50 protein-coding genes (1 of these 50 running past the window's edge) are annotated in these 57,671 nt (G+C 64.9%); 29 read left to right on the forward strand and 21 right to left on the reverse strand.

Features of this window, described 5'->3' with window-relative positions; translation table 11 throughout:
• Positions 1–122 precede the first annotated feature (122 nt).
• The gene (locus tag AC1RQP_RS35040; protein ID WP_061879002.1) at positions 123–644 is read right to left on the reverse strand and encodes a hypothetical protein; all 522 of its coding nucleotides are present in this window, start codon (positions 642–644) and stop codon (positions 123–125) included.
• 316 nt (positions 645–960) lie between these two features.
• On the opposite strand from AC1RQP_RS35040, the gene AC1RQP_RS35045 reads away from it, so the two are divergent.
• The 3 genes from AC1RQP_RS35045 to AC1RQP_RS35055 all read left to right on the forward strand — a co-directional run bounded on the left by AC1RQP_RS35045 (position 961) and on the right by AC1RQP_RS35055 (position 4,461).
• Entirely contained in the window at positions 961–1,257 is a 297-nt protein-coding gene (locus tag AC1RQP_RS35045) for a co-chaperone GroES (protein ID WP_025033779.1), read from the forward strand.
• A 163-nt stretch (positions 1,258–1,420) separates the two neighbouring features.
• A complete protein-coding gene (gene groL, locus AC1RQP_RS35050; protein ID WP_492941809.1) occupies positions 1,421–3,052 on the forward strand; it encodes a chaperonin GroEL in 1,632 nt (543 codons plus the stop codon).
• A 197-nt stretch (positions 3,053–3,249) separates the two neighbouring features.
• Entirely contained in the window at positions 3,250–4,461 is a 1,212-nt protein-coding gene (locus tag AC1RQP_RS35055) for a hypothetical protein (RefSeq protein ID WP_492941811.1), read from the forward strand.
• Between the two features lie 183 nt (positions 4,462–4,644).
• Here AC1RQP_RS35055 and AC1RQP_RS35060 read toward each other — a convergent pair whose 3' ends face one another.
• Positions 4,645–5,043 (reverse strand): META domain-containing protein, encoded by a 399-nt coding sequence (locus AC1RQP_RS35060; protein ID WP_492941813.1) that lies wholly within the window; start codon positions 5,041–5,043, stop codon positions 4,645–4,647.
• A gap of 133 nt (positions 5,044–5,176) precedes the next feature.
• On the reverse strand, positions 5,177–6,841 hold the full coding sequence (locus AC1RQP_RS35065) for an L-lactate permease (protein ID WP_492941815.1): 1,665 nt from the start codon (positions 6,839–6,841) through the stop codon (positions 5,177–5,179).
• A 311-nt stretch (positions 6,842–7,152) separates the two neighbouring features.
• Here AC1RQP_RS35065 and AC1RQP_RS35070 point away from each other — a divergent pair, with 311 nt between their 5' ends.
• Entirely contained in the window at positions 7,153–8,910 is a 1,758-nt protein-coding gene (locus AC1RQP_RS35070) for an ABC transporter ATP-binding protein/permease (protein WP_239621055.1), read from the forward strand.
• A gap of 211 nt (positions 8,911–9,121) precedes the next feature.
• Here the strand turns inward: AC1RQP_RS35070 and AC1RQP_RS35075 are convergent, their stop codons facing one another.
• The 4 genes from AC1RQP_RS35075 to AC1RQP_RS35090 all read right to left on the reverse strand — a co-directional run bounded on the left by AC1RQP_RS35075 (position 9,122) and on the right by AC1RQP_RS35090 (position 13,575).
• Complete coding sequence (locus tag AC1RQP_RS35075; protein ID WP_239621053.1) at positions 9,122–10,153, reverse strand: TorF family putative porin; 1,032 nt, start codon at positions 10,151–10,153, stop codon at positions 9,122–9,124.
• A 403-nt stretch (positions 10,154–10,556) separates the two neighbouring features.
• Positions 10,557–10,931 (reverse strand): histone, encoded by a 375-nt coding sequence (locus AC1RQP_RS35080; protein WP_239621046.1) that lies wholly within the window; start codon positions 10,929–10,931, stop codon positions 10,557–10,559.
• Between the two features lie 86 nt (positions 10,932–11,017).
• Entirely contained in the window at positions 11,018–12,340 is a 1,323-nt protein-coding gene (gene glcF / locus AC1RQP_RS35085; RefSeq protein ID WP_492941818.1) for a glycolate oxidase subunit GlcF, read from the reverse strand.
• Positions 12,337–13,575, reverse strand: coding sequence for an FAD-binding protein (locus AC1RQP_RS35090; protein WP_492941820.1), 1,239 nt, complete (start codon positions 13,573–13,575; stop codon positions 12,337–12,339). Before AC1RQP_RS35090 ends, glcF begins: the two co-directional genes overlap by 4 nt.
• Before the next feature lie 223 nt (positions 13,576–13,798).
• On the opposite strand from AC1RQP_RS35090, the gene AC1RQP_RS35095 reads away from it, so the two are divergent.
• On the forward strand, positions 13,799–14,134 hold the full coding sequence (locus AC1RQP_RS35095) for a putative quinol monooxygenase (protein ID WP_492941822.1): 336 nt from the start codon (positions 13,799–13,801) through the stop codon (positions 14,132–14,134).
• A 59-nt stretch (positions 14,135–14,193) separates the two neighbouring features.
• Here AC1RQP_RS35095 and AC1RQP_RS35100 read toward each other — a convergent pair whose 3' ends face one another.
• Complete coding sequence (locus AC1RQP_RS35100) at positions 14,194–15,687, reverse strand: FAD-linked oxidase C-terminal domain-containing protein (RefSeq protein ID WP_492941824.1); 1,494 nt, start codon at positions 15,685–15,687, stop codon at positions 14,194–14,196.
• A 261-nt stretch (positions 15,688–15,948) separates the two neighbouring features.
• Here AC1RQP_RS35100 and cycA point away from each other — a divergent pair, with 261 nt between their 5' ends.
• A complete protein-coding gene (cycA, locus tag AC1RQP_RS35105; protein ID WP_492941826.1) occupies positions 15,949–16,344 on the forward strand; it encodes a cytochrome c-550 CycA in 396 nt (131 codons plus the stop codon).
• 74 nt (positions 16,345–16,418) lie between these two features.
• On the opposite strand, the gene AC1RQP_RS35110 is transcribed toward cycA, so the two are convergent.
• Positions 16,419–17,375, reverse strand: a complete 957-nt coding sequence (locus AC1RQP_RS35110) for an alpha/beta fold hydrolase (protein WP_492941828.1) — start codon at positions 17,373–17,375, stop codon at positions 16,419–16,421.
• Between the two features lie 329 nt (positions 17,376–17,704).
• Here AC1RQP_RS35110 and AC1RQP_RS35115 point away from each other — a divergent pair, with 329 nt between their 5' ends.
• Positions 17,705–17,887 (forward strand): hypothetical protein, encoded by a 183-nt coding sequence (locus AC1RQP_RS35115; RefSeq protein WP_061879013.1) that lies wholly within the window; start codon positions 17,705–17,707, stop codon positions 17,885–17,887.
• A gap of 7 nt (positions 17,888–17,894) precedes the next feature.
• Here AC1RQP_RS35115 and AC1RQP_RS35120 read toward each other — a convergent pair whose 3' ends face one another.
• The 3 genes from AC1RQP_RS35120 to ykgO form a co-directional block, all read right to left on the reverse strand.
• Entirely contained in the window at positions 17,895–18,155 is a 261-nt protein-coding gene (locus AC1RQP_RS35120; protein ID WP_028180447.1) for a hypothetical protein, read from the reverse strand.
• 183 nt (positions 18,156–18,338) lie between these two features.
• On the reverse strand, positions 18,339–18,971 hold the full coding sequence (locus AC1RQP_RS35125) for a tetratricopeptide repeat protein (protein WP_239621036.1): 633 nt from the start codon (positions 18,969–18,971) through the stop codon (positions 18,339–18,341).
• A 106-nt stretch (positions 18,972–19,077) separates the two neighbouring features.
• Positions 19,078–19,203, reverse strand: coding sequence for a type B 50S ribosomal protein L36 (gene ykgO / locus AC1RQP_RS35130; protein ID WP_006611362.1), 126 nt, complete (start codon positions 19,201–19,203; stop codon positions 19,078–19,080).
• Between the two features lie 305 nt (positions 19,204–19,508).
• Between ykgO and AC1RQP_RS35135 the strand changes: the two genes are divergently transcribed.
• Entirely contained in the window at positions 19,509–20,393 is an 885-nt protein-coding gene (locus tag AC1RQP_RS35135) for an amidohydrolase family protein (protein WP_239621034.1), read from the forward strand.
• A gap of 381 nt (positions 20,394–20,774) precedes the next feature.
• Here AC1RQP_RS35135 and AC1RQP_RS35140 read toward each other — a convergent pair whose 3' ends face one another.
• Complete coding sequence (locus AC1RQP_RS35140) at positions 20,775–21,509, reverse strand: SDR family NAD(P)-dependent oxidoreductase (protein WP_239621032.1); 735 nt, start codon at positions 21,507–21,509, stop codon at positions 20,775–20,777.
• 160 nt (positions 21,510–21,669) lie between these two features.
• Between AC1RQP_RS35140 and AC1RQP_RS35145 the strand changes: the two genes are divergently transcribed.
• The 3 genes from AC1RQP_RS35145 to AC1RQP_RS35155 all read left to right on the forward strand — a co-directional run bounded on the left by AC1RQP_RS35145 (position 21,670) and on the right by AC1RQP_RS35155 (position 23,350).
• Positions 21,670–22,029: a winged helix-turn-helix transcriptional regulator gene (locus tag AC1RQP_RS35145; RefSeq protein WP_492942064.1), complete on the forward strand. Its 360-nt coding sequence runs from the start codon at positions 21,670–21,672 to the stop codon at positions 22,027–22,029.
• An 81-nt stretch (positions 22,030–22,110) separates the two neighbouring features.
• On the forward strand, positions 22,111–22,842 hold the full coding sequence (locus tag AC1RQP_RS35150) for a haloacid dehalogenase type II (protein ID WP_239621030.1): 732 nt from the start codon (positions 22,111–22,113) through the stop codon (positions 22,840–22,842).
• Positions 22,843–22,882: 40 nt separating this feature from the next.
• Positions 22,883–23,350: a YbaK/EbsC family protein gene (locus tag AC1RQP_RS35155; RefSeq protein ID WP_492941832.1), complete on the forward strand. Its 468-nt coding sequence runs from the start codon at positions 22,883–22,885 to the stop codon at positions 23,348–23,350.
• Positions 23,351–23,476: 126 nt separating this feature from the next.
• Here the strand turns inward: AC1RQP_RS35155 and AC1RQP_RS35160 are convergent, their stop codons facing one another.
• Complete coding sequence (locus AC1RQP_RS35160) at positions 23,477–23,827, reverse strand: hypothetical protein (protein ID WP_492941834.1); 351 nt, start codon at positions 23,825–23,827, stop codon at positions 23,477–23,479.
• A 513-nt stretch (positions 23,828–24,340) separates the two neighbouring features.
• Here AC1RQP_RS35160 and AC1RQP_RS35165 point away from each other — a divergent pair.
• A complete protein-coding gene (locus tag AC1RQP_RS35165) occupies positions 24,341–26,920 on the forward strand; it encodes an autotransporter outer membrane beta-barrel domain-containing protein (RefSeq protein WP_492941836.1) in 2,580 nt (859 codons plus the stop codon).
• A gap of 242 nt (positions 26,921–27,162) precedes the next feature.
• Entirely contained in the window at positions 27,163–27,420 is a 258-nt protein-coding gene (locus tag AC1RQP_RS35170) for a hypothetical protein (protein ID WP_028180458.1), read from the forward strand.
• 116 nt (positions 27,421–27,536) lie between these two features.
• Here AC1RQP_RS35170 and AC1RQP_RS35175 read toward each other — a convergent pair whose 3' ends face one another.
• Positions 27,537–28,472, reverse strand: coding sequence for a LysR family transcriptional regulator (locus AC1RQP_RS35175; RefSeq protein WP_028180459.1), 936 nt, complete (start codon positions 28,470–28,472; stop codon positions 27,537–27,539).
• A 118-nt stretch (positions 28,473–28,590) separates the two neighbouring features.
• Here AC1RQP_RS35175 and AC1RQP_RS35180 point away from each other — a divergent pair, with 118 nt between their 5' ends.
• The 3 genes from AC1RQP_RS35180 to wrbA all read left to right on the forward strand — a co-directional run bounded on the left by AC1RQP_RS35180 (position 28,591) and on the right by wrbA (position 30,831).
• Positions 28,591–29,343, forward strand: coding sequence for an SDR family NAD(P)-dependent oxidoreductase (locus tag AC1RQP_RS35180; RefSeq protein WP_492941838.1), 753 nt, complete (start codon positions 28,591–28,593; stop codon positions 29,341–29,343).
• Between the two features lie 38 nt (positions 29,344–29,381).
• Positions 29,382–30,080 carry a pirin family protein gene (locus AC1RQP_RS35185; protein WP_239621007.1) on the forward strand — a complete coding sequence of 233 codons (699 nt, stop codon included), beginning with the start codon at positions 29,382–29,384 and terminating at the stop codon, positions 30,078–30,080.
• Between the two features lie 151 nt (positions 30,081–30,231).
• On the forward strand, positions 30,232–30,831 hold the full coding sequence (gene wrbA / locus AC1RQP_RS35190) for an NAD(P)H:quinone oxidoreductase (protein ID WP_492941840.1): 600 nt from the start codon (positions 30,232–30,234) through the stop codon (positions 30,829–30,831).
• A gap of 289 nt (positions 30,832–31,120) precedes the next feature.
• On the opposite strand, the gene AC1RQP_RS35195 is transcribed toward wrbA, so the two are convergent.
• Positions 31,121–32,266 carry a GNAT family N-acetyltransferase gene (locus tag AC1RQP_RS35195; RefSeq protein ID WP_492941842.1) on the reverse strand — a complete coding sequence of 382 codons (1,146 nt, stop codon included), beginning with the start codon at positions 32,264–32,266 and terminating at the stop codon, positions 31,121–31,123.
• 119 nt (positions 32,267–32,385) lie between these two features.
• Complete coding sequence (locus AC1RQP_RS35200; protein ID WP_492941844.1) at positions 32,386–33,738, reverse strand: O-antigen ligase family protein; 1,353 nt, start codon at positions 33,736–33,738, stop codon at positions 32,386–32,388.
• A 318-nt stretch (positions 33,739–34,056) separates the two neighbouring features.
• Between AC1RQP_RS35200 and AC1RQP_RS35205 the strand changes: the two genes are divergently transcribed.
• Positions 34,057–35,040, forward strand: coding sequence for a glycosyltransferase (locus AC1RQP_RS35205; protein ID WP_492941846.1), 984 nt, complete (start codon positions 34,057–34,059; stop codon positions 35,038–35,040).
• A 15-nt stretch (positions 35,041–35,055) separates the two neighbouring features.
• Here AC1RQP_RS35205 and AC1RQP_RS35210 read toward each other — a convergent pair whose 3' ends face one another.
• On the reverse strand, positions 35,056–36,084 hold the full coding sequence (locus tag AC1RQP_RS35210) for a glycosyltransferase family 2 protein (protein ID WP_492941848.1): 1,029 nt from the start codon (positions 36,082–36,084) through the stop codon (positions 35,056–35,058).
• 408 nt (positions 36,085–36,492) lie between these two features.
• Here AC1RQP_RS35210 and AC1RQP_RS35215 point away from each other — a divergent pair, with 408 nt between their 5' ends.
• From AC1RQP_RS35215 to AC1RQP_RS35235, 5 genes are all read left to right on the forward strand, one after another.
• On the forward strand, positions 36,493–37,293 hold the full coding sequence (locus tag AC1RQP_RS35215; RefSeq protein ID WP_492941850.1) for a class I SAM-dependent methyltransferase: 801 nt from the start codon (positions 36,493–36,495) through the stop codon (positions 37,291–37,293).
• 291 nt (positions 37,294–37,584) lie between these two features.
• Entirely contained in the window at positions 37,585–39,963 is a 2,379-nt protein-coding gene (locus AC1RQP_RS35220; RefSeq protein ID WP_492941852.1) for a Wzz/FepE/Etk N-terminal domain-containing protein, read from the forward strand.
• Positions 39,956–40,759 (forward strand): WecB/TagA/CpsF family glycosyltransferase, encoded by an 804-nt coding sequence (locus tag AC1RQP_RS35225; RefSeq protein ID WP_492941854.1) that lies wholly within the window; start codon positions 39,956–39,958, stop codon positions 40,757–40,759. The genes AC1RQP_RS35220 and AC1RQP_RS35225 overlap by 8 nt, the downstream gene beginning before the upstream one ends.
• Positions 40,760–40,778: 19 nt before the next feature.
• Complete coding sequence (gene galE / locus AC1RQP_RS35230; RefSeq protein WP_492941856.1) at positions 40,779–41,771, forward strand: UDP-glucose 4-epimerase GalE; 993 nt, start codon at positions 40,779–40,781, stop codon at positions 41,769–41,771.
• A gap of 224 nt (positions 41,772–41,995) precedes the next feature.
• Positions 41,996–42,337, forward strand: a complete 342-nt coding sequence (locus AC1RQP_RS35235) for a hypothetical protein (RefSeq protein ID WP_239620992.1) — start codon at positions 41,996–41,998, stop codon at positions 42,335–42,337.
• Here the strand turns inward: AC1RQP_RS35235 and AC1RQP_RS35240 are convergent.
• A complete protein-coding gene (locus AC1RQP_RS35240; protein ID WP_492941858.1) occupies positions 42,311–46,426 on the reverse strand; it encodes a bifunctional diguanylate cyclase/phosphodiesterase in 4,116 nt (1,371 codons plus the stop codon). The genes AC1RQP_RS35235 and AC1RQP_RS35240 overlap by 27 nt on opposite strands.
• Here AC1RQP_RS35240 and AC1RQP_RS35245 point away from each other — a divergent pair.
• The 3 genes from AC1RQP_RS35245 to AC1RQP_RS35255 are packed head-to-tail and all read left to right on the forward strand — an operon-like array spanning position 46,383 to position 49,091.
• A complete protein-coding gene (locus AC1RQP_RS35245; RefSeq protein WP_239620988.1) occupies positions 46,383–46,904 on the forward strand; it encodes a hypothetical protein in 522 nt (173 codons plus the stop codon). The genes AC1RQP_RS35240 and AC1RQP_RS35245 overlap by 44 nt on opposite strands.
• Before the next feature lie 21 nt (positions 46,905–46,925).
• Positions 46,926–48,293, forward strand: coding sequence for an LLM class flavin-dependent oxidoreductase (locus AC1RQP_RS35250; RefSeq protein WP_492941860.1), 1,368 nt, complete (start codon positions 46,926–46,928; stop codon positions 48,291–48,293).
• A 12-nt stretch (positions 48,294–48,305) separates the two neighbouring features.
• A complete protein-coding gene (locus AC1RQP_RS35255) occupies positions 48,306–49,091 on the forward strand; it encodes a fumarylacetoacetate hydrolase family protein (RefSeq protein ID WP_492941862.1) in 786 nt (261 codons plus the stop codon).
• 30 nt (positions 49,092–49,121) lie between these two features.
• On the opposite strand, the gene AC1RQP_RS35260 is transcribed toward AC1RQP_RS35255, so the two are convergent.
• A complete protein-coding gene (locus AC1RQP_RS35260; protein ID WP_239620984.1) occupies positions 49,122–49,577 on the reverse strand; it encodes an Lrp/AsnC family transcriptional regulator in 456 nt (151 codons plus the stop codon).
• A gap of 153 nt (positions 49,578–49,730) precedes the next feature.
• Here AC1RQP_RS35260 and AC1RQP_RS35265 point away from each other — a divergent pair, with 153 nt between their 5' ends.
• Both AC1RQP_RS35265 and iaaH read left to right on the forward strand, forming a co-directional pair.
• Complete coding sequence (locus AC1RQP_RS35265; RefSeq protein WP_492941864.1) at positions 49,731–53,180, forward strand: indolepyruvate ferredoxin oxidoreductase family protein; 3,450 nt, start codon at positions 49,731–49,733, stop codon at positions 53,178–53,180.
• A 76-nt stretch (positions 53,181–53,256) separates the two neighbouring features.
• A complete protein-coding gene (gene iaaH, locus AC1RQP_RS35270) occupies positions 53,257–54,681 on the forward strand; it encodes an indoleacetamide hydrolase (RefSeq protein WP_492941866.1) in 1,425 nt (474 codons plus the stop codon).
• Here iaaH and AC1RQP_RS35275 read toward each other — a convergent pair.
• Positions 54,676–55,587, reverse strand: coding sequence for a LysR family transcriptional regulator (locus AC1RQP_RS35275; protein ID WP_492941868.1), 912 nt, complete (start codon positions 55,585–55,587; stop codon positions 54,676–54,678). The two genes, iaaH and AC1RQP_RS35275, sit on opposite strands and share 6 nt — an antisense overlap.
• Positions 55,588–55,728: 141 nt before the next feature.
• On the opposite strand from AC1RQP_RS35275, the gene AC1RQP_RS35280 reads away from it, so the two are divergent.
• Complete coding sequence (locus AC1RQP_RS35280) at positions 55,729–56,880, forward strand: HlyD family secretion protein (RefSeq protein WP_492941870.1); 1,152 nt, start codon at positions 55,729–55,731, stop codon at positions 56,878–56,880.
• Between the two features lie 102 nt (positions 56,881–56,982).
• On the forward strand, positions 56,983–57,671 hold the 5' portion of the coding sequence (locus AC1RQP_RS35285) for an MDR family MFS transporter (protein ID WP_492941872.1). The gene runs 919 nt beyond the window's last position; the window shows 689 of its 1,608 coding nt (coding positions 1–689); it begins with the start codon at positions 56,983–56,985; its stop codon lies beyond the right edge, outside the window.

Raw genomic sequence — 57,671 nt, forward strand, 5'->3', positions numbered from 1 at the left:
GGTATCTCTCCGCGCATTCCAATGAGAGTTAGACGTGGGGAGAGAGACCCCTCACCCGTCTCGCCGCTACGCGGCGAGCCACCCTCTCCCACAGGGGGAGAGGGGAAGTCGCACGATCGCCTTTAAGCCCGCGGCGCGCAGCGGACGTAGACCATGTTGCCGTAGCGGGTGGCGGCGTCCTTGTCGATGAAGCGGGTGATCAGGACGCGGCCGTCGAAGGAGATGATCTCGCGATCCTGTTCGCCAGGGGTCGGCCCCGCCGGTCCGATGTAGTTCTTGCCGCTCGGCGAGCCCTTCAGCCGCAGTTCCTGCGGCGTCGCCTGGTCGGCCAGATGCATGATCACGCCGCCGGAGGAGCCAGCGGTGATCACATAGGGGTTCTTGCACTGCGCCCGGGCGGCTGCCTCGGTGCGGGCGCGGTCGGCCGGGTTCTGGAACGAGGCGAGACCCCAGCGGCCGACGATCTCGTCCGCGCGGATGGTGGCAGGCATTTCCGGCGCTGTGCCGGGCTCGGCTTCGGGCGGCGGAGACGACGACGAGAAGGACGGCAGGCTCATGCCGCCGCCGCAGGCGCCCAGCAACAGCGCCAGACAAGAGGCTGCCGCCAGATTGGCAACCGTGCGCGCGTGAGCTGAACTGATCATGGCATTCCCCCGAACAAGACGACGGCCGCACCCCTCCCGCAGCCAAGCGTAAAACCGCTGCCGGAGCAATGACGTCCTTCTGTACGCCGGCGCTCCGAACGAGTTTCCAATGCCACCATCCTATATCCGCCTCAACAATCGCTTAACCACCTTTGCTTGACAGGATCGCGGCCAAGCCATATTTCCGGGCGCACTATTAGCACTCGGAAAGCCCGATTGCTAAGCGCGCCGTTCGGTCTCTCGGGGAGAGGGTGGACGGTCGCGCCGCCCCACCGACTTCCACTCCTTCCGAAGCGAGCCTCCAAAGGGAAACGTCATGGCTAAATCCAAATTTCGTCCGCTGCATGACCGTGTCGTGGTCAAACGTATCGACGCCGAGGAAAAGACCAAGGGCGGCATCATCATTCCCGACACCGCCAAGGAAAAGCCGTCGCAGGGCGAGGTCGTCGCCGTCGGGCCCGGCGGCCGCGACGAGACCGGCAAGCTGATCCCGATCGACCTCAAGGTCGGCGACCGCGTGCTGTTCGGCAAGTGGTCGGGCACCGAGGTCAAGATCGACAACGAAGAGCTCCTGATCATGAAGGAGTCGGACATCATGGGCGTGCTGGCCTAAGGCCATCTGCCTGAACGGCCGCTGAATGCTCCATCGACATGCCCGGGCTTGCCCCGCCGAAGCGGCTACGGCCGTGCAGGCCGGACAAGCCCGGTAGGACGGAGAGAGCGCGGCAGGAAACAGCACGAACAAGACACATCACGAAACACGAGGGATTGCAGACATGGCTGCCAAAGACGTCAAGTTTTCCGGAGACGCGCGCGACCGCATGCTGCGCGGCGTCGACATTCTCGCCAACGCCGTCAAGGTGACGCTCGGCCCGAAGGGCCGCAACGTCGTCATCGAGAAGTCGTTCGGCGCGCCCCGCATCACCAAGGACGGCGTCACCGTCGCCAAGGAGATCGAGCTCGAGGACAAGTTCGAGAACATGGGCGCCCAGATGCTGCGCGAGGTCGCCTCGAAGACCAACGACACCGCCGGCGACGGCACCACCACCGCGACCGTGCTGGCCCAGGCCATCGTGCGCGAGGGCGCCAAGGCGGTTGCCGCCGGCATGAACCCGATGGACCTCAAGCGCGGCATCGACACCGCGGTCGCGGCCGTGGTCAAGGACATCGAGAAGCGCGCCAAGCCGGTCGCCGCCTCCTCCGAGGTCGCCCAGGTCGGCACCATCTCGGCCAACGGTGACGCCGCCATCGGCAAGATGATCGCCCAGGCGATGCAGAAGGTCGGCAACGAGGGCGTCATCACCGTCGAGGAGAACAAGTCGCTCGACACCGAGGTCGACATCGTCGAAGGCATGAAGTTCGACCGCGGCTATCTCAGCCCCTACTTCGTCACCAACGCCGAGAAGATGACCGCCGAGCTCGAGGATGCCTACATCCTCCTGCACGAGAAGAAGCTCTCGGGCCTGCAGGCCATGCTGCCGGTGCTGGAAGCCGTGGTGCAGTCGGGCAAGCCGCTCGTCATCATCGCCGAGGACGTCGAGGGCGAGGCGCTGGCGACCCTGGTCGTCAACCGCCTGCGTGGCGGCCTCAAGGTCGCGGCCGTCAAGGCGCCGGGCTTTGGTGACCGCCGCAAGGCCATGCTGGAGGACATCGCGATCCTCACCGGCGGCCAGCTCATCTCCGAGGAACTCGGCATCAAGCTCGAGAACGTCACGGTGAAGATGCTTGGACGCGCGGGCAAGGTGGTGATCGACAAGGAGAACACCACGATCGTCAAGGGCGCCGGCAAGAAGCCCGACATCGAGGCGCGCGTCGGCCAGATCAAGGCCCAGATCGAGGAGACCACCTCGGACTACGACCGCGAGAAGCTCCAGGAGCGCCTCGCCAAGCTCGCCGGCGGCGTCGCGGTGATCCGCGTCGGAGGCGCCACCGAGATCGAGGTCAAGGAGAAGAAGGACCGCGTCGAGGATGCGCTCAATGCCACCCGCGCTGCGGTGCAGGAAGGCATCGTCCCCGGCGGCGGCGTCGCGCTGCTCCGCGCCAAGAAGGCGGTGGGCCGTCTCAGCAACGCCAATGACGACGTCCAGGCCGGCATCAACATCGTGCTGAAGGCACTGGAAGCCCCGATCCGCCAGATCTCCGAGAACGCGGGCGTGGAAGGCTCGATCGTCGTCGGCAAGATCCTGGAGAACAAGTCCGAGACCTTCGGCTTCGACGCCCAGACCGAGGACTATGTCGACATGGTCGAGAAGGGCATCATCGATCCCGCCAAGGTGGTGCGCACCGCGCTCCAGGACGCCTCCTCCGTGGCGGGCCTGCTGGTGACCACCGAAGCCATGGTCGCCGAGCTGCCGAAGAAGGAAGCTGCGCCGGCCATGCCGGCCGGCGGCGGCATGGGCGGCTTCTAGGCTCCGTTCCATTGCAGTATTGCGAAGGCCGCCTCCGGGCGGCCTTCTTTTTTGCCGACCCTGCCTCTCCGCTTTCCAATTCAACCGGCAGCCAAAAACCACTACGGTGGCGCCGATTCTAACTGTTTGGGCATGATCCTCTCGGAAAACCGCTTCACACTTTTCCGGATCATGCCCGTTGCCCGAGGTCTTCGTCGATGCGCGCGCTTCCGGTTTGTTCGACTGCCCTTCTGGCGGCTCTGCTCGCCGTCTCGCCCGAGTCCGCCTCCGCCCAGATGAAGCTGTCGCCGAAGGCGACGGCGCCGGGCGGCATCGAGACGCGCTATTTCACCTCGATCGACGGGCTGATGGACGGCAATGCCGACGTGATCCTGAAGGAGACGCGCCAGGGCAAGACGGTCACCGCGGCGGTGCTCGACGTCTGCTACCCGATCGCGAAAAACTCCGACCGCAAGGACCGCTTCGTCGTCAATCTCCAGGTCGCCGGCCAGACGCTGACGGGAACGACGCAGAGCATCAGTGAGAAGTCGCCGGTCAGCGTCAAGCTGACGCGCAAACAGTCCGGCGACACGTTCGAGTTCCGCGGCCAGATCGCGGTCGGCCAGGCGGTGACCGAGGTCACCTCGCCCGACAATTCCGATCTCAGCGAAAGGGAATTTCTGGACAACCAGACCTCCGACGACGGCATCACGCCGCAGCCGAAGGATTTCACCGACGTCTCGCCGGAAGCGATCGCGGTCAAGGTCAAGCTCGACGCGGCAACCGACTTCCTGAAGAGCCTGAAGGGCCAGGAGGTCGAGGTGACGCTGGCCAGCCTCACCGTCGGCTGCGACGCACTGCGCGCAGGCGAGCAGACCATCAACATGTCGGTCGATCCCGAGCGCGCCGGCGCGCTGCTGTCGAAATTCAAGGCGATGCCGGGCGTCACGGCCGCAGGCTGGACCGCGGGCATGACCGAGATGGACCGCACCATCCGCTTCCCCGCCGCGGACTGGCGCGAGGGCGACAAGATCAACAAGGGCAAGCTCGCGACTGCGGTGGCGAGCGTGCTGAGCAGGACACTCGCGGCAAAGCCGGTCTCGCAGAACTTCAACCCCGCGACCGGCAAGCTCAAGCTGGTGTTCAAGCGGCCGAACCAGGATCTTCCGGCGCTCGATCTCACCGACACGATCGAGGTCGCAGGGCTCGTCTCGCCGGACAAGCCCGGCACCACCGACAAGCTCATGCTCTGGATCGGCAGCCCCGCCACCACGACCGCCGACGAGAGCAGCGGTGCCAAGCTCAACCTGTCCGACGACGCGAGCCTGGACGAAGAAGGCGATCTGCCTGACGACAACGGCTCGATCGAGGCGCTTGCCAAGGAGCTGAAGGGCCAGCGCTGGGACGCCGACAAATCGGAGTGGAAATAGCACGCCGAACGATCGTGCCCCGGACGCCATAAGCGCGTTGACGCGCGTCTTCGACGCGCTATGGCGAAGCGCTGCGAGCCGGGGCCCAGAGGCCGCAAGCGGAATCGCGGAGAGACAACTGGGTCCCGGCTCTGCGTCGCATCGCTTAGGCGATGCGCCTTGTCCGGGACACGAGAGCGTGCCTCAGTTCCCGTTGACGCGAAAGTGCAGCGGCTTGGGGCCAATCAGCGTCAGCACGTCGCCCTGGCGCCTCCAGGTTTCGACGCTGCCGAGCGCGGCCACGAGTTCGTCGTCGGCCTGCGCCTTCGCCGGCGGACAGGAACGGTCCTGGATCTGGCCGGGAACGAAGATCACGGTGTTGCCGGCAACCGAGAACTGGCCCTTGCCGCCCTTGCACCAGAGCTCCAGCACGACTTCGCCATGGTCGCCGATCTCGATGTTCGGAATCCGCTTCGAGCCTGCTTGCGGCAATGCTTCCAGCGTCATCTCGGTGCCGAACGGGAAACCGTCCTCGGCACGCGCGAGCGTGGACATCGCGAGCATTGCAACTGCCGCACACACCAATCGCTTGAGCGAAACCATGAGACCTCTCGACCGACCCGATTTGCGGCACCTTCTATAAGATGGCGATGCCAATGAGAAGGTTCGCCCGGATGCAAAAAATCCCCGCGGGGGCGAACCTCGCGGGGATTTGTCTCGAGCGAGGCGCAGGCGACTATTTCAGGACCATCGCCGTGAACGGCCAGACATAGGCCTGCAACGTCACGAGCACGCCGACGAGGCACGCCAGCACGATCGAGTGCCAGAATACGAAGCGCAGGATGGTGCCCTCATGCCCGTACCAGTTGGTCGCTGTGGAGGCGACCACGATCGACTGGGCGTCGATCATCTTGCCCATCACGCCGCCGGAGGAGTTCGCCGCGCTCATCAGGATCGGCGACAGGCCGAGTTGCTCGGAGGTGATCTTCTGGAGGTTGCCGAACAGGATATTGGACGACGTATCCGATCCCGTCAGCGCCACGCCGAGCCAGCCGAGCAGCGTGCCGAAGAAGGGATACAGCACACCGGTCGCGGCAAAGGCGAGACCCAGCGTTGCGTCGACGCCGGACAGACGCGTCAAGGTGCCGATCGCGAGCATGGCCGAGATCGTGATCAGCGAGATCGCGCACAGACGTATGGTGCGGCCATACTCGGCCACGAGCCGGCCGGGACCGACGCCCATCAGGACGCCGGAGATGATCGCCGCGATCAGCATGCCCGTGCCGGTGAACGACAGGTATGTGAAGCTGAACACCGCAGCCTCTTTCGTCGGCCCTGGCGCGACCGGCGGCATCTTGTTGATCATCTGGTGCAGCTCGGGCACGGGATAGTTCCAGACGAAGATCGAGTTCGCCCAGCCCTTGAAGGCGCCGTTGCCCCAGATCAGCATCACGACGCAGACGATGATCCACGGCAACAGCGCACTGAAGAGTTCGCTTTGCGTCAGCGGCGTCTTGTCGAGCGGCCTTGCCGCCGCCATGGTCGAGGCCGATTCATCGTGGCCCCGCAGCGCCGGCGAGAGCCAGAGCTGCTTCGGTTGCCAGACCTTGAGGAACAGGATCAGGGCACCCATCGAGATCAGTGAGGCGCCGATGTCGACGATCCAGGGATTGATGTAGTTCGAAATCACGAATTGCGGGACGGCAAACGATAAGCCGGTGACGAGGATCGCCGGCCAGACGTCCTTCATGCCTTTCCAACCGGCGAACGCCCACACCACCCAGAACGGCACGATCAACGAGAAGAACGGCAATTGCCGGCCGACCATCGCGCCCAGGATGTAGGGATCGAGCCCGGTGACGGAGGCGAGGCCCTGGATCGGCGTGCCCAGCGCGCCATAGGCGACCGGCGCGGTGTTGGCGATCAGCGACAGGCCGGAGGCTGCGAGCGGCGAGAAGCCGAGCCCGATCAGCACGGCGCCGGTGATCGCGACCGGCGTGCCGAAGCCGGAGGCGCCCTCGAAGAACGCGCCGAACGAGAACGCGATCAGCAGCAATTGCAGCCGCCGGTCCTCGGTGACCCCGCCGATGGCGCGCTTGAGCAATTCGAAGCGGCCGGTGCTCACCGTCACCTGGTAGAGGAAGATGACGTTGAGGACGATCCAGCCGATTGGGAAGAACCCGGTGACGATGCCCAGCACCGAGGCGCGGATCGACATGTTCGCGGGCATGGTGAAAACGAAGATCGTGATCAGGTTGGTCACGATCACGGCGATGATGGCCGCGATATGCGCCTGGACGCGACCGCTCGCGATCAGGACCAGCAGCGTGACGACGGGCACCGCCGCCGCGATGGTCGACAGCACCGGGCTGTTGAGCGGATCATAGATTTGATTCCACATGGACTTTCTCCCCACGCATGTTGCGACAGGCGGCCCGCGTGGAGAGCCGTCCTGCTTGACGATGAAAGTGAAAACCCCGAGCTGGACGCCAATTCCTCGCGAATGCAGGCGGTTCCCGTCCGCTCACAAGCTCGCGAAATCCAGACGCACCCTGCCCCGGGCCATCGAAGCCCATGCTAGGGTTGCGAGCTGCGACAATCCAACGCAAATTGTAGATCTTGCGACTTTAGTCTAAGCGCGCCCGTTTCCGCCATCGCCTCAAGTCTTTGGCTCTGGGCAGTTATGCACATCCCCCGAGGAGACCCTGCTCTGTGAAGAACATCAGCGCCACGCTCGCGATCGTCTGGCGAATCGCCATCCCTTATTTCCGATCGGAGGACAAATGGGCCGGCCGCGGCCTGCTCGCCGCCGTGGTCGCGATGGAGCTGGCACTGGTCGCGATCGACGTGCTCGTCAACCAGTGGCAGAACCGGTTCTACAGCGCGCTCCAGACCAGCGACTGGGACACCTTCGTCAGGGAGATCTGGATCTTCGTCGCGCTCGCGTTCACCTATATCGCGCTGGCTGTCTACAAGCTTTACCTGAACCAGTGGCTCCAGATTCGCTGGCGGCAATGGCTCACCCGGCATTATCTTGGCGAATGGCTTCAGAGCGCCACGCACTACCGCATGCAGCTCAAGGGCGATGCGGCCGATAACCCGGACCAGCGCATCACCGAGGACGTCAAGAGTTTCGTCGAGCAGACCCTGACCATCGGGCTCGGCCTGCTCTCGTCGATCGTGACGCTGTTCTCATTCGTCATCATCCTTTGGGGCCTATCCAACGCCGCGCCGCTACGCCTGTTCGGCACCGATCTCATGATCCCCGGCTATCTGTGCTGGGGCGCGCTGATCTACGCGATCTTCGGCACCGCGCTGACGCACTGGATCGGTGCGCCGCTGGTCAACCTCAATTTCGAGCAGCAGCGCTACGAGGCCGACTTCCGCTTCAATCTCGTCCGCGTCCGCGAGAATTCCGAGCAGATCGCGCTGCTCAGGGGTGAAGGCGCCGAACGGGCCCGCCTGCTCGATCGCTTCGGCTTCGTAATCGCCAACTGGTACGCCATCATGAGCCGGACCAAACGCCTCACCGCGTTCACGGCCAGCTATCAGCAGGCCGCAGTGATCTTTCCGTACGTGCTGGTGGCACCGGCCTTCTTCGCCAAGAAGATTCAGCTCGGCGACATGATGCAGACCGCATCCGCCTTCTCCAGCGTACAGGGCGCGCTGTCGTTCTTCGTCACGGCTTACCGGTCACTGGCGGAGTGGCGCTCGATCGTTGCGCGCCTCGATGGCTTCGAGATGTCCGTCGATTCAGCCGCGAACCTGCCGGCACATGAGCCTGCCATTACGCTGGAGGTCGCCGGCGGCGGCCGCCATATCGACCTCGAGCAGCTCTGCGTGAACCTGCCCAACGGCACGCCGCTGGTTGCCGCCAAGGCCTTCACCATCGAGACGTCGGAGCGCGTGTTGGTGACCGGACCTTCGGGCTCCGGCAAGTCCACGCTGTTCCGGGCCATCGCCGGCATTTGGCCGTTCGGTACCGGCACGGTTGTCATACCCGAGAAGGCAAAGCTGATGATGCTGCCGCAGCGGCCCTATTTTCCGGTCGGCATGTTGCGCGATGCCGTTGTCTATCCGGCATCGCCCGGCGCGTTTGACGCCGCGCAAGTCCGCGACGCTCTGATCGCCGTCGGGTTGCCCGACCTTGCCGAGCGGCTGGAGGAGGACGGCCACTGGAACCGGATGCTGTCGCTCGGCGAGCAGCAGCGCCTGGGGCTTGCGCGCGCGCTGTTGCATGTACCGGACTATCTGTTCCTGGACGAGGCCACGGCGTCGCTGGACGAACCCTCCGAGGCCCGGCTTTACCGCCTGCTGACGGAGAAGCTGCCGCAGGCCACCATCGTCTCGATCGGCCACCGCTCGACGCTCGACGCCTTCCACACGCGCAAGGTCGCGCTGGTGAAGGACGGTGCGATCCACGTCCTCGGCGGCGAACGGGCGGCAGCGGAGCCGAGCGCGGCGCGTTAACGCGCGAGCGGCCTGTTACCGCCGCTTTCTGCGTCGCCATGGCCGGGCTTGTCCCGGCCATCCATGAGCTCATTGCGCGACAGTGCCGAAGACGTGGACGGCGCGGGTCAAGCCCGGGTATGGCGCTTGTGGAGAGACCCGAGCCCAAAAGCAAAGGGCGGCAGATCGCTCTGCCGCCCTTGCCGAATGACTTGGTGAAGTCGGAAGAAACTTACTTCAGATTGGTCATCGCCGTCAGGTCGACAGAGAGCTTGGCGACGCCAGCAGCGCTACACCAGTTGGAGCCGAAAGCCGTGGCTGCGTTCGCACCACCGTTGATCGGGGTGACGAAGCCGGGGCTCGAGTTGGTGGCGGAGAAGTCACTGGTGAAGGCGTTGCAGTCACCCTTCGACAGATCGGTGTCATAGTAGCGCAGATCGAGCGTGAGCACCTTGTAGGTGAAGCCGACACCGACGTTCCAGGTGTTGTAGCTCGGCTCCTTGATGCCGTTCGCGTAGACCGGATCGCCTGCGATGCCATAGAAGATGTCGGATGTGCCGAGCCACTGGCGGCCGAACTCACCCGACACATACATGCCGACGCCACTGGCGCCGAAGGTCGTGCTCGGCGCAGTCCACTTGGCCGTGACCGAGGCGTAGTTGCCCCAGGCGCCGAGGTTCAGGAAGTTCGGCGAATAGTACTCGTTGAAGCCGACCGTCCACTGGTCGTTGATGGCGACGTTCAGCTTGGCATAGGCTTCGAAGAAGCTTGCGTCCTTCTTGGCAAAGTTGCCGTTGATCGGAAGGCCGATCGCGCCCTGGGAATTATCCAGGTCGGTACCGCAATTGCCCTGCGCGAGGGTGCCCTGCGAGCCGAAGCAGCTTCCGCCCGGATAGAGGTAGCCCCAGACACCGAAATCGAAGGCGAACATGCCGAAAGTCGGGCGGATACCGCCGTAGATGTCGACTTCTGCCGCGGCGCGGTTCGGGAACGAGATGCTCGCGGCGGCCGTACCGATATAGAGCTGGAGGTCCTTGTTGACGTTGTAGCGCGGCTCGAAATAGGCCGTCACCGACGGGTTGTGGTTCGACTGGGTAATACCGCGGAAGATGTAATCGCTCATGATGCCGGCGCCGAAAGCGACATCCCACGGATCGAAGGCCGGGGGCGGCGGGGCCTTCAGCGCCTTCACCCGCAAGTCTGCCGCGAAAGCCGAGCCCGTGACCATTGCCAGCGCCGTTGCCAACAAAACCGCTTTTTTCATTTCGATCCCCATCACCAATTCTTAGACCCCAGTCGGATCCCGGAAGCCCCCCGGGGTGCTCGACCTGATTGCAAATTACATCACTGCGACAATCTGGATCGGCGGATAGGAACCGTGAAGCAAAAAGCGCGGGCATCTGCCGACTTTTTAGGCGTTTTGACCATTTCACGAAAGGTTGTTCGCCTGTGTGGCTTCCCGATCACATTTTTCTCATTCCAAAGTGCACAGGAGGCCCGTGTAAGTCCGGGGGTCTTCGGCTGGGGTGACGCCCAGGCCACGAATCAGACAGGCGCGGCAAACGGCTGAGACTGAATCAGCTTGCGACGATGCAAAAAGGCCGCAGCGCCCGGCGCCGCGGCCTTCCTGATTGCAGATCGCTTCAAGAGCCAGGGAGCGGCCGGGCTTACCCCTGTCCCTCGGCCGGCGCGGGTTCCGCAGAAGACGAAGGCATCGCCCAGCTTGTCTCGGAGGCAGGCTCGGGAGCCGGAGCTTCCACCGGTGCCGACGGTTTCGGAGCAGGAGCTGCCTTCGCCTTCTTCGGTGCCGCTTTCTTCGCGGCCTTCTTGGGTGCGGCCTTCTTGGCCGACTTCGCCGCAGCCTTCTTGGCGGCTTTCTTCGGGGCTGCCTTCCTGGCAGACTTCTTCGCAGCTTTCTTTGCAGTCTTCTTGGCAGACTTCTTTGCGGACTTCTTGGCCGACTTCCTTGCGGTCTTCCTCGCTGCTACGGCCTTCTTCGCTTTCTTGGCCTTCTTGCTTTTCTTCTTCTTCGCTTTCGCCATCGTGGTCCTCCTGTTGCCGCCGAACAATGGTCGATCGGGCGTCGTTCTGCCGTCACCTTCGGACGAAAGCTCGAGCCCCTGAAAGCTCAAGCTTGTGCATTCGATGTCGGCCGCGACCCGCCCGTAGCCCAATCGAGAAGCTCAATCGTGTGTACGACCGGAACTGACGTGCCACTGGCAATCTGCACCATGCAGCCGATATTGCCCGCGGCAATCATGTCCGGCTTGACGCTTGCGATGTTGGCGACCTTGCGGTCGCGCAACCGGCCCGCAAGCTCGGGCTGGAGAATGTTGTAGGTCCCCGCCGAGCCGCAACACAAATGGCTCTCGGGCACATCTTTCACCACGAATCCATTCTTGGAAAGCAATTCTTTCGGAAGGCCCGTGATTTTCTGCCCGTGCTGCAACGAACACGCGGAGTGATAGGCGACGACGATGTCGTCCTGTCTCGCAGTTGTCGCGAGTTCGAGGCCGGCGACGTATTCGGTGATGTCCTTGGCGAGCGCCGACACCTTCGCCGCATCGGCCGCGAACGCGGAGTCCTCGCGCAGGAGATAGCCATAGTCCTTGATGACCGTGCCGCAGCCGGAGGTCGTCACCAGGATGGCGTCGAGCCCCTCGCCGGCCGCTTCCTTGCGCCACGCCGCGACGTTGGCGCGAGCTCGCGCCAGCGCATCCCGGTCGTTGCCAAGGTGATGGGTCAGCGCACCGCAGCACTGCTCGTCCCGGACCAGGACCACCTCGATGCCGTGGCGGGTGAGGAGGCTGATGGCGGCCTGGTTGATGCGCGGCGCCAGCACCTGCTGGGCGCAGCCCTGGAGCAGCGCCACACGTCCGCGCTTCTTGCCGAGCGCCGCGAATACGCTGCCCGCGGCAGGCCCAGCCGGCGGCAATTGGTTCGGAGCCAGCGCCAGCATCGCCTTGATGCGCTGGACCAATCCGGGCGTCGCCGAAGGCCGGGGCGTCGGCAGCAGAACGCTCAGCGGACGCACCAGCCGCGCCAGCCACATGCTGATGCGGAAGCGCTGCGGGTCCGGCAGGACGAAGGCCAGCACCTGGCGCAGCAGCCGCTCGGGCAGCGGCCGCTGATAACGCTGCTCGATCCGGACCCGGGCCTGGTCGACGAGGTGCATGTAGTTCACCCCCGAGGGGCAGGTCGTCATGCAGGCAAGGCACGACAGGCAGCGGTCGATATGCTTGACCACCTCGGCCGTCGGCGCCTGGTCCTTCTCCAGCATCTCCTTGATCAGGTAAATGCGGCCGCGCGGGCTATCGAGCTCGTCGCCGAGTAGCACATAGGTCGGACAGGTTGCGGTGCAGAAGCCGCAATGGACGCAGGCACGCAGGATCTTGTCGGCTTCCGCGATATCGGGGTCGGCGAGTTGCGCGAGCGAGAATTCAGTCTTCATGACGCAGCTCCCCGCGTCAGCCGTCCCCGGTTGAGAATGGCCTTCGGATCGAAGCTGGCACGCACCCGCTCGCTGAGGGCGGCGATCCCGGGCGCCTGCGGCTGGAACACGTCGATCGCGCGCCTGACATCCTCGGCCGCCCGGATCAGCGTGGCGTGCCCACCGACCGCGTTCGTGCGCTCGCGCACGGCCGGGGCATGCGCGTCCGGCTTCGGTGGCACTGCCGCCCAGATCAGCCCGCCGCCCCAGTCGTAGATCACATCGCCCCCCGTCTCGCGTGCCAATTGGGTGCCGAGTGCCGCGCCCGAGGCCGGCGGACAGACGATCCGCCACACCGGCCAGGCGCCGAGCGCGCCGCTTGCCGCAAACGGCAGCACATCGCGGATCGCGGCCCACAGCGCCGCAGATGCCCCATCCTCGACCAGCGTCGCGGTTCCAAACGGCGCCAGCAATTCGCGCAGCGATCCGGCACGGTGCGCGGCGGAGGCGGTGATGCCCTCGAGCCGCAGCGCGGTCAGCGCCTCGCCCTGGCCCGCGATGTCGCCAATCCCCTCGGTCCTGGCCCGGAATGCCGATTTCGGCAGATGCGCGGCACCGGAGACGTCGAAGGGCGAGCCCAGCGCCGCGGTCATGGCCTTGTTGGCGGCGGCATCGTCGAGCCCGCGCAGCAGCAGCGTCCGCTCGGCTTCCGGCTTCGGCATTACCTTGAGCGTGACCTCCGTCATCACCGACAGCGTGCCCCAGGAACCGGCGAGCAGCTTGCAGAGATCGTAGCCGGTGACGTTCTTCACCACCTTGCCGCCGGTCTTGAAGCTGTCGCCGAAGCCCGAGACGGCGTGCGCCCCCAACAGATGATCGCGCGCCCCGCCCGCCCGGATGCGCCGCGGTCCGGCCAGCCCGGCCGCGATCATGCCGCCGATGGTGCCTGATACCGGCGTGCCGAGCAGCGGGGCGGTGTTCATCGGCTCGAAGGCGAATTGCTGGTTCTTGGCATCGATCAGCGACAGCACGTCGGCGAGCGGCGCACCGGCCTGGAGCGTGACGATCAGCTCATTGGGCTCGTAGGAGGTGACGGCATTCAGCGCGGAGACGTCGAGCACGGCGTTGGTCGCCATGGCGTGGCCAATGCTGCGCTTGGAGCCATGGCCGATGATCTCGAGCGGCTGCTCATTGGCAATCGCCGCGCGCACCACCTCTTCAACGTCTTTGGCGTCTCTGACCTTGAGCGTATCCACGGGCAAAGGCGGTAGCGAAATTCGCCGCCAAAATCAAATGCAGGGTGACGCCGGCGACCATTGCCGCCGCGATCGGGATCCACCACGGGGCCCAGCCGCGATTCAATCTCCATCGAAGCATTCACGACACCGACACTTCGATCACCGGCGAACCAAAGCCGCCAGGCTATCGCTACAAGTCTGCACCGATCGCGCTCGAGGCCAACCGATGGAGACAGACATCATGAATCATTATGCCACGCAGAAATCTCTCAGCGAGGCCGTCGACGGCGGCGGCCTGCTCGTCGTCGCGCAATGGGAGGCGAAGCCGGACGAGGCCGACAAGGTCGCCGCGATCCTCGACCGCTTCCTGCCGGAGGCGCAGCGCGAGGACGGCGTCAAGCTGTTCCTGATCTCGCGCGCCAAGGACAATCCGGCCCAGTTCCTGTTCTACGAACTGTTCCGCGACGAGGCGGCATTCAAGGCGCACCAGGAGAGCGCCCATTTCAAGGCCTGGATCGCCGGCGAAGCGCTGCCGCTGCTGGCAAAACGCGAACGGGCTCAATACGGGCTGCTGTGAGGGTCGCTTTCTTCCTTCTCCCCTTCACAAGGGGAGAGGGTGCAACGTCAGCACGGCCGTCAGAACCGCGGGATGTCCGGAAACGCCACCTTGCCCGCATGCACATGCATGCGGCCGAGCTCGGCGCAGCGGTGCAGGGTCGGAAACACCTTTCCGGGATTGAGCAGGCCCTGCGCATCGAAGGCGCATTTCAGCCGCTGCTGCTGGTTGAGGTCGATCTCGGAAAACATCTCCGGCATCAGGTCGCGCTTCTCGATGCCGACGCCGTGCTCGCCGGTGAGCACGCCGCCGAACTCGACGCAGGCGCGCAGGATGTCGGCGCCGAAGGCTTCGGCGCGCTCGATCTCGCCGGGCTTGTTGGCATCGTAGAGGATCAGCGGATGCAGGTTGCCGTCGCCGGCGTGGAACACGTTGGCGCAGCCGAGCTGGTATTTTTCCGAGAGCTCGCGGATGCGCGCCAGCGCCTTCGGCAGCGCGCCGCGCGGGATGGTGCCGTCCATGCAGAGATAGTCCGGCGAGATGCGGCCGACGGCAGGAAACGCGGCCTTGCGGCCGGCCCAGAACAGGTTGCGCTCGGCCTCCGAGGTCGAGATCTGGCACGTGGTCGAGCCGCAGGCATTGGCGATCGTCTCGACGCGCGTGATCAGCTCGTCGACCTCGATCTTGGGACCGTCGAGCTCGATGATGAGAAGCGCCTCGACGTCGAGCGGATAGCCGGCATGGACGAAGGCCTCGGCGGCGTGGATCGCCGGCTTGTCCATCATCTCCATGCCGCCCGGAATGATGCCGGCACCGATGATGCGCGCGACGCATTCGCCGGCCGCCTCGACCTCTGCAAAGCCGACCATCAGCGCGCGCGCCGTCTCCGGCTTCTGCAGGATGCGCACCGTGATCTCGGTGATGACACCGAGCAGGCCTTCCGACCCGGTGATGACGCCCATCAGATCGTAGCCCGCGTTCTCCGCAGACTTGCCGCCGATGCGCAATATTTCGCCGCTCATCAGCACGATCTCGCAACCGAGCACGTTGTTGGTGGTCATGCCGTATTTCAGGCAATGAACGCCGCCGGAATTCTCGGCGACATTGCCGCCGATCGAGCAGGCGATCTGCGAGGACGGATCGGGCGCGTAATAGAAGCCGGCATGCGCGACCGCCTGGCTGATCGCAAGGTTGGTGACGCCGGGCTCGGTGACGACGACGCGGTTGTCGAAATCGATCTCGCGAATGCGCTTGAACTTGCCGAGCCCCAGCAGCACGCCGTCTTCGAGCGGCAGCGCCCCGCCGGACAGCGAAGTGCCGGAGCCGCGCGGCACCACCTTGATGCCTTGCGCAGCACAATATTTCAGGACGAGCGAGACCTGCTCGGTCGTATCGGGCAGCACCACGACCATCGGCGGCTGGCGGTAGGCGGTCAGCCCGTCGGATTCATACGCCCGCATCTCGGCTGCGCTGTCGATCACGCCCTCACCGGGCACGATTGCGCGCAACGCAGCAATGATCTCCGCGCGGCGCGCGAGCACCGCCTGGTCGCTCGCAGGCATCATGATGGTCATGACATATCCTTCCGGCTCATAGCCCACGATCAATTTTGTCGCGGCAAATCAATCACGTCCGCGCCTGTTTGGGTAGGCCATCCGAAAGTCGGATCAACGATGTTCCGCGAGTTCGCTCTGGGACAAGTAGGAAATCGTGAAACCTGTCATGGTTTGATGGCTTGTCCAAGCCGCGCAGGCCTGCCAAAAGCGGCGGGCCGGCGATTGTCGATCAGGCAAGAGACTGACCAGACCCACCAGGGAAGAGACGAAGAGCACCCGATGACAAAACTGACTTTTGGCGCACTGACGATCCTCACCGTGATTGCCACCGCACCTGCCGCGATGGCGCAGGATGTCGCGGCCGGCAAGACGTCGTTCAACAAATGCCTGGCCTGCCACGCGATCGGCGACGGCGCCAAGAACAAGGTCGGCCCCGAGCTCAACGGCCTCAACGGCCGCAAGTCGGGAACCGCGCCGGACTACAATTATTCGGACGCGAACAAGAATTCCGGCATCACCTGGGATGAGGCCACGTTCAAGGAATATATCAAGGACCCCAAGGCCAAGATTCCCGGCACCAAGATGGCGTTCGCCGGCATCAAGAACGAGACCGAGATCAATAATCTTTGGGCCTTCCTCGCCCAATACGACAAGGACGGGAAAATCAAGCAGTAGGCGCGCAAAAGGCGGCCGCCAGAGCTGACGCGTTTTCTTCACGCGAACTGATATCCACTTCGCTCGAGAGCGCCTTAATCGGCGGCCGCCTGCGCCGGGACGATCCTGCCGATCATCGTCTCGATCTCCGCCTTCACGAGATCCGGCACGGCGTTCTGCACCATGTGGCCGAGGTCGGGCAGCACGATCAGCTTCGCATTGGGCACCGCTGCGGCGAACGGGCGCGCGTGGATGCTGGTTTTCACCGTCTTGTCGGGCTCACCGGCGACGATCGTGACCGGCGCCCTTATCTCGCCATAGCGCGCGACTTGCGCGGCGACCGACTCTTTCAGAGTCACGAGATCATAGGCATTGGCGATGAACTCGCGCGGACGCAGCAATAGCGGCGTCGCGGAGTCCTTGACGAAGCCATCCGGCATGGTTTGCGGCAGGAAGACGTTGCGTGCGCCGGATTCAGCGAGGACATAGCCCAGCGGCAGCGTGATCGTGTAGGCGAGCAGCGGGCCGATCACGGGCGTTGCGATGATCTCGTTGTAGCGGCCGACACCGCCGCGCCAGGGATGAGTGACGGGCGCGAGCATGACGAGACCGGCAACGCGGTGCGGATGATCGAGCGCGATCCGCGCGCCGAGGGCGCCGCTCCAGGAATGCACCACGAAAACCGCGCGATCGATCCCGAGCCTGTGAAGCGCCTCATCGATCATCCGCGCCTGGATTTGCGGCGTCGAATCCTGTCGCCGCCCGCGCGTGCTCCAGCCATGGCCGGGACGATCGATCAGAATCACGCGGCGGTCCCCGGCGAGGATGTCGCCGAGCGGCCGCCGCATCGCTTCGAGATTGGAGCTCGCGCCGTGCAGCATCACGATCGGAAGACCCGAATCGCGGGGACCGATATCGACGACGTGAAGCCTCGCGCCATCGACCTCGACCATCCGGCCCTGAGGCGGAAAGGCGCGTTGCACGGCGACGATTCCCGCCTGCGTGACCAGTGCCAGCAGGACCAGCGCCGTCACGACTGACATCACGATCATGGAGAAATTCCGGGTGATCCTGGGCACAGGGCAGCTACGGGTCTGATCGCACGGCAGTTTCGCCGCCGGCTTTCCGCGCTTCCACTGAAAATCCCGGGGCTGTGGATATGTGCATAATTGCGGAACGAGAAAACTCAATAATATCAACGATATTCCAGGAGAGCACGCAAGCCCCGGACCAGCTTCATGCAGCCGTCATCGCCGCTTCCATATAATCGCCATGGTCGGTTCCGCCATCTAGGCGCGGGTAGGTGCCGATCCTCCTCGCAGCCTCGGGCGATGCGGGAAAGACCGGCAGGATTTGTCCTGGTTTGACCGGAGAATTTTCAATGAGCTTCAGATCGAACGACACTGCAATCGACGAAATTGTCGCGAGCTGCAATGGTGACTTGCGCGGTGCCGTGCGGGCTCTGCTCCTGATCAACGAGCATCTCGAGACCGAGCTCGCAAAGGCTTACGCCGCAGCCGCCGCCCGCGGCCTCGTCGAGCGCGGCAGCAGCGTCCTGCATTGAGCGCAGGCTAATCCGTACCGTCTTCCTCTTTCTCCTCCTCGGGCGTGACCGGGGGACAGACGCGGATCGTCGAACGGGCAAGCTTGGCATCGGCCCTGGATTTGTAGGGACCGTCGCCGAACCAGATATCGCCGATGATCACGGGATTGCTGGTCACGATATTGCATTTTCCAGTGGCGCGGTTGCCGACCACCCAGAACAATCCGTCGGCAAAGCTCACCGCCCCCGACGCGAGCAGCAATATGGCTGCGACTCCCAAACGCTTCATGGCTGTGCTCCTGCCATGCAGGTAGGCCTGCAGCAGGTCCCGCAATAGCCCTCGCGACGGCCCGCTTCGGATCGTGGTTAATCCGGACACGCCGCGACCGCTCGGCAGTTGATCAACTTGTCCCGATTGTCTTGAGCACGATCTTCTTCGGAAAACCGCTGCACCCCCTCTACGGATCGTGCCCTAGATGTCGCGACCTTCGACCTTCTCGGTCAGTGCCTTGACCTGATCGGGGATCTTTTCGAGGTGTGGATTGACGGCGAGCGCCTTGCGGTAAGCGTCCAGCGCGCGCTTCTCGTCACCGACCTCCTGCATGATCATGCCGAGGCCGGCGAGCGCGCCGAAATGGCGCGGCTCCCGGACCAGCACTTGCTGGATATCCGCGAGAGAGCGGCCATAGTCGTTCTGCATGTAATAGAGCGTAGCCCGCCGATTCCAGGCCTCGATGTAATCGGGCCTGAGCTTGATGACCGAATCCAGCAGCTTGATCGCGACATCGATCTTCTTCGCATCGACCGCGGTCTTGGCGCGTGACATCAGAAGCGCCGCGGTGTCGCTCGGGGTCTGGAGCCAGATCGCCCAGATCCTCGCCTCGACATGCTTGGCGCTGGCCTCATCGGGAGCGGCCTTCAGCGCGCCGAACAGGAAATCGAGGTTCTTGCCGCGATCGACCTTGGGCAGCTTGGCCGGCGCTTCGGGCAGCTTCTTCTGCTTGCCGGGCGGCTCAACCTGCTGCGCCACGGCTGGAGCCAGACCGGCGGCTGCAAGCGCAAGGGCCAGGCATAGGGTGCGGGCGAAAGGGAATCTCACTGCCATGGTGAAAGTCTAAACACGCAAAGCCGCCCTTGCAAAGCAAAGGCGGCGTCAAACTCGTGTGAGCCGTGGTCTTGCGGGGCGCGCGAAGGCGTCCGGCCGGGCGAGATCAGCCCTGCCGCGCCTTGAAGCGGCGCTGCACCTTGTTGATCACATAAACCCGGCCCTTGCGGCGGACCAGGCGGTTGGCGCGATGGCGACCGCGCAGCGATTTCAGCGAGTTACGGACCTTCATGGCAGAATCCTGAACGTTCGAAAGGCCGTGTTCGGCACTACCGTTTCGGCACGCGCGAATGTGGCAAAATGAGATTTTTCCCGCTGGCGGACCGACCGCCCGGGACGGGGCGGTTCTTAAGGCATGGCGGGAGGTGATGTCAATGTTCACTGCCCCGGTTCGGCCCAGCAAATTCGCGAAAACAACCCCATGCACAGTAGAAGCGGCCGGATCGGCCCGATCTACCCGACCGATAAGCTCCCGCAATGTCTTGCCAAATTCGTTATATCCTATAATCAATTTGGCAACCGGTCGGGAGGAAACCAATGCCGAAGCTGAAGCTGCCGAACATTGACGATGTCGTCGCCATCGACATCCACACTCATGCCGAGGAGCCCTGCGGCTGCCACCCCGACGATGGCTATGACGATTTCCAGGCGCAGATGGCCGAGTACTTCAAGTCGCCGAACAAGCATCCACCGACGGTGCCGGAGACCGCGGCCTACTACCGCTCCAAGAACATCGCCGCGGTGATCTTCCCTGTCGATGCCGAGCGCGAGACGGGCTTCCGCCGCTACAACAATTACGAGATGCTGGAGGTCGCCTCCGAGCATCTCGACGTCCTCATCCCCTTCGTCTCGATCGACCCGCACAAGGGCAAGCTCGGCGCGCGCGAGGCGCGCAAGCTGATCGAGGAATACGGCGTGCGCGGCTTCAAATTCCACCCGACCATGCAGGGCTTCTACGCCAACGACCGCATGGCCTATCCGCTCTACGAAGAGATCAACAATGGCGGCGCGATCGCGCTGTTCCACACCGGCCAGACCGGCGTCGGCTCCGGCATGCCCGGCGGCATGGGCATGCGGTTGAAATATTCCAACCCGATGTACATGGACGACGTCGCGGCCGATTTCCCCGACCTCAAGATCATCCTCGCCCATCCCTCCTTCCCCTGGCAGGAGGAGGCGCTGTCGGTCGCGACCCACAAGCCGAACGTCTATATCGACCTCTCCGGCTGGTCGCCGAAATATTTCCCGCCGATCCTGGTGCGCTACATCAACTCGATTCTGCAGGACAAGATGCTGTTCGGCTCGGACTGGCCGGTGATCACGCCGGACCGCTGGCTGTCCGACTTCGCCAAGATCGAGATCCGCGACGAGATCCGGCCGAAGGTCTTGAAGGCGAACGCGCGCAGGCTGTTGGGGATCTAAGGCGGAGTGGGCTTAAGTTGAATCAAGCGGCCGCGGGCTCAGTGCACCTCCCCCGCTTGCGGGGGAGGTCGCGCCGAAGGCGCGGAGGAGGGTTCTTTCCTCCAGGAGATCGTCCCGCCGTGGTGACACCCTCCCCCGCAAGCGCAGGGCTATCGCATATGAGATGTCGCTATGGGCACCGGCTGTCTCCACAGCGTCGTGGCCGGGCTTGTCCCGGCCATCCACGCCTTTCCACGCGGCACAAGAACGTGGATGCCCGGGACAAGCCCGGGCATGACGACCTCTGCAAAATTCAAATGCGATAGCCCTGCCCGTAAGCGGGGGAGGGAGCATACCTCCATTGTTGCGGCGTTCGATCATGCGATCGAAGCGCGCAAGATGTCAGACCTGCGCAAGGCCTCCATCGACGAAGACCTCGCCGCCGGTCATGAAGCTGCTGTCCGAGGACGCCAGGAACGCGGCCACGGCCCCGGTCTCGCTCGGGTCGCCCACGCGCCCGATGGGGGTCGAGCTGCCGAGCGCATCAAATGCTTCCTCGCCCACGATCTCCAGCGCCAGCTCCGTCTTGGTCGGCCCTGGCGACAGTACGTTGACGCGGATGCCGGTGCCGCGCAGGTCCAGCGCCCAGCTGCGCGCAAGGTTGCGGATCGCCGCCTTGGTCGCACTGTAGATGCTGAATTGCGGCGTGCCCATCACGCCCGTGCTCGAACCGGTCAGGATGATCGACGATCCCTTTCGCATCAGCGGCAGGGCCTTCTGCACCGTGAACACCAGCCCCTTCACATTGACGTCGAAGATGTGATCGTAGTGCTCGGGCGTGATCTCGCCGAGCGGCGCAAACAGTCCGGTCCCGGCATTGGCGAACAGGATGTCGAGTCCGCCGCGTTCGGCTTTGACTGTCGCGTATAGCCGGTCGAGGTCGGACAGATCCGTGACCGAGCCTCTTACGGCGCGCGCCGAGGACCCCAGCTGCGCAAGGGCGGCGTCGAGCGGCTCCTGCCGCCGCCCGAAGATGTAGACGAACGCGCCCTCATCAACGAACCGCTTGGCGGCTCCGAGCCCGATGCCGGTTCCGCCGCCTGTCACCACCGCCGTCTTGCCTTGTAGTCTGCTCATGATGTGCTCCTTCACTAGGGTTGCACTGAGCTGGCGGCGTACCCACCTATCGACAAGTATGCACCTTTTGGTAAGTACCCAAAAAATGTCGTCAGATCGTACAGACCTCCTCTCCCCGCCGGCGCAGGCTCAAGCAGACGTCCAGCGTTGCACGCCGAATCTGCCCGGCTTCACTTGCGGCTTGGATGCGACCTTGCGGGTCATCTCGGGCAAATGGAAACCGCTGATCCTGTACTTCCTCGCCCAGGACGGCCCGACCCGCTACGGCGAGCTCCGGCGAGCCGTGCGCGACGTCAGCGACAAGGTACTGATCCAACAGCTCAAGGAGCTGGAGGCCGACGGTCTGATCAAGCGGACCGACTACAAGGAGGTGCCGCCGCGTGTGGACTACAGCCTCACGCCCCTGGGCCGCAGTCTGGCCCAGGCCCTCGTACCGCTGTGCTCCTGGGGCACGGAGCATATGGCGGAGGTCAGCCGGGTCTTCGCCGAGCGGGAGAGCTGGAACACCAAGGCACGGTAAACTGATCGGCCGGACCTTGGATCGATATCGCAGCGCCGGGTATAGTCCCCTGCGCGCGCAACGATCCCGGAGGACGGCCAATTGAGCATGAAAGCCGTCGTATTCGACGCCTACGGAACGCTGTACGACATCCAATCGGTCGCCGACATCACCGAGGATGCGTTTCCGGGCTATGGCGAGATCATCACGCAGGTCTGGCGCATCAAGCAGCTCGAATACACCTGGCTGCGCTCGCTGATGCGGCGCTACCAGGATTTTGCCGCCGTCACCCGCGACTCGCTCGCCTACACGCTCCGAATGCTGGGCCTCGCTTACGAGAACGACGTGTTCGAGCGTGTGATCGAGAAATACCTGCAGCTCGATCTCTATCCGGACGCGACAGCAGCGCTCACGGCGCTGAAGCCGCGCAAGCTCGCCATCCTTTCCAACGGCAGCCCGGACATGCTCAATGCGCTCGTGCGCAATTCGGGCCTCGATGCCCTGCTCGATGCCACCATCAGCGTCGACGCGAAGAAGATCTTCAAGCCGAGCCCGGACGCCTATGAGCTGATCGGCGAGGTCCTTGGCACCGCGCCGAACGAGGTTCTGTTCGTCTCCTCCAATCCCTGGGACGTGGCTGGTGCGAAATCCTTCGGATTGAACGTTGCCTGGATCGAACGCGTCACGCCCGAAGCCATGGCGCTGGCTTGCGTCGAAAACGAACTCGTGGCACCGCTCACCATGTTCAAGGCGATCCGTACCCAGATGGACGAGCTTGGCTTTGCGCCGGACTACCGCGTCCGCTCGCTCTCCGAGCTACCGACAATCGCTTAGGGTCGCCGCCCGCCCGTGAGATTGGAATGAGCTGCCCGGAATGAGCCTGGAATCCGTTCGCGCCTTCTTCGCCGAAAAAGCCCCCGATATCTCCGTCATCGAATCCCCAATCAGCTCCGCGACCGTGGCGCTGGCGGCCGAGGCCTATGGTGTCGAGCCGGGACGGATCGCCAAGACGCTGTCGTTGCGGATCGGCGAGCGCGTGATCCTGATCGTCGCCGCCGGCACTTCACGCATGGACAACAAGAAGGTGAAGGCGCAGTTCGGCGGCAAGCCGAAGATGCTGGGTCTGGAGGAAGTCGCCGAGATCACCGGGCACGAGGTTGGCGGCGTCTGTCCCTTCGGTCTGAAATCGCCGCTGCCGATCTATTGCGACGTCTCGCTGAAGGCGTTCGACGTCGTGGTGCCAGCGGCGGGCTCGACCCACAGCGCCGTGCGCATCACGCCCGAGCGGATGGCCGAGCTGACTGCGGCTCAATGGGTCGACGTCTGCGAACACCGACCCTAGGGCGGGCTAGAGCGCGATCGGACGAAGCTCGATTGCTACAACGACGGAGGTGCACTCGCTCTCCCACAAGCAAGCGGGAGAGGTGAACGGCCCGCGGCGATCGATTCAACCTAAAGCCATTCCGCTCTAGTCGTCGTCATCGTAGGGCCCCGGTGCTGGTGCCGCTGCAGGTGGCGGCGCTGTGTTGTAGCGCGGCGGGGGCGCGACGCGGTTGCGCGGCACCGGCTGAGGCGATTGCACCTGATTGTTGGACAGGAACACGGCACGGCAACCGCCGGAGAGCTGCGCCGTGTTTTGCTGCAGGCACGCCACGATGCGGTTCACATCCGGAATCTGGTCGCTGCACAACCGCCAAACATCCGGCGTGCAGGCCATCTGCTGTTCCATCGTGCCGCGATATTCCTGCGCGGACGCAGCGTTCTGTACCAGGACGCCGACTGCAAGCGCCACACCCAGCGCGATCCGCTCTGTTCGCATGTTCATATCCTTCCAGGCTCATTCAAAAGCTCCTCAATCAATGAGGCGCAGGAAGGTTCTGCTTCAACAAAAAAACGTGAAAAGGCGCTTGGAACCCGCTTCCGCGCAACGGATCGCGGAGCGGTGGCGCCGTCCGCATCAGTCGCTGTTCAAGCCAAGCCGCGGCGCGGACGATTGGCCGTGGGCTGCCATCAACGCGCGTCTGCAAGCTCGAACACCGAGATACTGATATCGCGCCGGCCAAGCCGCGCCGCGGACTTCAAATCCAGCTGCGTCTCAAGCCATCCGGATTTTCGCTTTTGTCCACGTGCGGCGGCAACGCATCGCGCGCGCCAGCGTCACTGTCCGTTGTAGTGCGGCAACACAGCCGGAGCAAATCGGTCCCTTGCGCCTATGACCATAGACCGTTTCGCATATTACCAAGAACGGAAGCGACGCCCCCGCTAGCAATCAATGGCTGCAATGAGGGAATTGTCGATGCCGACCGCAATACCAGCCCGTGCACGAGAGGCCATGGTCACGATGCTGCGCAACAGGCTGCTGGTCACGACGGTGCTGACGCCGCTCATGCTCGCTCCGCCGATCGCCCTGATGCCTGCTCCGGCTCTCGCCGCCTGCACCGTGGCCGGCACCGGCACGATCGGCGCGCTCAATTCGGGCGACGTGGCGACCTGCACCGGCGTCGGCAATACCGATCACATCAACGCCACTGGCGGCAGCAACGTCACGGTCAACGTCGGCGACGGGACGACGACCTCGCTCACGCCGGGGGCCGGAATTCCGGCAATCACGTTCGACGGCACCATCGCTTCGCATGTAACCGTCAACAATCAAGCAACGGTCTCGACCTACAGCGGAACCGTTCTGCTCTCCAACGGATCGAACAGCAACACTGTGACGATCGCGGCCGGCGGGATCGCGGAGGGTACGGGCAACGCCGAGGCGGCGATCGTCATCGACAATTCGAACAACAATCTCATCAACATCCGCGGGACGGCAGTCGGCACCGGAGCAAACACCACGGGGCTCCGAATAAGCGGGACGTCGAATGCCAATGTCGTCACCGTCTATGAGGGCGGATCGATCGGCGGTGACCATACCGGCGTGCAGCTCGCCGCCGGCGGCAACACTCTCGTCAATGCCGGCACGATTTCCGGCGGCTTCTTGATCGCCATCCAGGGCTCTTCCGGCGCCGACACCATCCTCAATTCCGGAACCATCTCGGGCGGCGGCAGCGGGGCGATCGACCTGTCCGGCGGCGATGATTCGCTCACCCTCGCCCCTGGCTCGACGATCACCGGGACGGTACGCGGCGGGACCGGCACCGACACGCTGAATTTCGGCGGCATCGGCAGCGCCTCGTTCGACCTCAGCAATATCGGCGCGGCTCTCCAATATGACGAATTCGAGCAGTTGAAGAAAACCGGCTCCTCGGTCTGGACGCTGACCGGCACCACCGCCTTCAGCGGCACGACTACGGTGGACGCCGGCGGCCTCCTCGTGAACGGCACGCTGCCGTCCGTGGTCACCGTCAATGGCGGCTATCTCGGCGGCACCGGCACGGTGGGTGGGCTCGTCGTCAGCAGCGGCGGCACGGTCGCACCCGGCAATTCAATCGGCACGCTCAACGTCAATGGCAACGTCGCCTTCAACGCCGGATCGACCTTCCAGGTCGAGATCAATGCCGCCGGCCAGTCCGACAGGATCGCAGCAACCGGGACCGCCACGCTCAATGGCGGCACCGTGCAGATCGTGCCGCTCGGCGCCGGCTTCATCGCCAACACCCAGTATACGATCCTGACCGCGACGGGCGGCGTCAGCGGCAGTTTCGCCAGCCTCACGAGCTCGGGCAGCCCGCTGGTTTCGGGCCAGCTCAGCTACGACGTCAACAATGTCTATTTCATCCTTCAGCAGATTGGTGGCTTCGGCACGCTGTCAGGCCTGTCGCCGAACCAGGCCGCGGTGGCCGGCGCGCTGGACCAGGCACAGCTCGGCGGCGCATCGGGGACGCTGACCACGGCGATCAACACGCTGGCCGCACTCAATGAGTCCGGCATCAAGGCCGGCCTCGATGATCTTGCCGGTCAAGTTCGCGCCGATGGACGCCGCTTCGTCGCCGATCAGGCCGACATGTTCCAGACCTTCATGTGGAATGCGGGCACGCAGTCGCGCGGCGAAACCCTGCGCATGTCGGCCACCGCCTACGCCCCGGAGCCGGCGGATCCGATCGGCAAGGCTCTCGCTGGCCGGCGCCCCACGCCGGCGCGGAGCGTCTGGTTCGGCGGCTACGGCAATTGGGACAAGGTGGCGGCGAGCGGCATTGCCTTCGGAACGAACACGACCGTTGCCGGCGCAGCGCTCGGCGCCGATCTCTGGCACATGCCTGGATTCACGGCAGGCCTTGCGATCGGCGCATCGACCGGCCAGCTGCGGATGGCCGGCCGTGCCGACCGGATCGACGCCAATGCCGGCCATGTGGGCTTCTATGCGCGCGGCGAGAGGGGCGGCTTCAATCTCGCATCCGCCATCAGCTATTCCTTCGCGGCGCTCGAATCCTCTCGCTCGATCGCGTTCCTCGGCGAAACTGCGACCGCCTCCTCACGGGCGAACACCTTTGCCGCCTCGCTCGGCATCGCACGTCCCTTTGCGACCGGATGGGGGTTCACGGCGGAGCCGTTCGCCAAGGCCGACTGGTACTCGACACGGCAAGGCAGTCTATCCGAAACGGGTGCGCCGGGCGTAAACCAGCTGGTGCAGGCCGGCAGCTTCGACGTCGCCTATGGCACGGCGGGCCTGCGCACCCATCACCAAGTGATGATGCCGAACGGCCAGACGGCACAATTCGGCGCGACCCTCGCCGTCCGCCACGAATTTACCGGCGGCGCGGCGTCCACCACGGCGGCCCTGGAGGGGGCCCCCGGCATTCCCTTCGCGATCACCGGCATCGAACGCGCGCGCACGGTCGCGCTCACCGGCGCGGAGATCCGGTGGGATCTCACGACTGCGACCTCATTCAAGGCGTCCTACGAGGGCGCGTTTGCGCCGGGATATGACCGGCACACGGTGCGAGGCGTGCTGCGCACCGGGTTCTAGTCTAGGACTACTCCACCTTGCCGATCTTCTGAACTGCCGCGATCAGACGCGCGCTGTCGGCCGCGATGAACTGCGTCAGGGACTGCGCATCCTGATATTGCGTCCGGTCATGAACATTCGTTTCGCTCCAGCCTGGCGCTGCGATGGGCAAGAAGCGAGATGTTTACGAAGCGCTAACCATATACGGGGGACCCGGGAACGCCTCCCGGGGACCGGCTGTTGCCCTCCCGAGGGAGTGAGCGATGCGAAATGTTGGAACCATCGACCTCGCGTTGGACGAGATGCTGGTGAATCTCGCCGCGATCGTCCTGCGGCTTTCAAAGCCCGAGCTGACGCGAACACCGGAAGCGCGGCGCGCGCTGGCGCAATCCGTCCATCAATATGCGGTGTGCGCGAAGCGTTCGAACGACCCTCGCGTTCACGAATTGAAGTCGCAGCTGGAAGAAACGCTGAAGCCGAGCTTGCGCATCGTCGCGATCGACGGCGTGGAGGTATCGTAGTTCAGCACCGTCATTGCGAGGAGCTCTTGCGACGAAGCAATCCAGAATCCCTCCACGGAACGACTCTGGATTGCTTCGCTGCGCTCGCAATGACGAGGTCGTTGAAGGTGCTCGTTCTACGACGCCTTCGCCTTTCCGCGCGTCCGCCGCTTGCAGGTGCCCGGCAGCTTTGCCGCCAGGAAATCGCCGAGCGCCTCGACGCGCGCGGGACGCGGGCCGCCGGGCGGCGTCACCAGGTGCACGGCGCCTTCGGCCTGCGTCCAGTCCTTCAGGATGACTTCGACCTCGCCGGAGGAAATGGCTTCGCCAACGATGAATTCAGGCAGCTCGGCGATGCCGAGGCCGGCGATCAGTGCCGGCATCACGGCTTCGCCGTTGTTGACGCGAAGCTGCCCTCCCGGGCGTACGCTGGCCTGCTCGCCGGCCGAATTGGTGTAGTGCCAGACGTTCGGCGTCGAGAGATAGGCGTAGCTGAAGCACTTGTGCTGGGCGAGATGCATCGGATGCGTCGGCCTGCCGTGGCGTTTCAGATATGACGGCGCAGCGACGGTGTAGCGCGGCATGGTGAAAAGCCGCCGCGCGATCAGCGAAGAGTCCGGCAACCGCGCGATCCGCACCGCCATGTCGAAACCCTCGCCGATCAGATCGATGGTCGCATCGCTCAAGTGCAGATCGACCGAGACTTCCGGATAGGCTTCGAAGAACTCGGGCAGCAGCGGCGCCACGGCCTTGATGCCGAACGTCATGGGGACGGCGAGCCGCACCAGCCCGCGCGGCGCGACCGATTGCGCCAATGCCTCGTTCTCCGCTGCCTCGCCATCGACGAGCAGGCGCGTCGCGCGCTCCGCCAGCTTGTGCCCGGCATCGGTCAGCGCAAGCCGGCGCGAGGTGCGGTTGAACAGCCGCGCGCCGAGCCGCTCCTCCAGCCGGGTCACTGCCTTCGACACCGTCGCCTTGGACATCGCCAGCTCGCTCGCAGCCCCCGCAAACGACCGTAATTCCACGACTTTTGCGAAAATCGCGAGCGCTTCGAAATCGGGGAGTTTTGCCATTGGGCTGATCTCCAATTGGGATATTTAGCGAAACAATGTGTTTCAACAGTTTCTATTTCTATACCACGGACGGAGGCTTATCCAAGGGTCATCAGAAATTCGGGACTGGAGAGACCCAATGACCAAGAAGCTTTCAGGGAAGGTTGCCCTCGTCACCGGCGGCTCGCGCGGCATCGGCGCGGCCTCTGCGCGCGCTCTCGCCGATGGAGGCGCGGATGTCGCCATCAGCTACGTCGCTTCGCCCGAGAAGGCCGAGGCCGTCGTCGCTGAATTGAAGGCGAAGGGCGTCAGGGCGCGCGCCTTCAAGGCGGACCAGGCTTCCGCGAAGGACGTGACGCAGCTCGTCAACGATGTCGCCAAGGAGTTCGGCCATCTCGATATCCTCGTCAACAACGCCGGCGTTGCCGCCGGCGGCGCGATCGACGATCCCAAAGCCGACCCAGACGCGTTTGCCCGCCAGGATGCCATCAACGTGCACGGCGTGATCGCGGCGATCCGGGCCGCTTCGCAATTGATGGACGAGGGCGGCCGCATCGTCACCGTCGGCTCGATGCTGGCCGACCGCGCCTCGTTCCCGGGCCTTGCCGACTACGTCGCGACCAAGGCGGCCGTGGTCGGTTACACCAAGGGCGCGGCGCGCGACCTCGGACCGCGCGGCATCACCGTCAACGTGGTGCAGCCCGGCTCGATCGACACCGACATGAATCCGAAGGACGGCGGCGAGTTCGCCGAGACCCAGCGCAAGCAGCACGCGCTCCAGCGCTTCGGCCGTCCCGAGGAAGTCGCAGCCGGAATCCTCTTCCTCGCAAGCCCGGAGGCCTCCTTCGTCACCGGCACGGTGCTCAATGTCGACGGCGGGTTCGGCGCCTGATCAAGGCGCAACCTGCTCAAGTAAAGGAAATTATGCAGATGATCGAACTCAGACCTTTCGCAAAGCTCGGCGGCGCCGACCATGGCTGGCTCAAGGCCAAGCATCATTTCTCCTTCGCGAGCCACTATGACCCGAACAACATGGGCCATGGCGCCTTGCGGGTGTGGAATGACGACGAGATCGCACCGAACACCGGCTTTCCCGCCCATCCCCACGCCAACATGGAAATCATCACCTATGTGCGCGAGGGTGCAATCACCCATCAGGACAGCCTCGGCAACGAGGGCCGGACTGAAGCGGGCGACGTGCAGGTGATGAGCGCCGGCAGCGGCATCCGCCACTCCGAATACAATCTCGAGCCGACCAGGACGCGGATCTTCCAGATCTGGATCGAGCCGACCGCGCGGGGCGGCCAGCCGACCTGGGGCTCAAAGCCGTTCCCGAAGGCGGACCGCTCCGGCAAGCTCGTCACCATCGCGAGCGGCTTCGAGGACGATGCGGATGCACTGCCGATCCGCGCCGATGCGCGGGTGCTCGCCACCACGCTGAAGGCCGGCGAGAGCGCCGAGTACGAGCCGCAGCAGTCGCGGCACCTCTACCTCGTGCCCGCGGCGGGTTCCGTCGAGATCAACGGCGTCCGCGTCAATGCCCGCGACGGCGCCGCGATCCGCGACGAGGCCAAGCTGAAGATCACGGCGCTCGAAGACTCCGAGCTCGTGCTCGTCGACGCGGCGTAACTATCTCCTCGTCATGGCCGGGCCTGTCCCGGCCATCCCCGCAAATCCGCCATCGAAGAGAGCGTGAATGCCCGGGAACAGGCCCTGGCTTGACGTCCTCAATAAACCAGCCGTCACCCGCACCCATCACCCCCACCCAACGGAGACCACCATGACCAAAGTTCTCGTCCTCTATTACTCCGCCTATGGCCATATCGAAGCCATGGCCAATGCCGTCGCCGAAGGCGCGCGCGAAGCCGGCGCCACCGTCGACATCAAGCGCGTGCCGGAGCTGGTGCCGACCGAGGTCGCGAAGGCCTCGCACTACAAGCTCGACCAGGCCGCGCCGGTCGCTAGAATCGAGGATCTCGCGAACTACGACGCGATCATCGTCGGCACCGGCACCCGCTTCGGCCGGATGGCCTCGCAGATGGCGAACTTCCTCGACCAGGCCGGCGGGCTCTGGGCCAAGGGCGCGCTGCACGGCAAGGTCGGCGGCGCCTTCACCTCCACCGCGACCCAGCACGGCGGCCAGGAGACCACGCTATTCTCGATCATCACCAACCTGCTGCATTTCGGCATGGTGGTGGTCGGCATGAACTACGGCTTCGCCGGCCAGATGAAGCTCGACGAGGTCACCGGCGGGGCGCCCTACGGTGCCACCACCATCACCGGCGGCGACGGCAGCCGCCAGCCCAGCGCCAACGAGCTTGCCGGCGCACGCTATCAGGGCCGCCAGATCGCGGATACCGCCAAGAAGCTGCACGGCTGAGCCTCGCAGTTCAGCTTACGACCGACTGCATGGCTGATGCGACTCGGGCGGCATTCTCATCCGAGGATGCCGCCCCATCTATGACCGGAATACTCGACGAAGAACGATACGAATGGCCTTCGAACTCTTGTTGATCGCGCAGATGATCCGCAAGCCCGCACAGGCACTCGCGCGTCGCTGGTATTGTCGCAGCCTATTCCGCGCCTCGCGCGGCCGGCTTCGCTGCGCCAGTTGCACGGGATCGTAGAGCCTGCTCGGCCGGCGCGAACGCTGCACCCTGCAGCACTTTTTATCGGATTCCCTTGCCCATCGCTCGCGCCGCGAGGGAGGCGAGTTTCGGATAGCGGCGCAGGCCCTGCGCGGCGTGGTCGCGCCATACGTAGGGCAAACCGCGCCAGGACAGCGCGACGCTGACATCGGTCAGCGGCACCTTCTCGGCGCCGAAGCGCCGCTTGTAATCCTGGTTGCCGATGCTGAGATCGAAGCGGCGGATGCCTTGCGCATGCAGCGCGGCCATGGTGCGCTCGGTGACGAGCAGACCCGGCGAACAGCTCGACCATGCATCGCTGGCGTGACTGATGCGCAGCAGGAGATAGGTCGCGCCATGCTTGACGCCGAGCGCGGTGGCGACGACCCCCTCGTCGCACACCAGCGCCGAGACAATGGCGTAACCTTCCGCGACGCCCTGGCGAACGACCTCGCGATAGAATCGCGCATGGGTCTCGTCGTTGAGGACGAACGGCGAGCCGAGCTTTTGCATGCGCGCCTGCTGCTGCACATCCATCACGTCCAGCAGTTCATGCGCGCGCCCGACGTCCGCGACGATCTCGAAGCGCGCACCGGCATGGCGGCTGAAGACGCGCCAGCAGCGTGGCATCTGCAGGCGTTTGATCGAGGCCTGGTAGTCGCGATAGTCATCGCCCATCAGCACGAGATTGCCGTTGAGCGAGGAGGATCCGATCCGCCCGAGCGACACCAGCGGATTGGGCTTGCCTCCGACCTGCGCCGGCATCTTCCTCAGGCGGAGCAGATCGAAACGATCGGGCAACGCGCGCAAAGCGTCGATCAGCGCCTCGTTGATCGCATCCGTCGCTTCTGCATCCAACGTAGCATCGAGCGCCAGGATCGGCGCATTGTTGTCGGAGACCCCGAGGTCTGCGAACTCGACGATGCGGATGCCACGCCTGATATGGCTGATCATCGGCACGATCGCGATGTCCTTGCCAGTGGCGGCATCGAAGATCACGGCGATCAGCGGGGAGACGTCGTGAAACGCCTCGTACCAGGCGTCGAGCCAGTAGACATGCTGGAACGCGGTGCGGTGCCCGGTGCTCAGGCGTGAGGCCACGTGCCGCCAGTCACGCGCGAAATCGATTGCGATTCCCGACGTGCTGGACACCTGGCCGTCTAGTTGCTCGACGCTGAGAAACGTCATTCCGCTGGACATACGACTACTGAGTGTTTCCCGATAGATTATGTTTTGCTGCAGACCACAAGCAACCTCGCCGCTTATCGTTAAGCCGGTGTCACCGGCGGCTTGGCTGCGACAAGCTGTCAGCGTTTCGACTCTATCTGCTCGACGCATTGGAACCTTGCCAGGAAGTGCAGGCCGGCCACGGCAAGAACGAACATGAACCAGATCGGATTCTGCCGTTCGAGCAGGAAGGTCTCGGTGGCTCCGTAATACAGGCCGAACAACCACACGGTCAGGAACAGCTTGGCCAGTGCGCCGCTGCGGCTGTGGGCCTGGGCCGTCTGGAAGTTGCCGAGCGGTGCGACCACGAAGGCGAGGATCACGAGCATCAGCCCCGGCAGACCGATGGTGACCGCGAGGTCGAGATAGCTGTTGTGGCTGTGCGCCGCAGTTGTCGCCCATTCGGCGCCTTGCGCGGTCTGTCGTGCCGTCACGTCGTCCCAGAACGCTGCATAGCCGTGACCGATGATCGGCTTCTCCGCGACGGCCGCAAGCGCGAACTCCCAGATCGCGGAACGGCCGGTGAAGGTGGGATCGAGCGGAAGCAGCCGGGTCATCGCCCCGAGCGCCGGGCTCATGACGCTGCCGACCGTCAACAGGTTCATCAGGATCAGCGGCACGAAGCAGATGATCCGCTTCAGCCACAGGCCCGGCGTGACATAGACCAGCGAGGCGAGAGCGTAGATCGCAAGACACAGCACCGAGGACGTCTTGCCGCCGGTGAAGATCAGGAAGATGCCAGCCAGCGCTGCGACCGCCGGCCCTATCACGAACGAGCCCACGGCGGACAGGTAGATGCCGACATAGACCAGGATGGTCATCACGGGCGACGCGATGTTCTTATGGGCAAAGCTGCCGCGCCAGTCGCCGGCAAGTTGCGGCTCGGTGATGTCCAGCGCCGTGTGGATCGAGTATTGCGGCGCGAGGAAGACGCCGAGATAGCAGAGCGCGAGCAGCACGAGCGCGGCGATACCCAGGCAAAGGTTGAAGCTGCGCTGCGTCGGCGGCAGCAACGGCAGCAAGACAGCGAGCGAGGTCACGCTGGCCGCGAGCACGAACCGCTGGAGCGAAACGCCGCGGTTCTCGGAGAAGGCGATGTTGATCAGCAGCCAGCCGACGAGGCAGAGGTGCAACGGCGTCACCAGGGTCCTCAGCGACGGAGCGTCGGTGGCGGCGGCGAGCAGAACCGCAACCACAGCCAGGAGGCCGAAGGAGATGTAAGTCAGTGCCATGCGTCCGCCGACGACGGTGACGAGGTCGGGATTGCGCAGGTCCGGGAAGGGATCGAGCGTGACCAGCACCAGCAGCAGCGCCGCGACGGCGACGAGGCAGCGCGCCGCGTGCGCGGCATTCAGCCTCGCGAGCCCATCGCGCAGGATGTGGCCGAACGACCGGGTCTCGACGTCGGTGATGTCAGCGGCGCTGCGATCCAAGCTGCAATCCATGGGCAGGTGGTGGGGCCGGGGAAGCTCCGGGTTCTAGCTCATCCCCGTTAACCTTCCGTCAACCAGCATCGCGACGAAGGCGGACACTGGTGCAGCCGGGCTGCGGCCGCACTCTTCCGGATTTGGCACCGGCGCGATGGCACCGGCTTAACGCTAATACACGAAACCCGCGCCGCGCAGACCTTCGCGGCAACGCTTCGACCGTAATGGGGATATCATCCGCAACGGCCGAGTTTGCCTACGCTGGCGTTGGCAAGCGCGGCAGATGCGCCCTGGTTAACAGTCCATTAAAAGACGAGCCGCCGCTTGATCACCGCCGACGACGTTCTCGAACTCCCGGTTGCGCCGCGCGCGCCGGCAGGCCTGCGCAGCCTGTTGCCGGCGAACTCGGTCGCGGTGTCCGTCGTCATTCCCGCCAAGAACGCAGCGGCCTATCTCGCCGAAACCCTCGCGAGCGCGCTGATGCAAGGCGATGTCGGCGAGGTGATCGTCGTGGACGACGGCTCGACCGACGACACCGTGCCGATCGTCCGCGCCGTGCGCGATCCGCGGCTGCGCCTGTTGCACAACGAGGCTGCCGGCGTGTCGGCGGCACGCAATCTCGGCGCCCGGCATGCGAGCGGCGAGTGGCTGCTCTTCCTGGATGCCGACGACCGCCTGCGGCCCGGTGCGGTCGCGGCGCTGCTGTCGGCGGCGCGCGGTGCTCCGCGCGCGATTCTCGTCTACGGCGACTACAATACGATCGATGGCGAAGGACGGCAGATCGGCCGGCGCGACCTGTTGAAGGGACGCCGCAAGCCGTCCGGCGACGTGCTGGTGCAGCTCACGGCCGGGAATTTCATCGTCAACGGTGGCATTGTGCTCACACGTGCGGACGCTTTCCGCGCCGTCGGCGGCTTCGACGTCTCGCTCAGATATTGCGAGGACTGGCATTGCTGGTGCCGCCTTGCAGCAATCGGCGAGTTCGCATTCGCGCCGAAGCTTCTGCTCGACTATCGCCTGCATACGTCCAACACGATGAACGCGGCGGTGCGAACCCCGCAGGATTTCCTGCCTGCGGTCGCGCGGGTCTTCGACGACGGGCTGATCCTGGCGCGACTCCCCGACGGCACGGCAGGCGGATTGCGCCAGGCCGCCGAGATTCATCTCGTCACCTATTCGGCGATGCAAGCGGTTCGCTTCGGCAGATATCGCGAGGCCTTCGCCTATCTCGCGATGATCGGCCGGCTGTCGCTCAGATCGCTGCCACGCGCCGCGATCAGGGTCGCGCTCGCCCGTTTCGGCATCTAGTCCGCCGCCGCGGCATCAGGACACGATCTTCGAGGCCTCGTAGGGTCTCGGCTCGAGCCCGAAGGCCGCCAGGGCGGCGCCAAGCGCAACCATCACGGGATGCATCGCGACGACTGCCTTCGACGAGCTCAGCAAGGCTGCGGCGCGGACCAGCGAAAGCGGCACCCGCCCAAGCATCTGCGCGAACACCCGCGCACGCGCCGCCATGGTCTGCGCGGCCTTGTACTGCACACGATAGTTGATCGCACCGATACGCAGGCCGCGCTTTGCGATCCAGCCGAGGCCGGTGCGGTTGTGCGGCACGGTCTCGGTGATGACGGCCTCCGCCGTCCAGTGGAACAGCATGCCGGCGTCACGGCACCGCACGAAGAAATCGCAATCGCCGCCGCCGAGAAAATTGAAGCGCAGGTCGAACGCGGGACGATCGAACCGTTCGAAGGCGGCACGCGTGATCAGACAATTGCCGCACCCATAGATCAGCGGCACCGCTCCGCTGTAATCGTAGGCGGGACAGAAGGCGGGATGACGCGAAAGCCAGGGCTTGCTGTCGTCGTCGAAGACCGGCAGCACCGGCCCACCGACCACGTCGGCACCGGTCGCCTCCGCAGTGCGGACCATCAGTTCGAGCCAGTCCGGCGAAGCGATCTCGTCGTCGTCGATCATCAGGAAACGGGTCGCGGCGGGAAACAGCCCCTGCGCCGTCTCGAATGCGGCGTTGATCGCCTGGCAGTTCCCCTGCCGCTTCTCGACGAGGCAGACGCCCTGGAGCCGGCCATCGGCGAGATACTCGGCGGCGACCGGCGCGCTCTCGCGCTGCGCAGCGTCGTTCTCGACCATGACGACGGCAAAGGAGCGGGGAGTACGCTGGCTCGCCAGCGAGTCCAGGGTCAGCCGCAGATGCTGCGGGCGCCGGAAGCAGGGAATGCAGACGACAATGCCGACCGACAGATCGATGACACGGGAGCTCGCCACGATCTCCCGGTTGGGATCGCGCACGACGTCCGAGCTGCGCGTGGCGGACAGGTCTGTCGGGATCAATGTCATGACGTCCTAGATGGCCGAGATATGTTGAGAAAGCCCTGCTTCGATCGCGCGGATCGGCCTCGTGCCGCGATGGCACGTCGCTGCGGGACAGATGCGTGCCAAAATGACCGATCGGCGCGCAGCGCATCCGCCACGCCATCCCGGTGATCTCCAGTCATCCTGGCACGACACCATGCACTTAACCGCCTTCGCGTGTTTCTGCCGCAAAACCTCGCACGCGTGCTAGTGCAATTCGCGGTCCAGTGCGCCGTCGACGTCTCGACATGAACAATGCCGTAGTTAACGCCTATACGCATTAACCCGACCGTAAGCACTGCGATCAGTGAGACGGCGCGGCATCGGATTTGCTCTTCGGGCGAGCGAGTCTTTTCCTGTAAATTTGAATAGAACAAGCGCGGTCAGAAAATCATGAACAAGCCAGCCACGATCGACTTCGCGACAGCCACGGCAATCAATGTCTCCGCGGCCATGACGCCCACCCAGGCGCTCCATGATCTCGTCCCCGGCGAGGCCCGCGACAGCCTGCTCGCCGTCCACGACGTGCTGTGCCGCGAGCTGCCGCAGGACCGGCTCGCCATCTATGAGGCCGGCGGCGGCTCGTGCAGCGTCCTGCCTCCGGAGTTGCTGAGCCGCAGCAAGGTCACCGTCGTCGACATCGACGAGGACCAGGTCCGCAACAACACCTACGCCGACGAGGCGATCCTCGGCGACGTCCAGACCTACCGCTTCGGGCGCGAGACCTTCGACCTCGTGATCTGCTACAACGTCATCGAGCATCTGCCGAACGTCGACGCGGCGCTCCTGAATTTCCGTGACGCGCTCAAGCGCGGCGGGATGATCCTGATCGGCGCGCCCAATCCGCGCTCGCTCTCCGGAGTCGTCACCAAGTATTCGCCGCACTGGTTTCACGTCTGGTTCTACCGGCACATCCGCGGCATCAAGGACGCCGGCCTGCCCGGCGAGCCGCCGTTCCCGACGTTCTTCCATCCGCTGGTGACGCTGCCCCGGCTCGAGGCTTTCGCGACCGCCAACGGCCTCGAGATGATCTATCGTCGCGAGGTGGAAAGCCCGCGCTACCCCGAGATGCGCCGGCGCAGGCCGTTGTTTGCAGCCCTGGTCGACGCCGGCGCCGCGGTGCTGAACGCCGTGCTGCCGCGCGGCACCGACGTCCGTCGCGGCGACTATCATGTCATCCTGCGGAAGCGCTGACGGCCATGATTCGTGCCCGGCCCATCGCTGGACGAGCGGCGGCTCGCGGCCACCCTGCGCGCGGTAACGAATCGTTAATCCCTGGAAGATCCCGGTATCGCGAGCGTCACGAGGACGCGCGTAGGGGTGGCATGCGCTTAAACGCTTTGTTTGCCATTTCCGTGAATAGTCCCTCAGCGAGTATGGTTAATTTTCCCTGTTGCGTTGATTGGGCACCCATATGCCGGGTGCGTGGCGTAAAGCGAAGAGTAACCCCTCAGCCCGCGGCAGTTGGAATGAAAGCTGGGGATCATGCTTGACTATAGCCAGCCGATCGATCGAGCCGGACCGGAGGCCCCGCAACGGAAGCCTCAGGCCGGCTTCAACGTGCTCGAGCTCGTCAATTTGCTCTGGCGGCGAAAGGTCGCGATCGCCGCGGCCGCCTTGCTCGGCGCGACGCTCGCAGTCGTCGCCGGCAAGAGCGTGACGCCCCGCTACACCGCCACCGCTCAGCTCTATGTCGACCCGCGCGAGCTCCAACTCGTCGATCGCGAACTCACGCCCCGCGCCCAGGACATCTCCGGCATGTCCATGGTGGTGGAGAGCCAGGCGCGCCTGATCACCTCCAACAGCGTACTGCTCCAGGTGATTCAGCAGGCGGGTCTCGACAAGGATCCGGAATTCGGAGGCGGCGACGGCAGGAGCCTGATGTCGTCGCTGCTCGGCCTGATCGGCCTGCAACCCCGCGCGCCGTCCGCCGCGGAGAAGAATGAAGTTCAGCTTGCTGCGCTCGACGCATTGAACAAGCACATCACCGTCCGCAAGACCGAGAAGAGCTTCATCGTCGACATCGAGGTCTGGTCGACGGATCCCGCGAAAGCGGCGATGCTGGCCAACACGCTGACCAATGCCTACCTCGCCGAATCCCGCAACTCGCAGGCGTCGGCCGCACGACGCGCCACCAACGATCTCTCCAGCCGCCTGAAGGAGCTGCGCGACCGGCTGCGCAACGCCGAGACTGCGCTTGCCACCTACAAGGCCCAGAACAATTTCGTCGGCACCCAGGATGCGCTGATCAGCGACCAGCAACTCTCCGCCAGCAACCAGCGGCTTTCCGCGGCCCGTGCGGCGACGATGGATGCGCAGGCACGGCTCGACCAGATCGAGGCGAGCCGGCGCACGGCCACGGATGCAGGTGCGATCCCCGAGGCGCTGCAATCGCCGACGATCGCGAATCTGCGCGCGCAATATGCCGATGCCCGCAAGAAATATGCGGAGCAGGCCGGCGAGCTCGGGCCGCGCCATCCGGCGCTGCGCCAGACCGAGAAGCAGGTCGAGGACCTCAAGCGTACCATCAACGAAGAGATCGACCGCTTCGCCCAGTCCGCCAAGAACGATTTGACGCGTGCCCGCGATTTCGAAGCCTCGCTCAACCGAGCGCTGGAGGCCCAGAAGCGGCAGAGTGTCCAGCTCAGCCAGGCCGCCGTGCGCCTGCGCGAGCTCGAGCGCGAAGCCGATGCCAGCCGCGACGTCTATCAGTCCTTTCTCAAGCGCTCCCGCGAGACCGAGGAGCAGGAGAGCCTGAACACGTCGGCGGCCCGCGTCATCGGCGAGGCGACGGTGCCGCAGCGGCGCTCGTTCCCGCCAGCGATGAGCTTGTTCGCCATGATCGGCTTCATCTTCGGCGCGATCGCGGCCTCGAGCTGGTTCGTCGCGGTCGAGTTGCTATTCACCGGCGCGATCGCACCAGCGCCGGCGCCTGCCCGTCCACGGCGCGCGCCGGCACCGGATGCAGATGCAATGAGAGCTCCGCAGCGCGCGCCCCCGCCGGAGGCTTCGCTGCCCCAACCGGCCTCGCGAATTCCGGAAGTCGAACAGATTCTGCCGGAACTTGCCGCGCCCCCGCTCCAGCCTTCGATGGTCGAAAAGCCCGTGATCGAGAAGCCGCTGATCGCACGATTCCAGGAAGCCGACGTCATCCACACGCTCGGCGCCATCCTCGCTACGGGCGGCGGCGTCGACCTCACGCGGCTGGGTTGGCCAACGCTCCGCCCCGGCTTTCCCCTGACGACACTGCTCAACGCTTGGCGTGACATGCGCGCGGCGGTCGTCCGGCGCGCCGGCGGCAAGGCGATGCCGGTCATCGCGCTTGTCGGAGCCGGCGAGACCACCGGACGTAGCGTGACCACGTTGAATTTCGCGCTGGCCGCCGCCCGCGACGGCGCCCGCGTGCTGATGATCGATGCCGACCATCAGGCACGCTCGCTTTCGAACAAGGTCAGCCGTCCCAGCAGGAGCGAACCGAGCAGGCTCGGATGGCTCTCGATCGGCAGCAAGGACGCACGCGAGATCAAGACGGTCAACGGCATCTCGGTGCTGCCCGCCGCGGAGGGCGATGCCGACAAGGCTGCCGCCGCGATCCGCAAGGCGATTGCGCAGGCCCGTTCCGCCGGCGGCTATGATCTCGTGATCCTCGACGGCCCGGCGATGCCGCTCTCGGCCGGCGGCCGCAAGCTGCTCGACGACACCGACTCGCTGGTGGCCGTGCTGCCGACCAGCCTCGACGTCAACGACAGCCTGGAAGAGATCCTGGCCGCGCTCGGCCCCTCCGAGCGCAAGCTCGTCGGCGTCGTGCTCGACGAACTCACCCCTGCAATCCATACGCGCCATCGAGGCAGACAATATGCTTGAGCGCCGCGTCAACCTCGACGGACGGGCAGCGACTGCCGAGGTGCCGAGAATCACCGTGGGCGGGCTTCGTATGGCCGCGCTCGACCTGGAAGCCACCGCCGATTTCATGATCGAGGCGACCGATCCTGACAGTCGCATCGGCCGCCCGCTGTACTTGACCTCGGCCAATGGCGAGGTGCTGGCCCGCTGCTCGACCGAGCCGCAGACCGAGCGGCTGTTCCGCGCCGCCGACCTGATCAATGCCGACGGCCAGCCTCTGGTCGCAGCCTCGAAGCTGCAATCCTGGTTCCCGCTGCCGGAGCGCGTTGCGACCACGGACCTGTTCCATATCGTCGCGCGGAAGGCTGAAGTGCTCGGCCGCACGTTCTACATGTTCGGCGCAAGCGAGGCCGAGAACGCCGCCGCGGTCGAGAACGTCCAGAAGCTGTATCCCAGGCTCAAAATCGTCGGACGCAGCCACGGCTATCTGCGAGGCGAGGCGCTGCGTGCCAAGGTCGAGGAGATCAATGCCCTTGCACCGGACTATTTGTGGGTCGCCCTCGGCGTGCCCAATGAGCAGGCATTCGTGAGAGATTTCACGCCGCATCTCACCAATGTTGGCGTCATCAAGACCTCCGGCGGACTGTTCAATTTCCTGTCAGGCAGCCGCTCCCGCGCGCCGCAATGGATGCAGAAGATCGGACTCGAATGGGCCTGGCGCACCTTGCTCGAGCCACGCCGTCTGCTGTGGCGCTATTTGACCACCAACCCCCGCGCGCTCTATCTTCTCCTCAGCCGCAACCGCCCCGTCCGCTAGAAGAAGAGCAGAAGACGACATGACCGACCGACCGACCGTCCTCGTCACCGGGGGTGCGGGCTATATTGGCTCGCATGCGTGCCGCGCATTGACCGCCGCCGACTATCAGCCCGTCGTTTATGACAATCTCTCGACAGGTCATCGCAGCTTCGTCTCCGGCCCGCTGGTGACGGGCGATCTGCTCGATGGCGCGGCGCTGGCACGCGCCTTCGCCGACCACAAGATCACGGCGGTGATGCACTTCGCGGCGGCGAGCCTCGTCGGGGAGTCCATGACCGACCCGCAGAAATACTACATCAACAACGTCCAGGGCACGTTGTCGCTGTTGCAGGCCATGCGCAACGCGGGCTGCCGGCGCATCGTGTTCTCCTCGACCGGCGCCGTCTACGGCAACGCCGACTCCAAGGCGCTGCCGGAAGACTTCCCCTGCGCGCCGATCAATCCGTACGGCGCATCGAAGCTGATGATCGAGCGCATGCTCGCCGACTACCGCACCGCCTACGGCTTCGGTGCGTTCTGCCTGCGCTATTTCAATGCCAGCGGCGCCGATCCGGCCGGCGGGATCGGCGAGCTGCGCAACAACGAAACCCATCTCATTCCTCGTGCGATGATGGCCCTGCAGGGCCATGTCGACTTCGCGGTGTTCGGCGACGATTACGACACGCCCGACGGCACCGCCATTCGCGACTACATCCACGTCACGGACCTTGCGGCCGCGCACGTCGCGGCACTGAAGCTTCTGGAACAAGGGCATGCCGGCGGCAGCTTCAATCTCGGCACCGGTTCCGGCTTTTCCGTACGCGAGATCCTCGACGCGATCAGGCAGGAGGCCGGGCGCGAGGTGCCGCACAGCGTCAAGCCGCGCCGGGCCGGCGACCCCACCTACCTGGTCGCGGATCCTTCTGCCGCGAGGAAGGTGCTGAACTTCGTGCCGCGCCACTCCGATCTGCCTACGGTCATCCGCACGGCCTGGGCCTGGCACCAGAAGGCGCACCCGTTCAGGTCGCGCTAGGCGACCGTATTGCAGCTTGCCGGCGGGCACCCTAAGCCGCTAAAGGGAATGAAGAGACTATGAAAACCCGCGCCGGCCGCTTTTCCGGCCGCCGGGTGCTTGTGGTATGGCCGCCGATGGAGCGGCATACGTGGCTGCGCGACGCGCCGTTCTTCAAAGCTTCAAGACCACGACCGCGTGCGCGCATCGGCCTGCTTTCAGGCGCGACAAGGAGCACGGAGCGAATGCATCAGGCCGCAAGCCTGCAATTCGAGCGCGTGGTGAACGAATTCGCCCGCTGGCTCGCCGTGCCCGAGGACGAACGGTCGCCGGCGCCGGCCTGGTGGTGGGGACCCGCGATCGCGGTGCGCGACGCGCACCAGCCGATGCCAGGTGCGTGGTCGCGCACGCTCGGCCTCGGCGACGGATCGACCTTTGCCGACGGAGCGTGCCTGCTTCTCGCCCTGTTCGAGGATCAGACCTCACTGCCATGGCCGGACGATTTTCCGCGCAAGGCGGAACGCGAGGCTGACGAGTCCCGTGAGCTGCACCCGCAGCCGTCAGACGACAGCGCCTTTCAACCGTAGCGCCGCGGCCTCCTCGGCGACGGAATCCCGCTCCGGCTGGAGCGGCGGCGCGACGGGCAGCACCATCGGCCGCAGCAACTCCGCGATCTGCCGCGCCGGCAGCGGCTTGGAGATGAGGAAGCCCTGCATCTCGTCGCAGCCATGGGTCCGCAGGAACGCCTCCTGCTCGGCATTCTCGACGCCTTCGGCGACGACGGTCATGCCGAGTGCCTTGCCCATGCTGATGATCGCCTGTGCGATCGCCTGGTCCTCCGAATCGTGGGGCAGGTCGCGCACGAAGGAGCGGTCGATCTTGATGGTGTCGATCGGAAAGTGCTTCATCAGCGACATCGACGAATAGCCGGTGCCGAAATCGTCGATTGCGAGGCGGATGCCGCGGCTCTGGATGGAGTCGAGGACTTTGAGCGCACGACCGACATTGCGCATCATCATGCTCTCGGTGACCTCCAACTGGAGCAGCACAGGCGACATGCCGCTGGCGGCCAGCGCTTCGTCGACGTCCTGCAACAGATGCTCGTCGACAAACTGGCGCGGCGACAGGTTGACCGCCATCGACAGCGGCAACAGGCCGCGGCGCTGCCAGGCCATGGCTTGCGCGCAGGCCTCATTCAGCACCCAGCGGCCGATCGGCACGATCAGCCCGGTTTCCTCCGCAAGCGGAATGAACTGCGCCGGCGAGACACTGCCGAGATCGGGATGAGCCCAGCGCAGCAGCGCTTCGACCCCCGTGATCTGGCCGGTCCCCATGTCCACCTTGGGCTGGTAGTTCAGTGAGAACTGCTCGCGCTCCAGCGCGCGGCGTAGTGCGCTCTCGAGCGACAGCCGCTCGATCGACTGCGTCTTCACTTCGTTGGAGAAGAAGCGGTAGCCGTTCTTGCCGTCTTCCTTGGCGAGGTACATCGCCATGTCGGCGTTCTTGGTCAGCGTCTGCGCGTCGGAGCCGTTGGCCGGATACATCGCGATGCCGATGGAGGCCGTCGTGTGGCACTCGTGGCCCGCCAGCTCCATCGGCTCGGCGAGCGCCGCGAGCAGCCCCGTCGCGATGCGCTGGACGTCGTCGATCTCGCCGCGCTGATCGAGGATCACCACGAACTCGTCGCCGCCGAGTCGCGCCACCACGTCGCTGGCCCGCAGCGCGCCGCGCAACCGGTTCGCGACTTCGAGCAGGAGCAGGTCGCCGGCCTCGTGACCCAGCGAATCGTTGATGACCTTGAATCGGTCGAGATCGATGAACAGCACCGCAAAGCGGTGATCGCGGCGCTGCGCGGTGTCGATGGCCGCGTGCAGCAGCTCGTTGAAGGTCTCGCGGTTCGGCAGGTCCGTCAGGCTGTCATGCGAGGCGAGATACTCGATCCGCTCGTCTGCCTGTTTCTTCTCGTCGGCGCGATCGAAATTCTCCATGGCGAAGGAGACGTTGTCGGCGAGGCGCTGCAACAGCTCGACGAATTCGGGCGTGAAGCTGGCCGGTTCGGTCGACATGTAGATCATGACACCGACGGCCTGATCGTGCGCGATGAGCGGAAACGCCGCGCCCGACTTCGCGCCGTCCCCGCGCACGATGGCGTGGAAGACACGGACGCGATCGTCGTTGAGATAGTCGTTGCTGATGCAGGGCTGCCGCGTCCGGAACGCCGTGCCGCTCATGCCGCGCCCTTCGGGCCGCTCGGGATCGATGGAGAGATGGACGTTGCGCGTGGTGTCGGCGGACGGGCCGGCGGCGGCTACGATCTCGAGCTGGTCCGTGCCGGCCCTGGCCAGCGCAATCGTGGTCGAGGTGAACTTGGCACCGTTCGATGCCGCAAGGCAGACGAGTTCGAACAGCTCGGCACGCGACTTTGCCCGCATGATCGCCTCGTTGGTTGCGCTCAGAGCCGCGAGCATGCGCGTCAGACGCTCCTTCTGCGCCTCGGTGCGGACCTTCTCCTCGGCGCGATCGAAATTGTCGAGGGCAAAGGAGACGTTCTCCGCCAGGCGCTCGAGCAGCTCGACCAGATCGGGGGTGAACGTATCCTCTTCCAGCGCGAGGAAGAGCAGAATGCCGACCGGCTTGTCGCCCGCCCTCAGAAGCGGGAAGCTCGCCGCAGCACGCGTTCCATCCTCGATGGCCTTTGTGCGCCAGTATGCCGACCGCGGCTCGTTCAGATAGTCGTTCATGATACTGGGCCGGCGGGTTCGGAGTGAGGTGCCGATGATGCCCTGACCCTCGGGATGGCCGGCGGAAATGTTGCAGGTACGTCCAGCCATGCGCTCCTTCAGGCGCCCCTTGACTGCAACGACTTGAACGAGCTCGCGCTCTTCATCGATGATGCCGATAGTCGCCGAAGCAAAGAGATCGCCGAGCACAGCCGCCTGGCAGGCCGCCTCGAACAGCTCCTCGCGCGTCTTGGCGCGAATGATGGCTTCGTTGGTCGCGCTCAGCGCCTCGAACATGCCGCTCAGACGATTGCGCTGCTTGTCCGCTCGCGCCTTCTCGTCGGCACGGTCGAAACTTTCGAGGGCGAAGGCGACATTGGCCTGAAGTTTGCGCAGCAGCTCGACGAGCTCCGGCGTGAAGGTGCCACGCTCCGGAGAGTTGAACAGAAAGACGCCTTCCAACCGGTCGCCGTTGAACAGCGGCAACGCCGCGGAGGATGCGATGCCGTTGCGGCGGGCGCTGGCCTGCCAGGGCGCGATGCGATCATCGGCGAGCACGTCGTTGCTGACGGCTGGCTGCCGGGTGCGGAACGCCGTGCCCGTCAGCCCGCGCCCTTCGGGCACCCGGTCGGAGGTGGAGAACGTGAAGTTGCGAACCTGATCCGCATTCGGTCCGTAGCAGGCGACGACGCGCAGCAGCTCAGCCCGACGATCGACCAGCGCGATGGTGGCCGAGGTGAACTTGGCTCCCTTCGCGGTCGCCTCGCAGACGAGGTCGAACAGCTCGGACCGCGACCGCGCACGCAGGATCGCCTCGTTGGTGGCGCTGAGCGCCGCATACATTCGCGCCAGGCACTCTTCTTCCCCGGCGATTCTGGCTTTCTCGGCCTCGCGGCCGAAATTCTCGATTGCGAACGAGACGTTCTCCGCCATGCGCAGCAGCAGCGCGACGATCTCCTCGTCCTTGGCCCAGGAGCGGCTGATGAAGAACAGCAGCACGCCGACGCTCTCGCCGTATCTGATCAGCGGCGCGACGACGCAGGCGGCAACACCGGTGTTGACGTTGGCCTGCTCCCACGGCGAGCCCCTGGTGCGGCTCGCGAGATCGTCCTCGACGATGGCTTTCTGCGTCCGGAACACCTCACCGGAGATGCCCTTGCCATAGGGATTTTCCGGATCGATCGAATAGCGCGCCTGGGTGACCAGTTCGAGGTTCTGTCCGGTTGCCGCGACCGGAATCATCCAGTGCGAATCCGGTTCGCGAAGCAGGACGATGGTCGCCAGCGACTTGCCGCTGTGGACCGAGGCATCGCACACGAGCTGGTACAGCTCCTGCTCGGTCTTGGCGCGCAGGATGGCTTCGTTGGTGGCGCTGATGGCCCCGAACATGCGGTTGAGCCGCCGCGTCGCCCGCTCACTTGCCTGCCGCGCGGTCTCGCGCGCGAAATTGTCCAGCGCATAGGAAATGTTCGCCGACATGCGCTCGAACAGCGACACCATCTGCTCGCTCAGCGAATTGGCTTCGCTGCGCGTCACGTACAATACGCCGACGCTCTTGCCGTTGCAGAGCAGCGGCAGCGCTGCGGCCGCGCCGATGTGAGCCTTGGCGGCGCCCTCGCGCCACGCCAGCGAGCGCGGATCGTTCAGATAGTCGTTGCTGATGCACAGCTTCTGATCGCGAAACGCCTCGCCGCCGACGCCGGATCCTTCAGGCGTGCCGGCTTCCGTCGTGATCACAATCGAGCGGAGCCGCGGAATGTCATCGCCACAGCCGGCCGCATAGCGCAGCCGCCGGCCGTCCGGCTCCACCAGGAACACGGCAACGGCCAGAAAATCCCCGCTCGAAAATCCGGCGTTGCAGACCTTCTGGTACAGCTCGTCCGGCGATCTCGCGTAAAGGATCGCTTCATTGATGGCGCTCAACGCCGCAAAGGTGCGCGCGAGTGTCGTCGGCACGATCTCAGCTCCCGGGGCATCTCTGCCTCTTTATCCCGGTGACTTTATCAGCGGCGATCGCCTAAGTGGTCGTTATTGCGCACTGCAAACCGTCGATCAAAGTGAACGAGCAGCGAACGAGCAACGCAAAACTGCGGGAAACGCCGCCGCGCGGGCCGAATCATCGGGCAAAGGCGCGTTCTCTCTACGAATTTGCAGCCCTGCGATGGTTTACGGGAGATTGATATCGCTCCTGCGCTTTGAGACGATGGCACCCAACAAGCAGCCCGTTACGGGCACCAAGCCGAGGGAACGCCATGCCGATCGTCAGGGCCGATCGCCTCGCACGCATCAGCGCCGCCCTGCTCCGCGCCGCCGGAGCATCCGAGGCAGAGGCCGATGCCGTCGCGACGGCATCGAGATCGAGGATGCCGCATGGAAAAAATCGCGCGCTTCGGCGCGTGAGTACAGGCTCGACACCGTGCTCGATCTGGCCTGACGGCATCAGGAGAACAGCAGCATGAATCGGCAGATGGTATTGGTCGGCTTCCTCCAGGCGCAGAACTGCACGAACCTGCCGAGTTCCTGGCGGCATCCTGACTCGCGCAGCGATTCGATGTCGGCGGACTATTATCAGGAGATCGCCAGGATTCTGGAGGCCGGCAAGTTCCACATGGCCTTCTTCGACGACCGCCTGGCGATGCCGGACCGCTACGGCAACGACCACGCCCACACCGTCGAATACGGCATCCGCTGCGTGAAGATGGATCCGCTGATCGTGCTGACCACGATGGGCATGGTCACCGAGAAGCTCGGCCTTGGCGCGACCTGCTCGACCACCTACTACGAGCCCTTCGATGTCGCGCGCCGCTTCGCAACGCTCGACCTGATGTCGGGCGGACGCGCCGGCTGGAACGTCGTCACCTCGCTCAACGACGGCGAGGCGCTCAACATGGGACGCGACTCCCACCCTGAGCATGATTCCCGCTACGACCGTGCCGACGAGTTCATGGAGGTCGTGCTCGGCCATTGGGACACCTGGGAAGACGGCGCGCTGATCATGAACAAGCAAAGCGGTCGCTTCGCCGATCCGACCAGGGTGAAGCGGCTCGACCACAAGGGACCGGCCTTCAGGTCGCGCGGGCCGTTCACTGTTCCGCGTTCGCAACAAGGCCATCCCGTGATCATCCAGGCCGGCGCATCGGGCCGTGGCCAGCGCTTCGCAGGACGCTGGGGCGAGGTGATCTTCACCGCCGCGCGCAATCTCGCTGCCGCCAAGGACGGCTATGCCTCCGTGCGCAACGAGGCGGCGACGGCCGGCCGCGACCCTGACCAGATGTTCCTGTGCAATCTGACCACGCCGGTCTGCGCCGCAACCAAGGCTGAGGCCGAAGACAGGATGGCGCTGATCGACAAGCTGCCGCTCCAGATCGACGCGCTGTCGCTGCTCGCCGAAGCACTCAACTACGATTTCGCCTCCAAGGATCTCGACGAGCCGCTGACGACGGAGGAACTGAAGAGCATGCAGGGCATATTGGGCATCCGCGACGGCGTGATGAAGGCGTCAGGCAAGAGCAACCCGAGCGCGCGCGACTTCGTCACCTTCTCCGGCCGCGGGCAAGTGCAGGACGCGATGGTCGGCGGTCCCAAGGAGATCGCGGACAAGCTGGAGGAAATGTTCGTGGAGCGCGGTTGCGATGGCTTCGTCATCGCCGCAACCTACGTGCCCGGCTCCTACGCCGATTTCGTCAAGCATATCGTACCAGAATTGCAGCGTCGCGGCCTGTTCCAGAAGGACTATCGCGGCAGGACGCTGCGCGAAAATCTCGGGCTCGAGCGGCCTGCTGCCGGCGCCTGGAAGGTACGGCCGCGCGAGGCTGCGGAATAACGGGGACATGACATGCGCTGGCTGAAATTCACCGCCTCGGGCACGACGTCCTGGGGGATCGTTGAAGGCGACCGGGTGATCGCGGTCGATGGCGATCCCTTCGCCGGATGGCAGCGCACCTCGCGGATGCGGCCGTTGTCCGAGGTCAAGATCGAATTGCCGCTGATCCCGCGCACCTTTTACTGCGTCGGCTTGAACTATCTGAAGCACCTCAAGGAAGCCGCCGACAAGCGCGGCGAAGTGCCGGCCGTCCCGGACAGGCCCGAGATCGGCTATCGCGCGCAGAACGCGCTGATCGCGCATGACGAGGAGGTCGTGATCCCCTCCTTCGCGACGGACAAGATCCATTATGAGGGCGAACTCGTCGTCGTCATCGGCAAGAAGGTGAAGCATCTCACCGAGCAGAACGCGATGGATTGCGTGTTCGGCTACACCATCGGCAACGACGTCAGCGAGCGCAGCTGGCAGAAGGCGGATCGCAGCCTGTGGCGCTCCAAGAACGCCGATACGTTCAAGCCGATGGGGCCGTGGATCGAGACCGAAGCCGATCTCGAAAAGATGGAAACGATCATCCGCGTCAACGGCAAGGAGACCAACCGCTTCGCGACCGCCGACATGATCTTCGGCGTGGTGCCCTTCCTGGTCGAGCTGACCAGGTATTTCACGCTATGGCCCGGCGACGTGATCTGGATGGGCACCGACGGCGCTTCGCCGGATATCAAGCACGGCGACGTCGTGGAGGTCGAGATCACGGGCGTCGGGACGTTGCGGAACAGGTTCGTGCGGGAGGAGCGGTAGGCTGACCTCCCCTGCGGCGCTTCCCGCAGGTCAGAACGGCAACGCCACACCCGTCTTGATCTCCTTCAGCACGACATTGCTGCGGACGTAGCGGATGCCGGGGATGCGGAACATGAACTCGTCGAGGAAGCGATTGTAGGCCGCCATGTCCTGCACGACGACGCGCAGATGATAGTCGGCGTCGCCCGTGGTCGCAAAGCACTCCAGCACCTCGCGGCGCGTCGTGACCCTGGCCACGAACTCGTCGACGAACTTCGCGTCATGCCGCTCCAGCGAGACGTGGAGGATGGCCGACATCGCAAATCCCGCCTGCTCGCGCGCGACCAGCGCCGCATAGCCGCGAATGACGCCGCTGTCCTCCAGTGCCCGCACCCGGCGCCAGCAGGCGGAGGTGGACATGCCGACCTCATCGGCCAGCTGCTGGTTGGTGGCACGGCCGTCCCTCTGGAGATAGGCGAGAATCCGGGTGTCCTGCTCTTCGATCATGCGCGCCTCTCCAGGCGACAATTTCTACCAGATTCCGCCTCCAGATGCAAAATTCTACCGAATTGTCGATCTATGCGGGATAAATAGGTAAGACCTACCAGCGGACCGGGCATAACCTTCCATCATCCGGCAGGATGCCGCACGAGGTCCGCCATGGACGCCATTCCGTCACTCGACACCTACGAGCTCTCCGACCGCTACGAGCGCCAGGAGGGCCGCGTCTTCCTCACAGGCACGCAGGCCATCGTCCGCATCGCACTCGATCAGGCGCGTCGGGACCGTACGGCCGGGCTCAATACCGCCGGCTTCATCTCTGGCTATCGCGGCTCGCCGCTCGGCGGCGTTGACCTCGAACTGTGGCGCATCCAGGAACGGCTCAAACGGGACCGCATCGAATTTCTTCCGGCCGTCAACGAAGACCTCGCGGCGACAGCGGTGCTGGGCTCGCAGCAGGTCGAAACGCAAGCCGACCGCGAAGTCGATGGCGTGTTCGGGCTCTGGTACGGCAAGGGCCCCGGCATCGATCGATCCGGCGATGCGCTCAAGCACGGCAACGCCTATGGCTCCTCGCCGCATGGCGGCGTTCTGGTGGTCGCCGGCGACGACCATGGCTGCGTCTCCTCTTCGATGCCGCACCAGTCCGACGTCGCCTTCATGAGCTGGTTCATGCCGACGCTGCATCCGGCAAGCGTCGGCGAATATCTGGCGTTCGGCGAATATGGCTATGCGCTGAGCCGTTTCTCCGGCATGTGGGTCGGCTTCAAGGCGATCTCGGAGATCGTGGAATCAGGCGCCTCCGTCGCGCTGCGCCCGCCGCGCGCCTTTCTCACGCCCGACTTCACGCCGCCTCCCGGCGGCCTGCACTATCGTTGGCCCGACCTGCCGGGCCCGCAGATCGAGGAGCGGCTGGAGGCGAAGAAGCACGCGGTCTACGCCTTCGCCAAGGCCAACCCGATCGACCGCCACATCTACGACATTCCGAACGCCACCTACGGCATCGTCACCACGGGCAAGGCGCATCTCGATCTGATGGAGGCGTTGCGGCTGATGGGCCTCGACGAAGCGGCCTGCCGCAGCATCGGCATCGACGTCTACAAGGTCGGCATGGTCTGGCCGCTGGCGCTGCATGATGCGATGGACTTCGTGAAGGGCAAGCGCGAGATCCTCGTGGTCGAGGAGAAGCGCGGCATCATCGAGAGCCAGTTCAAGGAGTATTTTTACGACTATCCCGGCGCCAAGCCCGAGCGCATGGTCGGCAAGCACGACGAGCGAGGGGCAAGGCTGATCTCCTGGATCGGCGAATTGTCGCCGCGGGCGCTCGCTTCCGTGCTCGCGCGCCGGCTCGACCCGATGTTTCCGGGCCTCAATCTCGCCGCGCGCGCCGCCGCCTTGATGCCGGAAGCGGCGCGCAGCATCAACGTCAGCGGCGCAACGCGAACGCCGTATTTCTGCTCGGGATGCCCGCACAACACGTCGACGAAAGTGCCGGAGGGATCCAAGGCCCTCGCCGGCATCGGCTGCCATTTCATGGCGAGCTGGATGGATCGCGAGACCTCCTCGCTGATCCAGATGGGCGGTGAAGGCGTGAACTGGGCGGCATCGTCGAGATTCACCGGCAACAAGCACGTGTTCCAGAATCTCGGTGAAGGCACCTATTATCACTCCGGCTCGATGGCGATCCGGCAGGCGATCGCAGCCAGGGCCAACATCACCTACAAGATCCTGTTCAACGATGCCGTGGCGATGACTGGCGGCCAGCCCGTCGACGGCCCGGTCAGCGTGCAGGCCATCGCCCACAGCGTCCGCGCCGAGGGCGTGGCGCGTATCGCGCTGGTGTCGGATGATCCCGCACAGTTCTCGCCTGCCGGCCTGCCGACCGGTGTCACCATCCATGGGCGCGAGGAGATGGATGCCGTGCAGCGCGAGCTGCGCGACGTCTCCGGCGTGTCCGTCCTGGTCTATCAGCAGACCTGCGCCACCGAGAAGCGACGCCGCCGCAAGCGCGGGCAGATGGCCGATCCCAAACGCTTCGCCTACATCAACGCCCTCGTCTGCGAAGGCTGCGGCGACTGCTCGGTCGAATCCAACTGCCTCAGCGTCGAGCCGAAGGAGACGCCGTTCGGTCGCAAGCGTCAGATCAACCTGTCGGCCTGCAACAAGGATTTTTCCTGCCTCAACGGCTTCTGCCCGAGCTTCGTGACCGTCGAAGGCGCGACGCGCCGGAAGAAAAGCGCGAGCCAGATCGACGTGGTCGGCCGCGCGGCCACGCTACCCCTGCCCACGCCAGCAACGCTCGAGCGACCCTACGATCTGCTGGTGACCGGTGTCGGCGGCACCGGCGTGATCACGGTTGGCGCGCTGATCGGCATGGCCGCGCATCTCCAACGCCGCGGCGTCTCGGTACTGGACTTCACCGGCTTTGCGCAGAAATTCGGTCCCGTGCTGAGCTACATCCGCCTCGCCGCGAGCCCGGATGCGTTGCATCACCTCCGCATCGACCAGGGCGCGGCCGACGCGCTGATCGGCTGCGATCTCGTCGTCAGCTCATCGCCGAAGGCGTCCGGAACCTACCGGAAAGGCACGCGCGCTGCGCTCAACACCGCGGAGATGCCGACCGGCGACGTCGTCCGCTTCCGCGACGCTGATCTCGCCTCGCCGGCCCGCCTGCGCGCGATCGGCCGCGTGATCGGCGAGAGCAATCTCGGCGCGATCAATGCCAATGCTCTGGCCGAGCGGCTGCTCGGCGATGCCGTCTATGCCAACATCATCATGCTCGGCTTTGCCTGGCAACGCGGACTGGTACCGGTCTCACTGCAAGCGCTATTGCGCGCGATCGAGCTCAACGGCGTCGCGATCGAACGCAACAAGCAGGCCTTTGCCTGGGGCCGGATCGCGGCGGCCGATCCGGATTTTGTGCCGAACGTGGACGATGCGCCCAAGGCCGAGACCCTCGACCAGCTCATCGCCCGGCGCTTCGATTTCCTCACGGCCTATCAGAACGCGGCCTATGCGGCGCGATACCGGGCGATCGTCGCAAGAGTCCGCGACGCCGAGGCCGACCTGAACAGCGAGGCACTGACCGAGGCCGTCGCGCGCACCCTGTTCAAGCTGATGGCCTACAAGGACGAGTACGAGGTGGCGCGGCTGCACATGCAAAGCGGCTTTCTCGACGAGCTGAAGCGCGAATTCGAGGACGGCTTCAGCATCCAGTATCACCTCGCCCCGCCGGTCCTGCCGTCGCAGCGCGACGCACGCGGACGTCCGCGCAAACGGGCCTTCGGCCAGTGGATCCAGGTGCCTCTGACCGTGCTCGCACGCCTGAAGGGGCTGCGCGGGACGCGGTTCGATCCATTCGGCTACACCGCGGAACGGCGAGCCGAGCGGGAGCTGATCGCCTGGTATCAAGGCCTGATCGAGCGGATGCTCGGCGGGCTCGACACGGCGCGTCTTCCGGATCTCGTCGCGATTGCAAGGGCGCCCATGGAGATCCGGGGGTATGGGCCGGTCAAGGACGCCGCGATCGCGAAGGTGAAGTCCGAAATCGAGCGGCTGCTCGCCGAACTCCCCACGCCGTCGCCGGCAAGGATGCGCGCCACCGGTTGACGCGGCGCCGGCGAGGCTTCAGCCTCTGAACCTGGAGGGACGCCCTGATGGCGCTCCCGCGATCGGGTGACGCATCATGAATTTCGACCAGCTGACACTGACCGAGGCAACGGACGGCCTCAGCGCGGGGGAGGTCACGAGCACCGCGCTCACCCGGGAAGCTCTTGCCCGCGCCAAAGCCAACGCCGACCTGAATGCCTTCGTCACGCTGGACGAGGCCGGTGCCCTGGAGGCCGCCGCGGCGTTCGACGCCAAGGGCGACAGGAGCAAGCCGCTCGGCGGCGTGCCCGTCGTGATCAAGGACAATATCGAGGTGGCCGGGCTGCCCTGTAGCGCCGGCACCCCGGCGCTGAAGGACTATATTCCAAAGGCCGATGCACCCGTTGTGGCAAAGCTGCGCGCCGCGGGAGCGATCATCATCGGCAAGACGAGCATGCACGAGCTGGCCTTCGGCATCTCCGGCTACAACACCGCGTTCAAGACCGGCGCCGAGTTCGGCGTGCGCAATGCCTATGATCGCGCGCGGATCGCCGGCGGCTCCTCGTCCGGGACGGGCGCCGCGATCGGCGCGCGGATCGTCGCGGGCGGGCTCGGCACCGACACCGGCGGATCGGTGCGCGTGCCCGCCGCCTTGAACGGGTGCGCCTCGCTGCGGCCAACCGTCGGGCGCTATCCGCAAGAGGGCATCGCGCCGATCTCGCACACCCGCGATACCGCGGGTCCGATGGCCGCAACCATGGCCGACGTCGCGCTGCTCGACCGCGTCATTGCCGGTGGCGATCCGGTCCTGCCTGCGGATCTCAGGCTGGTCCGCATCGGCATTGCCAAGGCGATGCTGGCCAATCTCGACGGCGACACCGAGGCCGCCTTCCATGGGGCAGTCGCGCAGATGAAAGCCCAGGGCATGGTCGTGGTTGAGATCGAGATGCCCCGACTGGCGGAGCTCAATGGCCAGGCCAGCTTTCCAGTCGCGCTATACGAGGCCTATGACGATCTGGTCGCCTATCTCGCACACACCGGCACCGGCCTCAGCGTCGAGGCGGTGGCGCAGGAGATCTCCAGCGCCGACGTCAAGGGTACCTATGAGGGCCTCGTGATCCCGCGAAAGCTGCCCGGTCCCGACGACACGCTTGTCGACGCCAAGCCGATCTACGACGCCGCGGTCAAGACCGCGCGGCCTGCGCTTCAGGCGCTCTACGGCAACACGTTCTCCGGAAACAAGCTCGACGCCATCGCCTTTCCGACCACGCCGCGCGTCGCCATCCCCTCCAACCCGGACTCCAGCAGCCTGGAGAATTTCGCGCTGTTCATCCAGAACACCGATCCCGGCAGCAATGCCGGCATTCCCGGCATCCAGATCCCAATCGCACTCGGCGCCAGCAGCGGACTGCCGATCGGGCTCGAACTCGACGGCCCCGTGGGAAGTGATCGTCGTCTGCTTGCGATCGGCATGGCGCTCGACAGCGTGTTTGGACGATTGCCGCCGCCGCATCGCTCATGAATAAGGGTTGATCAGCTTCTGCTGCTCGGCGCTGTGGTGCGCGAGCAGGTCGATGAAGGTCCTGACCTTCGCCGACAGATGATGGCGATGCGGATAGACCGCGTTCATGGACAGCTCGACCGTCCGATATTCCGGCAAGAGGCGCACGAGGCGGCCGGACTCGAGATCGTCCTGAATGAGAAACCCCGCCATCAGGCAGACAGCGGCGCCCTCCAGCGCGACCTTCCGCAGCGCTTCTCCGCTATTGGTGACGAAGCTGCCCGAGATGCGAACGGAGGCCGGAGTGCCTTTGCGGTCAAGGAAGCGCCATTCGTCGCCAAACGGATAGTTCAAGTGCCGGCCGCAATTGTGCCCGGTGAGCTCGTCGAGCTTCTGCACCCGGCCGTGCTTCTCGATATAGTCGTGCGAGCAGCACAGCACGTGACGCCAGGTGGCAAGTCTCCGCACGATCAGGCTCGAATCCGGCGGCGGGGTCATGCGCAGGGCAACGTCGTAGCCCTCCTCGATGAGATCGACATCGGCCTCGCCCATGCGCAGATCGATCCTGAGTTCCGCATAGGTCGACAGCAGCTTCGCCACGATCGGCGCGACAAGCGGCACCATGTGCGTGGCGACGTGAATGCGCAGCGTGCCGCGGGGCACCGACTGCAATTCGCTCGCGATGTCGTCGGCCTGTTCGAGATCTGCGAGAATCTGGGTTGAGCGATCGTAATAGGCTTTGCCGATTTCCGTGAGGCTCACCTTCCGCGTGGTGCGGTTGAGCAGCCGCACGCCGAGCCGATCCTCCAGCGCCTGGACGTGGTTGCTCACCATGGTCGTCGACATGTTGAGGCGGCGGGCGGCGGCGGAAAACCCACCGTTTTCGACCACGTGGACGAAGGCGGTGAGGCTGGTGAAGCGGTCCATAGCTCAAAAGCTCCGATTATCCGCGATTACCGGATAATGCTTCAAAGAATTCCGGGATTATCACAACTGCCGGGACAACGCATCTTGTCCTCGTCAATGCGCGCGCCCTTCGAACGGGCGACCGGGAATTCCGAGGATGTCATGTCGAACGCTTCTTATGTCTCTGGAACAACTGCAAAAATCGGCCTGCGGCTGTCTCGGCAGACAATCAATCGGGCGGCCATCGGCCTGGCGCTGATCCTCGGCATCGCGGTGTCCGGCGACTATGGCTACGACTATTTGAAGACCGGCCGGTACCTCGAATCCACTGACGACGCCTATGTGAAGGCCGATTCCACGATCGTCGCGCCGAAAGTGTCCGGCTACATCGCCAAGGTGCTGGTCGGCGACAACGAGAAGGTCAAGGCAGGCCAGCTGCTGGCCAAGATCGACGACCGCGATTTCAGGGCTGCGCTCGATCAGGCCCGCGCCGACGTCGCGGCTGCCGAGGCCTCCGTGCGCAACATCGATGCCCAGCTCGAGCTGCAACAGCCGATCATCGAGCAGAGCACGGCTGACGTCGCTGCTGCGGACGCCAATCTGAAATTCGCACAAGAGGAGCGCGCCCGCTACGACGACCTCATGAAGTCGGGCTCCGGCACGATCCAGCGCGCGCAGCAGACCGACGCGGCGCTGCGCGCCAGCAGCGCGCAATTGCAGCACGCGAAGTTCGGCCTTGTGGCTGCGCAGCGCAAGATCGACGTGCTCACCAGCCAGCGGGCGCAGGCCGCAGCCCAGCTCGAACGTGCCCGTGCGGTCGCGCAGCAGGCAACGCTGAACCTGTCCTATACCGAGATCACAGCGCCGGTGGATGGCACGATCGGCGCCCGCAGCTTGCGCGTCGGCCAATACGTGCAAGCCGGCACGCAATTGATGGCTGTGGTGCCGCTCGATGCGGTCTATGTCGTTGCCAACTTCAAGGAGACCCAGCTCACACATGTGCGGCCCGGCCAGCCGGTCGAGCTGTACGTCGACAGCTTCCGCAATCGGGCGCTGCACGGCCATGTCGACAGCCTGTCGCCGGCGAGCGGGCTGGAATTCGCATTGCTGCCGCCCGACAACGCCACGGGCAACTTCACCAAGATCGTGCAGCGCGTTCCGGTGAAGATCGTGCTCGACGACCACAGCCTCACCGGCCTGCTTCGCCCCGGCATGTCCGCGGTGCCGACCATCGACACCAAGGCGACCGTGCTGGCCGAGCGCGAGACGGCCAGGCGTCTCGCCGACAACATGCTCCGACCGAACGGCGGCTGACCCGGCGTCGGCAGATTCACACCCTGTCGGAAGATCGTTCCGGAACGTCCTCGATCGTCGAAATCATCCGCATCCTGTCTCCGTAGCCGAGACGAGGCTTCCATGAGCACGCTTCAACCCGCCCTCAACGCCGCATCCGCCGCCAGCAATCCCGCACCCGCCGCCCCGTCGGTGCCGGCCAAAACCTGGATCGCGGTGATCGGCGCGACGCTTGGCGCCTTCATGGCGGTGCTGAACATCCAGATCGTCAACGCTTCGCTCGCCGACATCCAGGGCGCGATCGGCGCCGGTATCGACGACGGCGGCTGGATCTCGACCTCCTATCTGATCGCCGAGATCGTAGTGATCCCGCTGTCCGGCTGGCTGGCGCAGGTGTTCTCGATCCGCATCTATCTGCTCACCAACGCGATCCTGTTCCTGGTCCTGTCCGCGGCCTGCGCACTGGCGCATGACCTATCGCAGATGATCGTGCTGCGCGCCATCCAGGGCTTCACCGGCGGCGTGCTGATCCCGATGGCCTTCACGTTGATCATCACCCTGCTGCCGCGCGGAAAGCAGCCGGTGGGCCTCGCGCTGTTCGCGCTGTCGGCGACGTTCGCACCGGCGATCGGCCCGACCATCGGCGGCTATCTCACCGAGAATTTCGGCTGGCAGTACATCTTCTACGTCAACCTCGTGCCGGGCGCGATCATGGTCGGCATGCTCTGGTACGCGCTCGAGGCCAAGCCGATGAAACTGTCGCAGCTAGCGGAGGGCGACTGGGCCGGCATCGTCACGATGGCAATCGGCCT

It is taken from the genome of Bradyrhizobium sp. GW821-FHT13H06 (genome assembly GCF_058803975.1).

Coding starts and splice junctions, on each gene's coding strand:
- AC1RQP_RS35040 (WP_061879002.1), bottom strand. CDS start 644: ATGATCAGTTCAGCTCACGCGCGCACGGTTGCCAATCTGGCGGCAGCC.
- AC1RQP_RS35045 (WP_025033779.1), top strand. CDS start 961: ATGGCTAAATCCAAATTTCGTCCGCTGCATGACCGTGTCGTGGTCAAA.
- groL (WP_492941809.1), top strand. CDS start 1,421: ATGGCTGCCAAAGACGTCAAGTTTTCCGGAGACGCGCGCGACCGCATG.
- AC1RQP_RS35055 (WP_492941811.1), top strand. CDS start 3,250: ATGCGCGCGCTTCCGGTTTGTTCGACTGCCCTTCTGGCGGCTCTGCTC.
- AC1RQP_RS35060 (WP_492941813.1), bottom strand. CDS start 5,043: ATGGTTTCGCTCAAGCGATTGGTGTGTGCGGCAGTTGCAATGCTCGCG.
- AC1RQP_RS35065 (WP_492941815.1), bottom strand. CDS start 6,841: ATGTGGAATCAAATCTATGATCCGCTCAACAGCCCGGTGCTGTCGACC.
- AC1RQP_RS35075 (WP_239621053.1), bottom strand. CDS start 10,153: ATGAAAAAAGCGGTTTTGTTGGCAACGGCGCTGGCAATGGTCACGGGC.
- AC1RQP_RS35080 (WP_239621046.1), bottom strand. CDS start 10,931: ATGGCGAAAGCGAAGAAGAAGAAAAGCAAGAAGGCCAAGAAAGCGAAG.
- glcF (WP_492941818.1), bottom strand. CDS start 12,340: ATGAAGACTGAATTCTCGCTCGCGCAACTCGCCGACCCCGATATCGCG.
- AC1RQP_RS35095 (WP_492941822.1), top strand. CDS start 13,799: ATGAATCATTATGCCACGCAGAAATCTCTCAGCGAGGCCGTCGACGGC.
- AC1RQP_RS35100 (WP_492941824.1), bottom strand. CDS start 15,687: ATGACCATCATGATGCCTGCGAGCGACCAGGCGGTGCTCGCGCGCCGC.
- cycA (WP_492941826.1), top strand. CDS start 15,949: ATGACAAAACTGACTTTTGGCGCACTGACGATCCTCACCGTGATTGCC.
- AC1RQP_RS35110 (WP_492941828.1), bottom strand. CDS start 17,375: ATGATCGTGATGTCAGTCGTGACGGCGCTGGTCCTGCTGGCACTGGTC.
- AC1RQP_RS35115 (WP_061879013.1), top strand. CDS start 17,705: ATGAGCTTCAGATCGAACGACACTGCAATCGACGAAATTGTCGCGAGC.
- AC1RQP_RS35120 (WP_028180447.1), bottom strand. CDS start 18,155: ATGAAGCGTTTGGGAGTCGCAGCCATATTGCTGCTCGCGTCGGGGGCG.
- AC1RQP_RS35125 (WP_239621036.1), bottom strand. CDS start 18,971: ATGGCAGTGAGATTCCCTTTCGCCCGCACCCTATGCCTGGCCCTTGCG.
- ykgO (WP_006611362.1), bottom strand. CDS start 19,203: ATGAAGGTCCGTAACTCGCTGAAATCGCTGCGCGGTCGCCATCGCGCC.
- AC1RQP_RS35135 (WP_239621034.1), top strand. CDS start 19,509: ATGCCGAAGCTGAAGCTGCCGAACATTGACGATGTCGTCGCCATCGAC.
- AC1RQP_RS35140 (WP_239621032.1), bottom strand. CDS start 21,509: ATGAGCAGACTACAAGGCAAGACGGCGGTGGTGACAGGCGGCGGAACC.
- AC1RQP_RS35155 (WP_492941832.1), top strand. CDS start 22,883: ATGAGCCTGGAATCCGTTCGCGCCTTCTTCGCCGAAAAAGCCCCCGAT.
- AC1RQP_RS35160 (WP_492941834.1), bottom strand. CDS start 23,827: ATGCGAACAGAGCGGATCGCGCTGGGTGTGGCGCTTGCAGTCGGCGTC.
- AC1RQP_RS35165 (WP_492941836.1), top strand. CDS start 24,341: ATGGTCACGATGCTGCGCAACAGGCTGCTGGTCACGACGGTGCTGACG.
- AC1RQP_RS35170 (WP_028180458.1), top strand. CDS start 27,163: ATGCGAAATGTTGGAACCATCGACCTCGCGTTGGACGAGATGCTGGTG.
- AC1RQP_RS35175 (WP_028180459.1), bottom strand. CDS start 28,472: ATGGCAAAACTCCCCGATTTCGAAGCGCTCGCGATTTTCGCAAAAGTC.
- AC1RQP_RS35180 (WP_492941838.1), top strand. CDS start 28,591: ATGACCAAGAAGCTTTCAGGGAAGGTTGCCCTCGTCACCGGCGGCTCG.
- AC1RQP_RS35185 (WP_239621007.1), top strand. CDS start 29,382: ATGATCGAACTCAGACCTTTCGCAAAGCTCGGCGGCGCCGACCATGGC.
- wrbA (WP_492941840.1), top strand. CDS start 30,232: ATGACCAAAGTTCTCGTCCTCTATTACTCCGCCTATGGCCATATCGAA.
- AC1RQP_RS35195 (WP_492941842.1), bottom strand. CDS start 32,266: ATGACGTTTCTCAGCGTCGAGCAACTAGACGGCCAGGTGTCCAGCACG.
- AC1RQP_RS35210 (WP_492941848.1), bottom strand. CDS start 36,084: ATGACATTGATCCCGACAGACCTGTCCGCCACGCGCAGCTCGGACGTC.
- AC1RQP_RS35215 (WP_492941850.1), top strand. CDS start 36,493: ATGAACAAGCCAGCCACGATCGACTTCGCGACAGCCACGGCAATCAAT.
- AC1RQP_RS35220 (WP_492941852.1), top strand. CDS start 37,585: ATGCTTGACTATAGCCAGCCGATCGATCGAGCCGGACCGGAGGCCCCG.
- AC1RQP_RS35225 (WP_492941854.1), top strand. CDS start 39,956: ATGCTTGAGCGCCGCGTCAACCTCGACGGACGGGCAGCGACTGCCGAG.
- galE (WP_492941856.1), top strand. CDS start 40,779: ATGACCGACCGACCGACCGTCCTCGTCACCGGGGGTGCGGGCTATATT.
- AC1RQP_RS35235 (WP_239620992.1), top strand. CDS start 41,996: ATGCATCAGGCCGCAAGCCTGCAATTCGAGCGCGTGGTGAACGAATTC.
- AC1RQP_RS35245 (WP_239620988.1), top strand. CDS start 46,383: ATGGCGCTCAACGCCGCAAAGGTGCGCGCGAGTGTCGTCGGCACGATC.
- AC1RQP_RS35250 (WP_492941860.1), top strand. CDS start 46,926: ATGAATCGGCAGATGGTATTGGTCGGCTTCCTCCAGGCGCAGAACTGC.
- AC1RQP_RS35255 (WP_492941862.1), top strand. CDS start 48,306: ATGCGCTGGCTGAAATTCACCGCCTCGGGCACGACGTCCTGGGGGATC.
- AC1RQP_RS35260 (WP_239620984.1), bottom strand. CDS start 49,577: ATGATCGAAGAGCAGGACACCCGGATTCTCGCCTATCTCCAGAGGGAC.
- AC1RQP_RS35265 (WP_492941864.1), top strand. CDS start 49,731: ATGGACGCCATTCCGTCACTCGACACCTACGAGCTCTCCGACCGCTAC.
- iaaH (WP_492941866.1), top strand. CDS start 53,257: ATGAATTTCGACCAGCTGACACTGACCGAGGCAACGGACGGCCTCAGC.
- AC1RQP_RS35275 (WP_492941868.1), bottom strand. CDS start 55,587: ATGGACCGCTTCACCAGCCTCACCGCCTTCGTCCACGTGGTCGAAAAC.
- AC1RQP_RS35280 (WP_492941870.1), top strand. CDS start 55,729: ATGTCGAACGCTTCTTATGTCTCTGGAACAACTGCAAAAATCGGCCTG.